This window comes from Gammaproteobacteria bacterium (genome assembly GCA_029882975.1).
Lineage (GTDB): Bacteria > Pseudomonadota > Gammaproteobacteria > SZUA-152 > SZUA-152 > JAJDNG01.
The window spans coordinates 57,672-115,342 of record JAOUJW010000014.1 but is presented as its reverse complement, the minus strand read 5'-3'; the positions used below and the strand labels follow the sequence as shown (position 1 = coordinate 115,342).

General features: G+C 48.1%; 54 protein-coding genes and 2 pseudogenes (2 of these 56 cut by a window edge). 29 read left to right on the top strand and 27 right to left on the bottom strand.

What is annotated here, in order from left to right; all coding sequences use genetic code 11:
* Nucleotides 1–793, bottom strand: partial view of a class I adenylate cyclase gene (locus tag OEY58_12155; protein ID MDH5326205.1) — the start only. 2,018 nt of this gene lie to the left of the window's left edge; 793 of the gene's 2,811 nt are visible here — the first part of the coding sequence; its start codon is at nt 791–793; its stop codon lies beyond the left edge, outside the window.
* Between the two features lie 336 nt (nt 794–1,129).
* On the opposite strand from OEY58_12155, the gene OEY58_12150 reads away from it, so the two are divergent.
* From OEY58_12150 to OEY58_12135, 4 genes are all read left to right on the top strand, one after another.
* Entirely contained in the window at nt 1,130–1,993 is an 864-nt protein-coding gene (locus OEY58_12150) for a diguanylate cyclase (GenBank protein ID MDH5326204.1), read from the top strand.
* An 18-nt stretch (nt 1,994–2,011) separates the two neighbouring features.
* The gene (locus tag OEY58_12145) at nt 2,012–2,620 is read left to right on the top strand and encodes a YqgE/AlgH family protein (GenBank protein ID MDH5326203.1); all 609 of its coding nucleotides are present in this window, start codon (nt 2,012–2,014) and stop codon (nt 2,618–2,620) included.
* 73 nt (nt 2,621–2,693) lie between these two features.
* Complete coding sequence (locus OEY58_12140; protein ID MDH5326202.1) at nt 2,694–2,987, top strand: Rieske 2Fe-2S domain-containing protein; 294 nt, start codon at nt 2,694–2,696, stop codon at nt 2,985–2,987.
* Entirely contained in the window at nt 2,944–3,735 is a 792-nt protein-coding gene (locus OEY58_12135; GenBank protein MDH5326201.1) for a DUF3047 domain-containing protein, read from the top strand. The genes OEY58_12140 and OEY58_12135 overlap by 44 nt, the downstream gene beginning before the upstream one ends.
* A 3-nt stretch (nt 3,736–3,738) precedes the next feature.
* Here OEY58_12135 and OEY58_12130 read toward each other — a convergent pair whose 3' ends face one another.
* The gene (locus OEY58_12130; GenBank protein ID MDH5326200.1) at nt 3,739–6,510 is read right to left on the bottom strand and encodes a tetratricopeptide repeat protein; all 2,772 of its coding nucleotides are present in this window, start codon (nt 6,508–6,510) and stop codon (nt 3,739–3,741) included.
* A gap of 236 nt (nt 6,511–6,746) precedes the next feature.
* Between OEY58_12130 and OEY58_12125 the strand changes: the two genes are divergently transcribed.
* From OEY58_12125 to OEY58_12110, 4 genes are all read left to right on the top strand, one after another.
* On the top strand, nt 6,747–7,619 hold the full coding sequence (locus OEY58_12125) for a hypothetical protein (protein MDH5326199.1): 873 nt from the start codon (nt 6,747–6,749) through the stop codon (nt 7,617–7,619).
* 191 nt (nt 7,620–7,810) lie between these two features.
* Complete coding sequence (locus OEY58_12120) at nt 7,811–8,647, top strand: hypothetical protein (protein ID MDH5326198.1); 837 nt, start codon at nt 7,811–7,813, stop codon at nt 8,645–8,647.
* Nucleotides 8,648–8,685: 38 nt separating this feature from the next.
* The gene (locus OEY58_12115) at nt 8,686–9,474 is read left to right on the top strand and encodes a hypothetical protein (protein ID MDH5326197.1); all 789 of its coding nucleotides are present in this window, start codon (nt 8,686–8,688) and stop codon (nt 9,472–9,474) included.
* A 239-nt stretch (nt 9,475–9,713) separates the two neighbouring features.
* Nucleotides 9,714–9,905: a hypothetical protein gene (locus OEY58_12110; GenBank protein MDH5326196.1), complete on the top strand. Its 192-nt coding sequence runs from the start codon at nt 9,714–9,716 to the stop codon at nt 9,903–9,905.
* A gap of 45 nt (nt 9,906–9,950) precedes the next feature.
* Here OEY58_12110 and OEY58_12105 read toward each other — a convergent pair whose 3' ends face one another.
* The gene (locus OEY58_12105; GenBank protein ID MDH5326195.1) at nt 9,951–10,463 is read right to left on the bottom strand and encodes a type IV pilin protein; all 513 of its coding nucleotides are present in this window, start codon (nt 10,461–10,463) and stop codon (nt 9,951–9,953) included.
* 281 nt (nt 10,464–10,744) lie between these two features.
* Here OEY58_12105 and OEY58_12100 point away from each other — a divergent pair, with 281 nt between their 5' ends.
* The 5 genes from OEY58_12100 to OEY58_12080 all read left to right on the top strand — a co-directional run bounded on the left by OEY58_12100 (nt 10,745) and on the right by OEY58_12080 (nt 16,535).
* Nucleotides 10,745–11,353 carry a GspH/FimT family pseudopilin gene (locus OEY58_12100; protein ID MDH5326194.1) on the top strand — a complete coding sequence of 203 codons (609 nt, stop codon included), beginning with the start codon at nt 10,745–10,747 and terminating at the stop codon, nt 11,351–11,353.
* On the top strand, nt 11,347–12,135 hold the full coding sequence (locus OEY58_12095) for a hypothetical protein (protein ID MDH5326193.1): 789 nt from the start codon (nt 11,347–11,349) through the stop codon (nt 12,133–12,135). Before OEY58_12100 ends, OEY58_12095 begins: the two co-directional genes overlap by 7 nt.
* 7 nt (nt 12,136–12,142) lie before the next feature.
* Nucleotides 12,143–13,270 carry a pilus assembly PilX N-terminal domain-containing protein gene (locus OEY58_12090; protein MDH5326192.1) on the top strand — a complete coding sequence of 376 codons (1,128 nt, stop codon included), beginning with the start codon at nt 12,143–12,145 and terminating at the stop codon, nt 13,268–13,270.
* Between the two features lie 14 nt (nt 13,271–13,284).
* Nucleotides 13,285–14,253: a prepilin-type N-terminal cleavage/methylation domain-containing protein gene (locus OEY58_12085; protein MDH5326191.1), complete on the top strand. Its 969-nt coding sequence runs from the start codon at nt 13,285–13,287 to the stop codon at nt 14,251–14,253.
* Between the two features lie 197 nt (nt 14,254–14,450).
* Complete coding sequence (locus OEY58_12080) at nt 14,451–16,535, top strand: EAL domain-containing protein (protein ID MDH5326190.1); 2,085 nt, start codon at nt 14,451–14,453, stop codon at nt 16,533–16,535.
* Here OEY58_12080 and OEY58_12075 read toward each other — a convergent pair.
* From OEY58_12075 to OEY58_12035, 9 genes are all read right to left on the bottom strand, one after another.
* The gene (locus OEY58_12075) at nt 16,526–17,107 is read right to left on the bottom strand and encodes a DUF2452 domain-containing protein (GenBank protein MDH5326189.1); all 582 of its coding nucleotides are present in this window, start codon (nt 17,105–17,107) and stop codon (nt 16,526–16,528) included. The two genes, OEY58_12080 and OEY58_12075, sit on opposite strands and share 10 nt — an antisense overlap.
* The gene (locus OEY58_12070) at nt 17,104–18,024 is read right to left on the bottom strand and encodes a fumarylacetoacetate hydrolase family protein (protein ID MDH5326188.1); all 921 of its coding nucleotides are present in this window, start codon (nt 18,022–18,024) and stop codon (nt 17,104–17,106) included. The genes OEY58_12075 and OEY58_12070 overlap by 4 nt, the downstream gene beginning before the upstream one ends.
* A 13-nt stretch (nt 18,025–18,037) precedes the next feature.
* Nucleotides 18,038–19,282, bottom strand: a complete 1,245-nt coding sequence (gene glcF, locus OEY58_12065; protein MDH5326187.1) for a glycolate oxidase subunit GlcF — start codon at nt 19,280–19,282, stop codon at nt 18,038–18,040.
* A gap of 87 nt (nt 19,283–19,369) precedes the next feature.
* Nucleotides 19,370–20,866, bottom strand: coding sequence for a sensor histidine kinase (locus tag OEY58_12060; protein MDH5326186.1), 1,497 nt, complete (start codon nt 20,864–20,866; stop codon nt 19,370–19,372).
* Nucleotides 20,866–21,549 (bottom strand): response regulator transcription factor, encoded by a 684-nt coding sequence (locus OEY58_12055; GenBank protein MDH5326185.1) that lies wholly within the window; start codon nt 21,547–21,549, stop codon nt 20,866–20,868. Before OEY58_12055 ends, OEY58_12060 begins: the two co-directional genes overlap by 1 nt.
* A 1-nt stretch (nt 21,550) precedes the next feature.
* Nucleotides 21,551–21,823, bottom strand: a complete 273-nt coding sequence (locus OEY58_12050) for a PepSY domain-containing protein (protein ID MDH5326184.1) — start codon at nt 21,821–21,823, stop codon at nt 21,551–21,553.
* A gap of 85 nt (nt 21,824–21,908) precedes the next feature.
* Entirely contained in the window at nt 21,909–22,475 is a 567-nt protein-coding gene (locus OEY58_12045) for a diheme cytochrome c (GenBank protein ID MDH5326183.1), read from the bottom strand.
* A 13-nt stretch (nt 22,476–22,488) separates the two neighbouring features.
* Nucleotides 22,489–22,881, bottom strand: coding sequence for a DUF1924 domain-containing protein (locus OEY58_12040; protein ID MDH5326182.1), 393 nt, complete (start codon nt 22,879–22,881; stop codon nt 22,489–22,491).
* Between the two features lie 14 nt (nt 22,882–22,895).
* Nucleotides 22,896–23,471 carry a cytochrome b/b6 domain-containing protein gene (locus tag OEY58_12035; protein ID MDH5326181.1) on the bottom strand — a complete coding sequence of 192 codons (576 nt, stop codon included), beginning with the start codon at nt 23,469–23,471 and terminating at the stop codon, nt 22,896–22,898.
* A 284-nt stretch (nt 23,472–23,755) separates the two neighbouring features.
* On the opposite strand from OEY58_12035, the gene OEY58_12030 reads away from it, so the two are divergent.
* Nucleotides 23,756–24,226: a YbaK/EbsC family protein gene (locus tag OEY58_12030; protein ID MDH5326180.1), complete on the top strand. Its 471-nt coding sequence runs from the start codon at nt 23,756–23,758 to the stop codon at nt 24,224–24,226.
* Nucleotides 24,227–24,272: 46 nt separating this feature from the next.
* Here OEY58_12030 and OEY58_12025 read toward each other — a convergent pair whose 3' ends face one another.
* On the bottom strand, nt 24,273–24,902 hold the full coding sequence (locus OEY58_12025) for a response regulator (GenBank protein ID MDH5326179.1): 630 nt from the start codon (nt 24,900–24,902) through the stop codon (nt 24,273–24,275).
* A gap of 300 nt (nt 24,903–25,202) precedes the next feature.
* On the opposite strand from OEY58_12025, the gene OEY58_12020 reads away from it, so the two are divergent.
* A complete protein-coding gene (locus tag OEY58_12020) occupies nt 25,203–25,985 on the top strand; it encodes a sulfite exporter TauE/SafE family protein (protein ID MDH5326178.1) in 783 nt (260 codons plus the stop codon).
* A 20-nt stretch (nt 25,986–26,005) separates the two neighbouring features.
* Here OEY58_12020 and OEY58_12015 read toward each other — a convergent pair whose 3' ends face one another.
* Nucleotides 26,006–26,518, bottom strand: a complete 513-nt coding sequence (locus OEY58_12015) for a tetratricopeptide repeat protein (protein MDH5326177.1) — start codon at nt 26,516–26,518, stop codon at nt 26,006–26,008.
* Nucleotides 26,519–26,867: 349 nt separating this feature from the next.
* Here OEY58_12015 and OEY58_12010 point away from each other — a divergent pair, with 349 nt between their 5' ends.
* Together OEY58_12010 and htpX are read left to right on the top strand one after the other, a co-directional pair.
* The gene (locus OEY58_12010; protein MDH5326176.1) at nt 26,868–27,284 is read left to right on the top strand and encodes a hypothetical protein; all 417 of its coding nucleotides are present in this window, start codon (nt 26,868–26,870) and stop codon (nt 27,282–27,284) included.
* Between the two features lie 186 nt (nt 27,285–27,470).
* Entirely contained in the window at nt 27,471–28,373 is a 903-nt protein-coding gene (htpX, locus tag OEY58_12005; GenBank protein MDH5326175.1) for a protease HtpX, read from the top strand.
* 60 nt (nt 28,374–28,433) lie between these two features.
* Here the strand turns inward: htpX and OEY58_12000 are convergent, their stop codons facing one another.
* The 3 genes and pseudogenes from OEY58_12000 to OEY58_11990 all read right to left on the bottom strand — a co-directional run bounded on the left by OEY58_12000 (nt 28,434) and on the right by OEY58_11990 (nt 31,672).
* Nucleotides 28,434–28,955 (bottom strand): glutathione peroxidase, encoded by a 522-nt coding sequence (locus tag OEY58_12000; GenBank protein MDH5326174.1) that lies wholly within the window; start codon nt 28,953–28,955, stop codon nt 28,434–28,436.
* Between the two features lie 251 nt (nt 28,956–29,206).
* Nucleotides 29,207–29,479 (bottom strand): annotated as a pseudogene (locus tag OEY58_11995) (peptidase).
* A gap of 303 nt (nt 29,480–29,782) precedes the next feature.
* A pseudogene (locus OEY58_11990) lies at nt 29,783–31,672 on the bottom strand (transglycosylase domain-containing protein).
* A 446-nt stretch (nt 31,673–32,118) separates the two neighbouring features.
* On the opposite strand from OEY58_11990, the gene OEY58_11985 reads away from it, so the two are divergent.
* The gene (locus tag OEY58_11985; protein MDH5326173.1) at nt 32,119–32,649 is read left to right on the top strand and encodes a hypothetical protein; all 531 of its coding nucleotides are present in this window, start codon (nt 32,119–32,121) and stop codon (nt 32,647–32,649) included.
* Nucleotides 32,650–32,672: 23 nt separating this feature from the next.
* A complete protein-coding gene (locus OEY58_11980) occupies nt 32,673–33,977 on the top strand; it encodes a DCC1-like thiol-disulfide oxidoreductase family protein (GenBank protein ID MDH5326172.1) in 1,305 nt (434 codons plus the stop codon).
* Nucleotides 33,978–34,007: 30 nt separating this feature from the next.
* Here the strand turns inward: OEY58_11980 and OEY58_11975 are convergent, their stop codons facing one another.
* The gene (locus OEY58_11975) at nt 34,008–35,501 is read right to left on the bottom strand and encodes an ATP-binding protein (GenBank protein ID MDH5326171.1); all 1,494 of its coding nucleotides are present in this window, start codon (nt 35,499–35,501) and stop codon (nt 34,008–34,010) included.
* Between the two features lie 31 nt (nt 35,502–35,532).
* Nucleotides 35,533–36,357, bottom strand: a complete 825-nt coding sequence (locus OEY58_11970; protein ID MDH5326170.1) for a phosphate/phosphite/phosphonate ABC transporter substrate-binding protein — start codon at nt 36,355–36,357, stop codon at nt 35,533–35,535.
* A 568-nt stretch (nt 36,358–36,925) separates the two neighbouring features.
* Between OEY58_11970 and OEY58_11965 the strand changes: the two genes are divergently transcribed.
* Nucleotides 36,926–37,225 (top strand): hypothetical protein, encoded by a 300-nt coding sequence (locus OEY58_11965; protein MDH5326169.1) that lies wholly within the window; start codon nt 36,926–36,928, stop codon nt 37,223–37,225.
* Here OEY58_11965 and OEY58_11960 read toward each other — a convergent pair.
* The 7 genes from OEY58_11960 to OEY58_11930 all read right to left on the bottom strand — a co-directional run bounded on the left by OEY58_11960 (nt 37,222) and on the right by OEY58_11930 (nt 44,528).
* The gene (locus OEY58_11960) at nt 37,222–38,373 is read right to left on the bottom strand and encodes a hypothetical protein (GenBank protein ID MDH5326168.1); all 1,152 of its coding nucleotides are present in this window, start codon (nt 38,371–38,373) and stop codon (nt 37,222–37,224) included. The two genes, OEY58_11965 and OEY58_11960, sit on opposite strands and share 4 nt — an antisense overlap.
* 29 nt (nt 38,374–38,402) lie before the next feature.
* On the bottom strand, nt 38,403–38,801 hold the full coding sequence (locus OEY58_11955; GenBank protein MDH5326167.1) for a hypothetical protein: 399 nt from the start codon (nt 38,799–38,801) through the stop codon (nt 38,403–38,405).
* Nucleotides 38,802–38,915: 114 nt separating this feature from the next.
* Nucleotides 38,916–41,255 (bottom strand): nitric oxide reductase activation protein NorD, encoded by a 2,340-nt coding sequence (locus OEY58_11950; GenBank protein MDH5326166.1) that lies wholly within the window; start codon nt 41,253–41,255, stop codon nt 38,916–38,918.
* A gap of 92 nt (nt 41,256–41,347) precedes the next feature.
* Entirely contained in the window at nt 41,348–42,169 is an 822-nt protein-coding gene (locus OEY58_11945) for a CbbQ/NirQ/NorQ/GpvN family protein (protein ID MDH5326165.1), read from the bottom strand.
* An 85-nt stretch (nt 42,170–42,254) separates the two neighbouring features.
* Nucleotides 42,255–42,566, bottom strand: coding sequence for a hypothetical protein (locus OEY58_11940; GenBank protein ID MDH5326164.1), 312 nt, complete (start codon nt 42,564–42,566; stop codon nt 42,255–42,257).
* Nucleotides 42,567–42,683: 117 nt separating this feature from the next.
* Nucleotides 42,684–43,040: a ribulose bisphosphate carboxylase small subunit gene (locus tag OEY58_11935; protein ID MDH5326163.1), complete on the bottom strand. Its 357-nt coding sequence runs from the start codon at nt 43,038–43,040 to the stop codon at nt 42,684–42,686.
* A gap of 69 nt (nt 43,041–43,109) precedes the next feature.
* Nucleotides 43,110–44,528: a form I ribulose bisphosphate carboxylase large subunit gene (locus tag OEY58_11930; protein MDH5326162.1), complete on the bottom strand. Its 1,419-nt coding sequence runs from the start codon at nt 44,526–44,528 to the stop codon at nt 43,110–43,112.
* A gap of 289 nt (nt 44,529–44,817) precedes the next feature.
* Between OEY58_11930 and OEY58_11925 the strand changes: the two genes are divergently transcribed.
* The 9 genes from OEY58_11925 (at nt 44,818) to OEY58_11885 (ending at nt 56,707) form a co-directional block, all read left to right on the top strand.
* Entirely contained in the window at nt 44,818–47,637 is a 2,820-nt protein-coding gene (locus OEY58_11925) for a PAS domain S-box protein (protein ID MDH5326161.1), read from the top strand.
* A gap of 75 nt (nt 47,638–47,712) precedes the next feature.
* Nucleotides 47,713–48,018: a hypothetical protein gene (locus tag OEY58_11920; GenBank protein ID MDH5326160.1), complete on the top strand. Its 306-nt coding sequence runs from the start codon at nt 47,713–47,715 to the stop codon at nt 48,016–48,018.
* Between the two features lie 246 nt (nt 48,019–48,264).
* Nucleotides 48,265–50,379 carry a type VI secretion system tip protein VgrG gene (gene vgrG, locus OEY58_11915; GenBank protein ID MDH5326159.1) on the top strand — a complete coding sequence of 705 codons (2,115 nt, stop codon included), beginning with the start codon at nt 48,265–48,267 and terminating at the stop codon, nt 50,377–50,379.
* 8 nt (nt 50,380–50,387) lie between these two features.
* Nucleotides 50,388–51,392, top strand: coding sequence for a DUF2169 domain-containing protein (locus OEY58_11910; GenBank protein MDH5326158.1), 1,005 nt, complete (start codon nt 50,388–50,390; stop codon nt 51,390–51,392).
* Nucleotides 51,389–52,447 (top strand): hypothetical protein, encoded by a 1,059-nt coding sequence (locus OEY58_11905; protein ID MDH5326157.1) that lies wholly within the window; start codon nt 51,389–51,391, stop codon nt 52,445–52,447. Before OEY58_11910 ends, OEY58_11905 begins: the two co-directional genes overlap by 4 nt.
* The gene (locus OEY58_11900) at nt 52,447–53,184 is read left to right on the top strand and encodes a DUF4150 domain-containing protein (protein MDH5326156.1); all 738 of its coding nucleotides are present in this window, start codon (nt 52,447–52,449) and stop codon (nt 53,182–53,184) included. The genes OEY58_11905 and OEY58_11900 overlap by 1 nt, the downstream gene beginning before the upstream one ends.
* A complete protein-coding gene (locus tag OEY58_11895; GenBank protein ID MDH5326155.1) occupies nt 53,184–53,858 on the top strand; it encodes a hypothetical protein in 675 nt (224 codons plus the stop codon). Before OEY58_11900 ends, OEY58_11895 begins: the two co-directional genes overlap by 1 nt.
* A 3-nt stretch (nt 53,859–53,861) precedes the next feature.
* Entirely contained in the window at nt 53,862–55,343 is a 1,482-nt protein-coding gene (locus OEY58_11890) for a class I SAM-dependent methyltransferase (protein MDH5326154.1), read from the top strand.
* 110 nt (nt 55,344–55,453) lie between these two features.
* Nucleotides 55,454–56,707, top strand: a complete 1,254-nt coding sequence (locus OEY58_11885; GenBank protein ID MDH5326153.1) for a TIGR02270 family protein — start codon at nt 55,454–55,456, stop codon at nt 56,705–56,707.
* A 128-nt stretch (nt 56,708–56,835) separates the two neighbouring features.
* On the opposite strand, the gene OEY58_11880 is transcribed toward OEY58_11885, so the two are convergent.
* On the bottom strand, nt 56,836–57,671 hold the 3' portion of the coding sequence (locus OEY58_11880) for a hypothetical protein (GenBank protein ID MDH5326152.1). Its footprint extends 604 nt past the window's final position; the window shows 836 of its 1,440 coding nt (coding positions 605–1,440); the start codon falls outside the window, past its right edge; it ends in the stop codon at nt 56,836–56,838.

Sequence of the window (57,671 nt, the reverse complement as noted above, 5' to 3'; positions counted from 1 at the left end):
GCATTATTTTTAATACCGATTTGTAAGGTGAATCAATGCCTTTATAAAGCTGCCATAGGGCCGCCCCAAAAAACTCTTCGGCTGGCAGGTGGGACAAGCCCCCCAAAATAACCACATCGTTTTCCGGTACAAATTTGTTGGTGATTAGGGTTTCAACGCACTGGTCATAGTTACTTTCTTCACTGGGCGGCACTAACCACCATATGGGATAGCGCCCTGCCAGCAACATACTGGTACGATAAAACTCTTCTAACAATAGGTGATATTGTGCCGAACCACTGCTTTCCGAACTAAGTTCCGTGACCTCGCCGTTGCGAAATTCGGCGGGATTTATGAGGAAAATATGTACTTCCAGACTCAGAGAGGAAGCCCATACTTCAATGGCGCTGCACTTTTCGCGCAGTTCGCGCTTTTCCTCTACGCTAATGTCAGACCGATGGCAAAGCCAGATATCAAAGTCACTGTTTTTCGAATACGCAATGGTACCGGCGCTGCCCATCAGAAATATGGACAAAATGTCATAAACCGCCTGAGCCCGCTTTTGATATTTGAAACTTTTAGAAATCGATTTTAGAGCGCGCAAACCCTGAGCACTGGGGCTGTACTGAGGAATACCCGAGGGTGTGTTGCGAGAAACAAAACCCGGTAACGTGGGATGATTCAAATGAAAAAATATGGGTAATAAGTCCAAAAAGTCCCGCTGACGCCAGCTCAAAGTCTCACGAGCGCGATTGAGACGTTCCCGATTTATGGCCATAAATCGAGACTTAATTTCCTTGACGTTAATATCCATAGGTTGGAGAGGCTCCTGGCCCGTACACTCCGTATACAAAAAGTCTGTCTTTTCAAAATCTCTGTTTATTCATCGACTAATGTAGGGATATATTTAAAACGTTTTACAGTCGTTTTAAGTCATTTGCCTGTTTACTGGGAGGAAAAATGTTTATAGTATTAAAAATGATAAAAAACAGAATCTTAATATCAGGAGATGGGGCCAACCCTCGGACTAACCTGGAGCAAGCAACACTGTAACAACGCCAGTTACAGTAAGGGTAGGCAAAAAAGGTAATAGCCGGTTTATGGCTATAATTTGTGTGTAGCTAAGGTGGTTTACGCGGAGGCAATAAACATGACAACAGTAGATCTTTCCCTGCCGGCTGAAATCGTTCAAGAAATGCTCAACGATATGCCCATCGGAATTTTGATCTCCGATATTGACGACAATATTCAATGGGGAAACAAAGCCTTCCAGGATTTTACCGGCTCTAACATCGATTTGCTCAAGGGTAAAAACAAACCGAAATTTGAACAATCCCATTTCCACTCATTGGATGATCAGGAAAACGTATTTCACGTGGACAAAGAAAAACCGGCACGCTGGCTCAAACGCCATGAGATTAATGTTCCCGGCCCCAATAAAACCGTTTTTAAAATCAGCACCTACACGGATATCACGGAACAAAAAGATTGTTGCGACCAATTACAAAACCAGTTGGATGAGCTTTCCACGATTGACCATGTCAGTGGCCTCCTGAACCAACGCGCCATGTTACAAAATCTTGAACCCCTGGTCTCACGCAGCCGCCGTTATCAGAATCCCCTGTCTGTCATCGCAATGGATGTCATGAACCTGGATGTGGTGAAAGACCAGTACGGCCAGGACGCGGTGGATTACTGCGTCAAGGAATTGAGCTTCTTACTCAAAGACCAATTACGTTGGGCAGATTTGGTGTGCCGCAGTGGAGAGAATCAATTCATTTTTATCTTGCCGGAAACGGACAAACCTTCTTCGGTCCATCTGGCGAAAAAACTCAATGACCGTATTCAAGAGCTCACCATTCACTACAAGGGCCATGAGCCATTCAGTCTGGACGTTAGTCTGGGAGTAGCCGCCTGGGAGAAAGGTAATGACTCCATATTGTTGTTACGCAATGCCAAACAAAGCCTGGAAGTGGCAAAAAGTCGGGGAGCGGGCAGCGTTCAGGACTGCTGAAGCGAGCGTCGGCCGTTTATGAGCCGCTTGCGAGTCTCGGCGCTGCCGCTCTGCCTGCTGTTGAGCTTGACAGCCGCTGTCGCCAACCCGGTTACCAACTCTCAAGCCGGCACCAACAACCTCAGCCGGGGAGCTTTTCTGGTCTCCACCAAAAAGCTGGATAATTCCAGCTTCCAGAAAACTGTTATTCTTGTCACCCATTATAGCCGTCGCGGCGCCACCGGTATCGCTGTAAATCGTGAATCGGAATGGCGTATCAAAGATGTGTTCCCTCATACAAAAACCATGCAGCACATTGAAGATAAGCTGTTTTTAGGCGGCCCGGTGCAACCGGAATCTATTTTTGTATTGGTGTCCAGTAAAGCAGGCATGGATACCATGCAAAAAATCTTACCCGATCTGTACTTTTCCGCAGGTAGCCGGGCGGTAGCTCATGGCTTCGCCAACCAAAATGCAGACCGCATCCGTGCCTTTGCGGGTTATTCGGGCTGGGCTCCCGGGCAACTGGAAAACGAGATTTCTCGGGGCGATTGGCTGGTTATCCAGGCGGACCACCAAGTTATTTTTCAAAACCACAAAGATTTGTGGAAAAAATTGTTTACGTCCTGGTCCGGGCGTTGGATCTAGAGAGAAGCAACTGAAAGTGCAATACTTGTGTTATGTGGACGGTTGGCAACACAACGATTGCCGCGAATTTACCCTGACCGTGAACGGTGACGAAACCGCCTTGTTTATCATCAAGCGAGCACAACGTTTTTTTGCATACCTTAACCGCTGCCCCCACACCGGCGTGAGTCTCAACTGGCAACCTGATCAATTTCTGGACTATGAAAATGAATTCATTCAGTGCGCCATGCACGGTGCCTTGTTTCAAGTGGAAGATGGATTGTGTATCCGCGGCCCCTGCGTGGGAAGAAGCCTCACACCCGTCACCCTAACGGAAAAGGACAATGCTCTCTATGTGGACCCCGCTGCCCTGGCGTCAACTTTGTAACAGCAAGACATTGTTGCTGCCGTACTTACTGCTTGCAGCCCACATAGTCGCAGCGAAGCCTTTAGCTGATGAAAAGCCTTTAGCTGATGAAGAGCCTTTAGCTGATGAAAAGCCTTTAGCTAATGAGCAGCCCTCAGCGAGCAAAGAACCCGCACCCCGTGCAAAACCGATGCGACGGTTACACATACTGAATCCGACTGACCTGAGCCAATGGCAGGAAAAAAGTTTTTCCGGTCACAGCGTTTACAATATCGATCTATCTCATGACCCTGTCGCCGTTAAGGCTCACAGCAAAGCCAGCGCCTCCGGCTTATTCCGCGAAATTCGTGTAGATCTGACTCAAACTCCTTACATTAATTGGAGCTGGAAAATCGATAACACGCTGGAGAACCTGAATGAGACAAGCAAAGCCGGTGATGATTATGTCGCCCGCATTTATGTCGTGGTTTCCGGCGGTTTTTGGTTTTGGAAAACCCGAGCATTGAACTACGTCTGGTCCAGCCATCAAGCCAACGGCAGCCACTGGCCCAACGCGTTCACGGCCAATGCGCATATGCTTGCAGTGGATAGCGGCAACCAACAAGCCAAGCGCTGGGTCCACCATAAACGCAATGTGCTGCAAGACCTGGCCCGGTATCTTCAACTGGACGCACAAGAACTGGATGCAGTGGCCATTATGACTGACACAGACAATTCAGGACAAAGCGCAACTGCGTACTACGGCCCCATCTATTTCAGCAGCGAATAGCCCTTAGGACAATGTTTGCGCAGATAGATCTTTTGATTTTCGATCCAGCTGTATCAGCCTTTCTGTAATGGCTTGTATTTCTCCTCGCTCCAATAATGGTCCGCATTTCTCCGAATCACCATCGCCCACAAAGCAGTGTTCATTAATATCAGTACACAATTCCACCACGCCATTCAACGTCTTGCGAAACTGCTCCATTTGTTTTGTATCCGCAGCATTCAAGGAGGCCAATTGTTGTTCCAACAACTGAGCTTGCACGTTTAAATACAATTGGTGCGGAACATCATAGTAACGGTAAATACGCAAACATTGCGTCAATTTAACAACCGCTGTTTCCAGATCACCTCTTTCGGCATAAAGCTGACCGGCGCGATAATAACTGTAGCTATCTTCCCCGGCCCGATTGAACTGCTGTATCGCTTTGGCAAAAAAAGAATCTGCCGAGTTGCTTTGGCCCGGTAATAGCCGATCTTCAAACACCCGACTTTGGTACAAACGGCCCAGCAGATAGTAGGCTTTAGAATTGTTCGGACTTAAACGAATCGCCTGTTGCAAATACGCTTCGGTTCGGGTTTTCCATTCCGGTGGTAAGTACACCAACACCGAATTGTAATCCAGGGCCTTGATATAGAGCGCTGCCAGATTTATGTAAGGGTCTGCAAACCCGGCCGGCAAATGATAGCCAATAGCCCAGCGCAGAAAACTCTCGGCTGTTTCAAAACTGCGTTTGAAGTCCTTGTGTTCATGGGCCGTGGTCACCGCGTCTTGTTCCAATAAATACCTGACTTTCAGATAGTTCAATCTCCCCACTGCGTTGTGCGCAATAGCATGGGAATAAGCGTAGGCATTGCGATTTTCATCATCCAGCTCTAAACGCAAGTCGTAAAACCACTGTTCCAAACGCACAATGGCGTCAAACAAAGCTTGCTGCTGCTCAGCGCCATGAGCATGAGCTGGATACTCGTAAAACCAGGCTAATGAGGAAATCAAGCCTGAATAGATTTGGTAAATTAGATCCTTGACGGCTTTTTTCTCTTGGTACAAATTCACCTTTTTCGCTTCGCCCCGAGCTTTCCTGGACAAACCCAGGTGTTCATACAGATTTTGTTTTAGCGCATCCATTTGCTGTACGGATTTATCAATGGGACTGATGGAATCCCAATGCAGCGTCAATACGGATTTGACGGCGTCAATCTCAGCAACAGCATTATCCAGCGGTTGCTTTATCGCATCATCGGGGCAAAAGCGGGCGATATTAAACGCCAGCAAACGTAAATCATCGATACTCATGGCCACATAGGTAAATCCTTTTTGACGTTGTTCCGGGTCAGGAGAACGCATACAGTCAGCCCCCATGCGTGCCATACAAGTGGTCTTATTGTATAAGATCTGCAAAGGAAACAAGGGCTGGCTACGCACATAAGCAAACAGGTTTTTGTTTTGGCTGTGATCCTGATTACAAAGCAGGTCCAGCACATAACTGTATTGCCATAGAGCCGTACGATTATCGCCGATTTTGCGTAACACATTGGCCAGACGGAACCGGGCGACCCAATTGGAAGGGTCTATCGCCAGTGATTTTTGTAACAAACGTCGCGCACCTTGCAACTTATCCAGGATGCTGTTAAATGGGGCGGACTCGGTACCTGGATCATTTCTTTGTGCTAACGAGTATTCAATTTGGTCGCGCAATATGTTTTTTGCATTAACCAAAGCTTCCAAGCTGCGCCAGTCTCGAGTGACCGTTGAGCTAGACTCGTGCACCACCAACTGCATTGCAGCCTGACGAATGGCCTGGCCCCGGTTCTGTGCTCGCCCATCAATGACTAATTGCGCCCCCTTCTTATTCAACGGTTTTTTCTCCAGGCGCAGGACATAGTCGCCGTTTTGCTCCTGGCGCAGCGCACCGGTCACTACCGATTGACCTCGGGTTCGAAATGCGTAACTCAACAGTTCAACAATACTTTTGGGGGTTAGCTTGATGACTCCAATTTGAATGGGAGTGGAATCCAAGTATTGGGTAATCCCCATGGTACGCCTACCCGCGGTCATGCTGACCAAGCCGCTACCATCCACATTGACCAGACCATCCAACTCAGCATCATCGTTAATCTCGCTGACCACTCGCTTTAAGTATTGATCGAACTCCTGAGATAATATGTTGTTAGCCTGATTCGGATCGCTGTCGCTAAGGTGATCCTCCAGCGCTATCTCCAAAAACGGCGCACGGTAAGGGTGAAATAGTGCGCGATAGGCGACATAAACGCCATAGAGCAAAAACAGAGACAACAAAGGTAACAAATAGAGTTGCAGGGTTTTATCCAAGTCCTGACGCAACTGCCACCAAAGACCGGAGGGTTGCGACGGATGCGCCGCGCGATCGTAGTAGACTTGACGAGATAATAAATACTGAACCAAGCCTCTATCCATGGGCTGGTAATTCTCTTGCACGGTTAGCAGCGCTTTGTTAACCACTTCCAAGGCCAGATTGGCTTTGCCTTGATCAAACAAAATCTCCGCCAGATCTGACTGGCTTCGCGTCAGATCCATTTTTACTTCATGTGCTTGCAGATCTTTTTTGCGGATATCGGATTTGCCTAGTTGCTGAATAATGTTACCGGCGCTGAGCCATTGAGCATTATTCTCTGCGGCAAACAAAGAGCTCTGTAGTACCTGCATGGATTTTTCTTGAGCCGGTAGTGGTGGGCTAAATAATAGAAGCGGAAATACTAAGAATAAACCGCGAAATAACAAATGCTTGAAGATCCGTGCCATCCTTTATCCTCTGTTTCCGTCAGGGTTTTTATGTTATTTCAGTATTGTGTAAGTCTCAGATTTAAAAAGCAAGTTTTCGCCTGTACCGGAACAAAAGAAAAAACTCATTTCCTGTTGCCACCAAATGGACGGACATCGCTGGAGCTGACGTTAATTGTTAAAGAAGTTTAACGATTTGTCCGTTGTTAATATGGGGAGTTTTCCCATTCCATGACCTAGCAAATAAAGGGGTTTCCATGAATTTATTAAAATTAATTTTTGTCGGTCTATTTGCCATCACTCTCAGCGCCTGCGGTGGTGGCGGCAGTGGTGAACCCACCGGCCTGCAATACACGGGAGTGACCACTGGAGCCGGCATTGATGAGAACAATGCCCAAGCCTTGGCCATCAGCGCCCAGGAAGGTGTGGATGCCCAAGTTTCCGCAGAAAACGTGCCTTTGGGCGCTGTATCCGCAGACAACGGCCTCATGCAAGCCATGATGAACCAAGTCAACTCCATCATATCCAATCAACAAACCAGCGGTACAGAACTTCCCGCCGGCATCACTCAACGGACCAATGGTGACTGCCCCAGTAACCCCGGCTATATGGAACTACGAGGCACACAAACGTCCGGAACTATAAATTTTTACAACTATTGCGTTGTCAACACACTGGGCAACATGGTGTTTAACGGTTACATCAGTTACATGGTTAATGAACCGATTGTAACCGTAGAAATGGTCAATCTGAGCGTGAGCTATGCCGGCTACTACATGGCGCTTAACGCCACCATGACCATTAACAACACAACAGGTGACGTCAGCATGACCGTTCGCTGGGTAGGCGTTGATGGAAAAGTTCACCAAATCGTCGGCTTTAGTATTCTGGGTAGCGGCACCGATCTCAGCCCATTCTCCGTCAGCGGACGTGTCTATCATGCGGATCATGGTTATGTGGACATTGCGACACCTCAAGGATTGGTTTACGACACCACTTGCGCCGGCCCCTTGAGTGGCATTATGACCATCACGGGTGGAGACGGCAGCATGGCCACGATCACATATGATTGCAATAGCTACACGGTTGAAGTTAGCGGTGGCACAGGCGCTGTCATCCACAACTGGTAAAACAGCAACAATGCCGGGCGCAACTGCGCCCGGTATTTCTTTCCCCTCTTGTCACTTAGTACTTTCTTACTAACCCTGATTTCTACTTCGCACCTTAAGCCTTGCCTCTGCTTTGACAAACTATATAATCGTTAACCACACGTTGTTCATTACGAACATATCTCTTCTCTCTAACTCACATGGAGATGGTTATGATTATCATCAAAAAGCTGGATCAGACTCATTCGATCAAGAGCGCCTATTGGCTTGCGCTATCAGTCTTTTTCTCTCTCTTACTTAGTGCCTGCGGCGGTTCTGACGGTTTAGGCGTTTCTAAACAACCGCCAAAGCCAAAGCCGGAAGCAATGACTCAAACAGTATTGCAAAGCGTAGATGCCTTTGTAAAAGTGGAAACATTAACCAACTCACTACCTTTGAACAACCTGGGCGCATTCTCTCCTCTTCAAACCGACTCCAGCTTCAGCCCGGCAGCGATTTTTACAGGACCTTGCGGCGGATCTGTGGATATACAAACCAGTCGACTAGTCTTCAGCCAGTACTGCGTCCAAGCAGGAGGCGAAACCATTACTGTTGACGGCTTGATTAGTTTCACGTTAAGCCTTACCAACTTGTCGTTGGGATTGGAAGACCTCAGCGTCACTCGTACCAGCACAGACACGACGGGAAACGAAGTCAGCGAAACCATCACATACACCGGCAGCTTTGAGATATCGAACAATTCCTTGGTCGTCTCCATGCCATTTACCGGTAGTGATGGCGTTGACTATGAAATGCTGGATTTCAGCCTAACAGGCAGCGGTACCACTGCAGACCCCTTTGTTATCAACGGTACTGTATCTCACCCGCTATATGGCTCGGCATCCGTAAGCACCATTCAAGGACTGGTGTACAACTGTAGTAATCTCGCCCCCTCTACCGGAGCCATCTCCATTGTAGACAATAACAATACTGCAATTGATGTGGAATTCACCAGTTGCTCGGGCTACACTGTGACGGTGGATGGCGTCAGCACCAGTTACACATGGTAGGCATGCGAACCGCTTTTTCCGCCGAGGTACTTTAACCAATGGCATTGCAATATATAGGAGCAGCAACAACGTTGCTGCTCCTAACCTCACCGTTATCCGCAGCGCCTATTTCCTTTTCTGTTTCGCCAAGCCTCCAGTATTTTCATTACCAGGAGTTCCTGCCTTCGGGTAGAGTCTCCAATACAGAAAGCGGTTTTCTCCCCGGAGTGAAAGGCTCTGCCAGGCTGGCGCATGAACGATGGCAATTGGAAGTGCTGGGGGCATATTTTCAAAACACTGTGGACTATGACGGCGAAAGCACCAGCGGCCAGCCTCATCAAACCCGTACGGATGAAACGCTGGGGCAGGCTGGATTTTCCTTATCCAAAACCCTGAATCATCCACAGTATCCCAGCCGTTTTATTTTCAACCATGAACTGCGTTGGTGGGAGCGGGACATTTTACCCGCCAATGGCGTGTTGGGTTTATACGAGCTATACCGCTGGCAACAGAACGGCTTGGGAGTGGAACAAACACTGCACCAAAGCGGTGCAACCCAAACCCTGTTGGGTCTGCAAATCTTTCATGTCTATGATGTTGAGATGGAAGTTAATTTGTTCGGAACAGATGTCACATTTCATCCTCGCCCGGGCAATGGCTTTAAAGCCTGGTTCAGTTGGACCTTCCCCTGGCAACAACGCCGGTTATTACTGTCCTGGTTCTATCAAACCTTCCAATTCAAAAGTAGTGAGTTGCACCTGGTAAACACACCGGGAGGCCCGCAGTTATTTGCAGAACCGGACAGCACGACCCAACTGCTGGGCATGGAACTTACCATACCGCTGTGACCCAAGCTCGCAGCACCGGTTTCGCCCAACGGCGACAAAACATTTGGTTAAAGATTATTTAGTTAGCTGATCTCATCTTTAAACGTCGCTTCCAACCGACAAACCCCAGCTGTGTATACACGGAAACGACCGTGACAGCGCGAATTATCATCTGGTCTAATGCTTGCAACAAACTGGCTGCAAGAGAGTATTTGCATTGCATAACGGCTTTGCTATAAATTAGGGACTGGGGGCGTAAAATGGAAAAGTATAGTAATTATCTTGACGATCACTCATTAGAAGTGAGGGATAGCGGTTATTCAGATACGGACAAACCGGCTCGGGAGTTAATTACCCGATGCAGCGCCAATGACAGGCGCGGTAAAAAACCGAAGAACCTTTTTTCTGTGAAGCAATACGATAGACGTGTAGGAGAAAGACGACACAAATAGTCGACGTTTCGGAAATTACCGAACGTTTACTGTGGGCACGTTTTGTTACCAGCACTCCACGGGAGTTTTGGAGCTACCACCTGCCGACACGGTTAAGGTTAACGTGGCACAACTCACACTACCTTCCACGTCATCGCTTTGCCCATCTAAACCGGTCGCCGTGGCGATATACCCGGTCGCATCGGCACTGCCGTTATTAATGGCCACACTGTAGTAGCCATCGGCCGACAATGAAGCCAACTCCAAACCACCGGACCCCAATACGTCTGTGTAGCTAATGTGGTTAGCGCGCCATTTTTCTTGAGTCAACTCCAACTGTAACAAAGCTCCTTTACCGTCCATACGCTTACTTTTTTGAATACGGTTTACATAGGAAGGATATGCCGCCAACGCAAGTAAAGCAGCGACAACCATTACCACTATCAGTTCGATCAAAGTAAAACCCTGCATAGAAGCATTTTTTTTACACTTGGGTCTCAAGACGGGCTCATACACCGGTTCCGGCGAACTCCGCTCTTTTTGCACAAATCGCCCCAGGGCGTTTTTCATCCAGCTCATTGCTTCACCATATCCAGCAAAAGAATACTCTTTGGTTTAATCATGATCGGCCTTGTATTGACGCTCTTGAAGCCGTTAGCACGGTTTGCGAACCGCTTCACTTAAGTCATGGCAAGCAATAGCAACAATATCCTTCGCCTGTATAGCGACTGTGAAACGGGTCGCAAAACTTTCGTGTTTATTCCATATTTTGAAAAACTCCCATTAAACTGTGACCGCAACAACAGGCCAACTGAGATCTATGCAACCCTGCATTTGAAAAACCGGTCGCTAAGCTATCTATGCGAAAACCAATTTCAAAACTGTCCGGACCATTTGAGCAAGGCTTTACCCTGGTAGAGATGATTATGGTCATGTTGGTGTCAGCCATTCTGGTAACCAAGTCTATTCCCGCCATCAATAATTACTTTGAGAAAAACTATCTGAAAGGTGCGGCCGAAATATTACACAGCCGATTGCAACAAGCACGTTCCGAGTCTATCAAACGATTTGCTCCGGTCTTCGTGAACATCAGCGCCCCAGGCGGGGATGCGTGGTCTTATGGGCTAAGTGACAGCAGTAACTGCGATAGCGCTCAAAATCTGGGCGCGGGTAACGACTGCACTTTGAATGTCTCAGGAACTCCGGTATTACACACGGAAAAAAACCAAAGCCCCAATTCGCAGTTTTCCAACATCAATCTGGCGGCCTACACCGACCTGAGCATGAGCACTCCGGCCAACCCCTTGGAAATACGGTTCGATCCGGTACGAGGAACTTCCACCGGCGGTTTACTCAGACTTACATCCTCCAGTGGCTGGGCTATACATGCGACAATTTCAGTTTTGGGCAAAGTCGAACTGTGTTCTCCCACCGGGAGTTCACATGTATCGGGGTATAGCCCATGCTAAATACAAATCACCCCACATTGCAACAAGCGCTGTGGAAAAAGCAAAATGGTGTGGGTTTGCCCGAACTCATGATAGGAATTGTGGTAGGGCTCATTATACTTAGCGGTACCATTTCTTTGTACATCAACACCATCAAGAACAGCTCCAATACCTTACTATCCACCAAACTCAATCAAGAGCTGTCCACTGCCATGAGCTTGATGGTCAGCGATATCCGCCGCACCGGATACTGGGCTAACGCAAACAGTGGTAGCGCCAATCCGTTTACAGTCGTCACCTCACCAGCCACCAACATTAATGTTTTAGAAAGTCTCTCCTGCATTCTATACAGCTATGACCACAACAGCGACGGCATTAATAACAATGAGATCTTCGGCTTCCGGCATGTGGATAGCGACGCCGATGGCAGCAAGGACAGCATTCAAATCCTCCACGGTACGGCAACTTCAACGGAAGATTGTAATCTCGGTAACTGGCTGGAACTGGTCAACAGTCATGTGATTAAAGTGGATGTACTGAACTTCAGCACAACCGGCTCCAAATGTATCAACAGTTCCGATATTGCTCTACCCCAGTGGACTGTCAGCAGCACCCCAACCGCCAACAGTGCTTGTAGCGACAGCGGCGCTGCGGGCTACGCAGCGCCGACCACGGGCGATGTACTGCTGGAGTCGCGCCAAATTACCATTCGTTTATCCGGTCATTTACGTCAGAACCCCAGCGTCTCTAAGGCGTTGGAGGAAACCGTGAACATACGCAACGACCGTATTGTGCAAATGTAGGTGCATCATGATTTGTACTAAAAACCAAACGCACTATCACCAACCACTCACGCAGCAACAAGGTGCCACGACACTGATTATGTCTGTAATTCTGCTGGTTTCCATCAGCCTGACCACCTTGTTTACCGCGCGCTCCTCCGTCATTGCTTTGAGATTAGACGCCAATGAATTCCGTGCCAAGCAAGCGTTTGAAGCAGCGGAGGCCGGATTGAATCACGGATTAACCTACGTACTCAATAACGGCGCTGACCAAAACAATGACAACGCCATTGACACCCTTCCCGGCTACACCTTTTCCAGCGGCAACGGTTCGTCCTATAGTGTTACTTTGACAGATACCAGTAGCAGCGGGGATTTTACCCAAATACTGGTCACGGCCGTTGGACTTAGCGATGACGGTACCGGTAGGCGAACTTTAAGCCAAGAACTGACACTCAGCAAAACACTGTCACTGGCTCCCAATTCCGCATTAACCAGCCATGGAAATGTACATGTACAGGGCTCAGCCAATGCCATTACCAATTTGGAAACAAATAACACTATTTGGTCCGGCGGCAATGTCACCTTTGGCGGCGCGGGCAGCACGGAAACCTCATCAGGAAATTGCTCTGCCTTACCTTGCAGCGATGTAAACGCAGGCAGCAGTACCGGTGACCCTGCCCTGGCAGCCATTTCCGACGAAGCGTTTTTTCAAAATTTCTTCGGCATGTCGCGAGCCCAGACTCGAGCACGGGCAGACTTGATGGTCAGCGGTGATCCTTCCGATCCCACTGCCGGTTACAACTTTACTAATATATCCGCTTCTGTCAGCGGTGTTACCGGCGCCTTTATTTGGGTAGATGGCAGCGCGCAGATTAACGGCGGCATTCAAATCGGCACCCCCACTGAACCCGTCGTCATGGTGATCGACGGCAATGCGCATTTAGGCGGAAACGTGACGATTTACGGTCTGGTGTATATCAGCAATGACTGGAAACACGGCAATGGCAATTTACATATTGTCGGTGCCGCCATTATTGAAGGCGATTACGAAAGTGCCGGTAATCCCAATACCCGGTTCGACTCAACCGTACTGGCTGCCACCAATACTATTGGCAGAATGACTCCGGTTGCCGGTAGCTGGAAAGATTTTTAAGCGGAGGTCGTTCTATGAGCGCAGGTTCTATGAGCACAGGTTCTATGAGCACAGATTCCAGGAACGCAAATTCCATGAGCACGTTGCCGACAGTACATCGCAGTACCGGCTTCAGCATGGTGGAAGCTATGATTGCTTTGGTGGTGCTGTCCATTGGACTGGTATCGTTAGCCAAGTTTGAATCCAAACTCATCAACGCTGACGGCCAGAGCAAGAGTCGCTCCATCGCCTTAAAATTGGCACAGCAAAAAATGGAAACCTTACGCAACAATGTTTCCATGAGTGACTATGATTCTTTAGTGGTCATGGGCACACCCGACTACATAGACGACCCGGAATATACCGATGGGCTTATTAACGGTACCAACACCGTATACAAACGCCGTTACATGCTGGAAAACGGCCCGGTAGCATTCAGCAAGAAAATTTACGTAAAAGTCAGTTGGCAAGATCCGCGGATTGGCGCCCAGGAACTGGTACTGAACAGCGTCATCGGTTGGGATAATCCCGGCAGCAGCACCCGACTGGCCGGTACACCGGGCGGCTTGCATGGACCTGGAGCCCCTGTGCCCCCCGCCCCCAGCCCGACTCCCCCACCCACACCCGCAACGCCTCCGCCGGTCCCTGTACCCAGCCCCGCGCCACCACCGCCCCCACCCGCACCGCCGCCGGCCCCTCCGGCTGTGCCTCCGGCAGGAACCTTCAGCGCTACCATCAGCGGCACCATCGACTATTTTGGAAACCAAAGCTACGTTTGGAGCGTTGCGCTTGAAGGAGTTGAGTGCTCAACCGGCTCAAACTCAGGCAGTTACACTTGTACCTTGGCAGGACTGGACAACAGCATCAGCCATACCTTGAGTCTGGAGTTCAGTTCCACCGGCACGGTGTGTACCACCAGCCCGGTGAGTCTCTCGGTGAATAGCGGGGCAGCGAACCTGAATCAAAACTTTATTCATGCCAAGAACTTTGGTACCTGTCCCTAAGTAGGAAACGGCCCAAAGTCTGCGGTGAACCCTTGATTAAAACCGCGCAGCCGTTGCCTGCCTCTACCACATAGTACAAAGTATAACCAGAACCTCATATTTCCTACCAATTACCTATGTAGTTTTCAAATCATAATCTATACTTTGTTGCACGTTTTTTAACATTTCTGAACATACGGAGTACAGGGCCGTATCGGATGATATTGTCAGCAAATACAGAAAAATTTCTGCTGGAAAAGGCATCCAATGCTACGGATACCATTTTGCCTGCGCCTATGCCCTCTGAAAAACCAGCGGATGGCATCTTGGTCATTGATCGCCATGGCATTATTCAGTCACTGGACTCTTTGACTGAGAGGATGTTTGGTTACTCTGCGGCCCTGATGGTTGGTAAAAACATCAACACTTTAACTGCTCAGCCCTTTCTACGTCACCACAGCAATTATCTGAAGCGTCTCAGCAAAACCGGACAGAGACCCGGTTCGGACTCCTTAAAACTGGAAGGCAAACGCAGTGATGGCTCGGTTTTCCCTTTGGATTTATCCCTTAGCGAAATCCAAATGGAGGGTAGCGGATATTTTGTCGGTCGGGTGCGCGACCTTACCGAGCAAATCAAAGCGCGAGAACACATGCGGGTACTATCCAGTGCCGTAGAACAAACTGCAGACGCCATAATCATTACCGATCGTGATGGTAGAATTGAATATGTTAATTCCGGCTTTGAACAAACCACTGGGTACTCACGAGAAGACGTTTTAGGACGAAGCCCCAATATTTTGAAATCGGGTCTGCTCAAACCTGACTTTTATACGGCGATGTGGAAGACGATTCTCAGAGGAGAATCTTTTCGTGGCGTTTTCATTAACAAACGCAAAAACGGTACCGCCTATTACGAAGAAAAAACCATTACACCTCTCTCGGACGCCAACGGCAATATTCTTCATTTTGTGTCCGCCGGGCGCGACATTTCCGAACAAATGCGAGATCAGGAACGGTTAAACTTTCTGGCCCATCATGACGTATTAACTGAACTGCCCAATCGTTTGGTATTCATGGACCGCTTGTCCCAGGCCATCAACCACGCCCGCCGTCGTGATTTGTATGTCTGCCTCATGTTCTTGGACCTGGACCGGTTTAAAAATATTAACGATACCTTGGGCCATATGAGCGGTGATTTATTGTTAAAAAATGCCGCACACCGCCTGCAACTGCATCTGCGCGATGAGGACACGGTAACCCGCCTCAGCGGAGACGAGTTTGCCATTTTGCTGACCGACGTAGAATCCATAGATGACGTAGCGCTCATTGCCGGCAAATTGCAACGACATCTTAACGCACCATTTACTGTGGATGATCGAGAGCTGTTTATTACCAGCAGCATGGGCATCGCCATGTACCCTATGGACGGTAGCGAACCGGACAGCTTACTCAAAAACGCTGATGCCGCCATGATCCAGGCAAAACAAAAGGGTGACACCTACTGCTTCTATACAGCCGAAATGAACGCCATGGCCGAACGCCAATTCAACTTGGAAACACAATTACGACGGGCATTGGGACGAGGTGAATTCGAGCTATTTTATCAAGCGCAATTCTCGGCCAAGAAAAACAGTCATATGACCGGAAAAGAAGCCCTATTGCGCTGGCACCACCCGGTCGAAGGCTACCTGGAACCCAAAGAATTCCTGCATTTAATCGAAGAAACCAACATGATCCAATCGATAGGCGAATGGGTGTTATACACGGCATGTCGCCAACAAAGAGACTGGAATCAATCGCAAACCATTTCTCCCTATGTCGCTGTCAACATCTCTCCCAAACAACTTTACAATAGTGATTTTTTCAACATGGTAAGCAATGTGTTACGGGACACTCAGTTGTGCCCGGATCAATTACACCTGGAAATCACCGAGAATGCCTTGCTGGCCAATGACTCCCACATAAGAGAACTGTTACAGGAATTGAGCGCCACGGGAGTGCATATTGCCCTGGATGATTTCGGAACCGGCTATTCTTCCTTAAGCCACTTACGCAATTTCCCCATCAGTTGCCTCAAAATAGACCAATCGTTTGTAAACCATATTCCCCACGGTCTGGGTGATACGGAGCTTGCCCGAAGTATTATCTCTCTTGGGAAAAACTTGGGAATGGATGTGATTGCCGAAGGGGTGGAGACAAAGAGACAATTGATGGCCTTGAAAAAAATGGGATGCATGAATGTGCAGGGCTTTTATTTCAGCCGCCCTTTGAACGCAGACAGTTTGACCAGCACTTACTCGTGAGGATTGGGTTTTACCTGACGGCTATCCACTAAAGCCTTCCTTGCCTCAGCGTAAGACAGATTGCGCAATCCGCTTTGATGCATAGATGAGCGCAATGACCCTGCCAATGCCCATGCCAATAGGCGTTGATAAAAAGACAGCGTTTTAACGTGAACCGGCAGCGCCGCTTCCAGTGTTTGTGCCTCGAATAACGCTTGTTCAAACTGCTTTCGAGTCGTTTCAATGTAGCGCATCAGTGTTTCATTCTCGCGCGCTTGCGGATCCAGCTCCAGGGTCCAGGTAACATCGTTTTGCAGCATGCACTGCCCCACACACAAACCAAACCCTCCACCACCCCATTCCTGTGGCCCAATTAACGACAGAGCAAACCCATTAGCACGCTGATACAAATAATAGATTTTTCCCGGTACGGGCTTGAAAGCGAAACGGCTTTGCAGCACAAACAAAGACGTAAACAACTCATGGGAAATTTGCTCTAATCCTTTGGGGGGTACTGTAACTGCACGTGCCTGAGCCAGGCAATCCAGGAGCGGTACCAAGCCTTTGCCTTGAGGATTGGGAGGAGCAATCAAAACGACGATTCGGAAACAGCCACGATTTTGTTGCGAATGCTACCGATGTTTTCCACTTCACACTCGACGACATCACCGGGTTGCAAATATTCCGGAGGGTTGCGTGCAAAACCTACCCCACTGGGAGTTCCGGTGGCGATAATATCACCAGGCAATAAAGTCATTACTTTGGACAAGGTGCTGATGGTAGTGGCAACATCAAAAATCTGTTGCCGGGTATTGCCCTGCTGCTTCACTACACCATTAACTTTACAACTTAAATCCAATTGCTGAGGATCGCCGATTTCATCAGCCGTTATGATCCAAGGCCCCATGGGACATGTCCCATCTACACTCTTTCCCATAAAAAATTGTTGATGGCGTTTTTGTAAATCTCGCGCGGATATGTCATTAATAACCGTATATCCAAAGATGTGTTCATAGGCCTGCGCGACCGTGATGTGACGCCCGCTTTTACCAATAATAACCCCCAACTCAACCTCCCAATCCAGACGCCGGGAGACACGAGGATCGTAATCCACATCATCGAAAGGGCCGTTTATACTGGTTGTAGCTTTTGTGAATATAATGGGATGCGTTGGGAGCTCCTGAATATTGACGTCCTTGACTGCAGCAGACTCCTTCGCATGCTCGGCATAGTTCCACCCCAAGCAAATAATGTTGCGCCTGGGATTGGGTAGGGGAGCCAACCAGCTCACCTGATCCGCCGACACACTCAATGCGTCGAGCCCATTAACGCGCTTGATGATTTCATTCAACCCGTCCGCCCCCGCTTCGATCAAACCTTGCATGGAGTTTAATACGGAGCGAGCGGAGGAATGTAATAACAATAGTTCTGCATGGTCGGGACGTAAATCACTGCCCTGAACCACGGCTAAATGTTCAGCTCCTTTATAGCGACAAGTGGCAAATTTCATTTGGTTGCGCTACCTATGTTTGCGTTTGTTTCGTTAACGCATCCCCGACCAACAATTCTATCCAGTGCACCACCGGTACCGCAGATTTAGCCGCCATGTGCATCTGACAACCAATATTGGCAGTCGCTATTATGTCCGGGCGGTCGTGTTGCAATGCTACCAATTTATTATCCAAGAGGTACTGGGAAATCTTCGGCTGTAAAATCGAATACGTACCCGCCGAACCACAACACAGGTGAGAATCGCGCACCTGGGTCAATTTATAACCCGCGGCGGACAACAGTTTTTCGACCAGACCGGTAAGTTTCAAACCGTGCTGCAATGTACAGGGACTGTGGAAAGAAACCTTCTTTACAGGCTGGTATTGTCGCCCCGCCAACACCGGTGACAAATCTTCCTGTACCAACACTTCGCTTAAGTCTTTTGCCAGAGCACTGACTTTTTCTGCTTTTTGAGCATACTGTGAGTCGTGTTTTAGCAGTTCACCGTAATCCTTTAACATCACACCGCAACCGCTGGCAGTGCTCACGATGGCCTCAACTCCCTGCTCCAGCAAGGGCCACCAGGCGTCTATATTGCGCCGCACAAAACCCAAGGCCTCTTCGGTGGCATTTAAATGATGGCTTAACGCTCCGCAACACACTTCGCCGTGTACCACTACCGATTCGATCCCCAACCTCTGCAGCACCTGTTGAGCTGCGGTGTTTGTACCCGGTGTGGACACCGACTGCACACAACCCTGGAACAAGATGATCTTTCTGGCGTTAGTTTGCTTTTGAAACGCAGTGGCCCGATTCAATGGTTTGACTTTCACCTGCAAACGGCGTGGCAATAAAGGTGCCACCAGTCTTACCGGCAGCAATAACGGTTTTAGACGTCGCGGAAAAGGAATAACTTTCCGCAATAAATAGCGTAACAACAATTGCCACCGGCTTCGCGGCACAGTTTGTTCCACAATATCCCGGCCTATGTCCAACAGGCGGGAGTAATGCACCCCGGATGGACAGGTGGTTTCGCAGGAGCGGCAAGTAAGGCAGCGGTCCAGATGTTGCTGGGTTTGCGCACTGACCTGGGCACCTTCCAACACCTGTTTAATGAGATAAATACGACCCCTGGGGCCGTCGAGCTCATCCCCTAAGGCCTGATAGGTAGGACAGGTAGCAGTGCAAAAACCACAATGAACACACGCCCTTAATATGGTTTCCGCCTCTGCAATACGGGGATTATCATGAAATTGTGTACTGATATTTGTTTGCATAGTCGTACTCTGTGAGCAACCAATAGTAGCAGACTACCAAGCCGGGCGGCCACCGTTTAGACCCATGCGAAAGCCGGTTTGTGTCAATTATTCGCCCGGCCTATTCTCAAACGAACTCTTTACCGCCTCCGAGGGGCTCCGCCCCAAGACAGACTCCTGCCCAGGTATTTGAATTCGCACACTCAATCCGTGTAATGATGTGGAACGCTGCAACAACAATGTCCCGCCGTAGGCCTCCACTACCGCAGCAACAATGGAAAGCCCCAAACCATGCCCGCAGACGGATTCATCCAACCGCTTTCCCCGCTGCTGCATTTGTTGTATTTGCGCATCATCCATTGTACCGAGTTCTTTACCATCATCTTCCACACAAAACTCAAAAACATCCTCGCTGCTGGACACACTGACCCGCACCGTAGACTGCGCCCATTTGAAGGCATTGTCTAAAACGTTTCCCAACATTTCGTGTAAATCTTCCCGTTCCACCGGGCTGAGCAGGGATAGGGGTATTGTAGTTTCCAAATTCAGCTTTTTGGAAAAATGAATTTTACTCAGCGTAAGTAACAAATCCTCTATCTCCGGCTTGACTTGGAAACGACGACCACCGATTAAGCGCCCAGCTAACCGCGACCGCCTCAACTCACTGTCCACAATGTTTTGCACATCCACAATATACCGATTCACAGCACCGCTTGTTTGTGTTGACATGGATGAGTCGGTTTCCGCCAGTTGTCGCAGCAGGGCTAATGGGGTTTTGAGAGCATGAGCCAGATTACCTGCTGTATGGCGCGAACGCAGCACCTTCTTTTGCATGGTCTCTATGCTGATATTCAACTCTTTCACCAAGGCACGAATCTCTTTGGGTACAAGCTCGCTAATTCGATCCGATTCACCTGCCCTGAGAGCACTCAATTCTCTACGAATCGTTTCCAGAGGTCGTAAGCTTACTTTTATAATAAAAAACTGAACCAGCAGTAATGTCAGCAGTATTCCCAGGGTTACCCAAGTATGTAACCTCAAAAACCGGTCTATGGATTGATTTACCGGAGTGAGATCCTCTGCAACATCCACTTTCAAGGGACGCCCTTGACGTGTGTATTGGGCACTTAACACCAGTAACTGCTGCCCGTCCGGTCCACTTTGGTAGCGCCTTGATGGCTCCTGCTGTGACGGTGGTTCCTGTTGTGGCGGTGGTTTCTGTTGTGGCGGCGAATCCTGGGGCTGCGCCAGTACCGCATCCCATAAAGACCGTGAACGAATCACCACCGTTTTCTGGTCCTGCAAGGTGTGAATCTGATAATAATGACCTGAGTAGGGCTTTTTATATATAGGGCCCATACGGTCATGATCCAATGTCAAAGAGCTGGAAGCAATGACGCCGGATTCAACCCCACTGGATTCTGTAGTACCGGAGTCAAAACTCACCGCAGCCACCAATGCGTCCGCATCGTGCTGTAACCGCGTCACTAAGTAACTCTCGCTTAAACTGTGAATAGAAGTATTTATGAGCAGCCACTGTAATAACAACAACAGGCTCACCGCTACTAACATGCCGGCTGCCAACCTGGTTTGAATGGACTGCATCAACCGGATCCGTGGTTTTTTTGCTCAACCACATAAACGTAGCCCTGACCGCGACGGGTGCTGATAAATTCCTTGCCCAATTTGTTGCGCAAACGTTTAACGTAAACTTCAATCACATTGCTGTCTTTGTCCGCATCCATCTCGTAGACATGCTCTGTTAGCCGGGATTTAGATAGAACTTTGTTGGGATTAAGCATCATATAGCGCAGCAACCGAAATTCCGTACCGGTGAGTTGCAACTTCTCGCCGTTATTTAACGTGACATCCTGAGTTTCTTCATCCAGCACAATTCCGTTGGACTGCAACAAGACGCCGCTGTGTTTATGCGAACGCTTAAGCACGGCGTTAATTCTGGCGAGCAATTCTTCAACGTGAAAGGGCTTACCTACATAGTCATCAGCACCGGCTTTGAAGCCGTCCACTTTTTCATGCCAGGCATCCCGCGCCGTTAATATGACCACCGGGGTGTGCACTTGATTAGTGCGCCAGCTTTGCAGCACTTCCAGGCCGGACTTTTGCGGCAAACCTAAATCCAGCACGACCACATCGTAGGGTTCAATTTTTCCAAGTATTTCTCCCTCTTTGCCATTATCCGCCAGGTCCACGGCAAATCCGGCTTTGTCCAAGCGGTCTTTCAGGGTCGGACCCAGCTCCGGATCATCTTCCACCAAGAGCAAGCGCATATCAGTCGTCCTGTTTCAAACGTAAAAACTCACCATTGACCGCATTAAACTCCAACTCCCAGACAATACCATCAGCATCAATAATTTCAATTTCATAAATTAACATGCCGTGCTCGCGCTCCAACTCCAGCTCTAACAAACGCCCGGGCATTCTCGCTCGAGCCTGTTCCAACACTTGCTCCAAAGGAACTATCGCACCACTGGCTTGTAAGCGCTGCGCTTCATCATGACTGAGGTCTTTGGACATTACCCAAGAAACAGGTAATATTCCCACGAAGATAACTCCTATCCATTGCTTTAATGAATTGCGCATGCGCTTACACTCTCAAACCACAACCAAATCACAGTCTCAATATAGCCTAATCCTCCCAACGTCCATGGCCGGGAATTTTAATAGCTCGTTCACGAAATTTACCTTTCTCCGCATCACCATGACACTTGTCGCAGTGACTTAAAGATTGTACTTGTTCATTGCCTTGGATTAAACGCTGCGGAATTTCATCATGCTTGCGCTCAAAATAGGGCACTTCAGTAATTCTAGTTGGTGTTTCACCCGAGCGCAGAGAACGATTCATTTTTCTGGAGCGACGATAAGTGCTTTTCTCAGCGCTGTTTTCACTCAAGTAAGTGAGGATGTTACTCTGAACCTCCGCCTCCAATTCTGCATTATCTCCAAAATGCTTATCTAATTGTGACATCAATTTCACCCAGGAACGTTCCGGCAACCAGCCGGGTTGATACGCGAAGTGACAACTGCCGCATTCAGCACGGTACAATTCATTCTCTACCGGCATCACCCCACGTTTCCCCTTTTTACCGTTTTTATGTTCATCGTTATGCCCCATACCCACGCCGGCGAACAAGCTAAAAAATACCACCGCCGTAATCACTACGGCAGCCAAGGGGTGTTGTAGTGTCGTTTTCATATTTAACTCCTATTTATAAACTACGTAAATACTGAATCACGTCACCTTGCTCTTGTGCCGTACATTCGCGCCCCAAGGTCCATTTACAATTACGCTTGAACCATTTTTTTATTTTTTTCACTTTTGTATACCGTTCCGGATTTACAGAAACCGCCATCGGATCTATTGTTTTTCCGGTTTTCGCGTGTTTGCCGTTTTTACTTAAATTATCACCGTGACAAGTACTACAACTGCGGGGCTTGCCATCTGCCGGGTATTGTTTCATCCAAAAGTCTTTGCCTCTGGCCGCATCAAAAGACGACACGCCCTTTAGTTGCTGTAAGAACGCGTCAACACCTTCTATTGAGCCCGCCATGGCGCTAACCGGGCTTAAACTCACCAACACCAGCAATAAGCTTATATTCATTAATCGTTTCATCATCACCTCTCACTAACTCTTTTCTTTCCATTAATCATGGCTGTCACCAAATTCTCCTGATGAACCAGGCTTTCCACGACCACACCGGCCAAATGAATCAAAACCAGAAATAGGGTAAAGTTGGCAAAGAACTCATGGCCTTCTTCAAACACTTCTTCCATCCACTTGCCACTACCTGCGAATAAGCCCGCCATGGGACCGGCTTGTTCTTCTATGGCATAAATAGCCATACCGGACAGTACCGTTGTAGTTAGCGACAACAATAGCAACACAATCATGAACCCTCCGGCCGGGTTATGGCCGATATAACGCTGCGCCCGTAATTTCAGGGTATCCATGAGGTAGCGCAGCGCGTGAGATGGTGAGGTGACGAAATCACTGAAGCGAGCGTGCTTGGTTCCGATGACTCCCCAGATAAGGCGAGCGATCAGCAATATGCCAATAAAGTAGCCGGCCCAGACATGCAGGAACAACACATCATCCTCCGCTACATACGCCACCAGAAAAGCCAATACCAGGCTCCAGTGAAAAAATCGTACAAAAATGTCCCATACGGGTATTTCAGTTTTTTCATACATAATCCAATACTCCTTTGTGGTACAGAATAGGATCGCAACATGAAATCAAACTGAAAAATTCGAGGCGGGAAAAAATATTTTTTATTTTCCATATACAACAATTGGTTAGGGAATCGATCCAGATTTAAAAGCTGACCGAGCTGAGCTATATTTTGGTAAGAAACTACTGAATAAGCCTTGAGCAGCCGTTTAGGCTCAGGACTTAACCAAAAGTTATAACGATCCACTTACTTTTTTGGACCCCCTAAGAGTTTTAGATAGTCACAAAAAGAGGAGGATTTACCATGACCATGTCACCCACTCTGAGAGAGTTTCTTGACGAAAACCGTATTCAGTATGACTTGATTCAGCACCGTTATAGCGAAGGCAGCATGGAGACGGCACAGGCAGCCCATATCCCCGGCGACAAACTTGCTAAAAGTGTCGTACTCAAAGATGATCTGGATTATCTCATGGCCGTTGTACCATCCACTTATCGGGTCCAAATCAGTGATCTGGACAACCAATTACACCGCCGACTGGGACTGGTCAGCGAAACCGAATTGGCGGATATTTTTGTGGATTGCGAACTCGGAGCCATTCCACCTATCGGTGAGGCGTACTACATTGACACCATCGTCGACGAAAGACTAATACATCAGGATGACGTCTACATTGAGGCCGGCGATCATTCCAGCCTGGTACATCTGGACCGGGACAACTTCAAAAAGCTGGTGCACAATACCAAGACCAGCGAGTTTTGCCGACATATATAGAGAAAAAAGCAGATTAAAGGAAAAAGCCGCCCTACCGGGGCGGCTTTTAGACAGCCTTTTGTAAACTGGCTTTGAGTTTTTCAATATCCTCTGTAATACCCATACGGAACTTCTCGTCGCAGTATCGCAATAGCGGTATCATTTTTAACGCCAGATCAACCGCATAGGGCTCTAATGAGCCGGAGGCATCTTTGAGCATATCCATGGCAGTATTCAAATCCGGTGCTTCCATAACCGCATTTTCAATATGTTGCTCGTAATGCGACATTTCCTTCCGCAAATTCGGGTTTTTGCTCAAATTGGCTTCCGTGTGAAACTCCACCGTTTCGATCAGATCGGAAGACTCGATGGGTTTGACAATGAAATTGTTGGCGCCGCAGGCGTGGGCCCGCTCACGGGTAATTTCATCTTCTTTACTGGTAATGACTACAATAGGCACGTTAGCGAACTTTTCGCCACAGCCGCGCACACGGCAAATCAAACCGTAACCATCCAAATTGGGCATCATAATGTCGCTAATAATCAGATTTACATCAGGATTTTGTTGCAGTTGGCTCCAGCCGTTTTCTCCATCTTCCCCTTCAAGTACGTTGAACCGCCCGTTTAGCATTTTTTTCAACGAAGCTCGCACGGTACGAGAATCATCCACGATCAATATGGTAGTCGCATTAGCCATTGGATTTCTCTTTGTCAGTAATTCGGTTTCTGTGAACTGGTTAATCCAGAAATAGTCCAGGTATTGGGACACACAGTTTTATAGATCGACCGGAATTGAGTTTTGCTTTAGTCCATTTATCGACAAAAATAAGCCTCATGGAAGGAACATTTATATTTTTTACAACGGGTTACAATTTTTCCGACTGAGACATTCGATAATTTTTTCCGTTCTCTCGCCAAACCGCCGAAACCGGGCCGGGCTTGCCTAATTATTGAATTATCATCAAAATCTCTGTATCGGAACACTCGGATACCACTCGTGGAACAAATCCTCTTATTTCTACTCACCGGCGTGGTTTCTGGCATTTTGGCGGGTTTATTGGGTATAGGCGGCGGCCTGATTATCGTTCCCGCTTTAAACTACATTCTTACCGGCGATCCGACTCATACAATGCATGTCGCTATTGGTACATCTTTAGCCGTTGTAACCCTGACGGCTATTTCCAGCGCCCGAGCACACCATAAAAAAGGTACTCTGAATTGGGATTATTGGCGCCTGTTATCGCCGGGTCTATTTAGTGGCACACTGGCCGGCGCATTCATCGCCGACATGCTTCAGGGGGAAACACTAAGAAACTTTTTCGCCGTCTTTGAAGTGTTGGTTGCATTGCAATTACTGTTGGACCTGAACGCAAAACCGTCAAACAAAACCCCCGGTTTTTTTGCCTTATTTTTGGTAACTCTTCCCATCGGTATGGTGTCTGCCTTCGCAGGCATAGGCGGTGGCTCAATGGTGGTACCGTTGTTAATGTGGTTGCGCTTACCCATCAAACAGGCCATTTCCACGTCAGCGGCTTGCGGTCTGCCTATCGCCATCGCGGGAACGTCAGGTTTTATGTTGACCGGATTGGACGTAACATCTGAGTTATCGACAATGAGTACGGGATTTATTTACTGGCCGGCATTTTTATTCATCAGTATCCCTGCCGTTTTATTGGCACCAGTGGGTGCCAAAATCGCACATGCATTACCTTCGCAGCTGCTGAGAATTGGATTTGCCTTGTTCTTGATCTTGTTGGCGATTTTTATGTTTGTAAAATAATTTGGGCTTAGACAGTAAACTTAATGTGCTGACTGCCCCTTCTGCGCTTGTTCTTTCAAGGCCAATGTTGCGTTAGCGATTACTGATTCCATATCCTGGTTTAGCTCCTCATTGATGGCATTACGATCAATCCCCTGCTTGATTTTATCGATGCCCTCGCTCGCTTTGTCATCCGCTATGCATAACAAGCCGGATTTAAACAACATGAGATAGTGGGATTCTCCCAACTCTTCCAGTTTTTGCCAAATTTGCTCGGCTTTGTCCCGGTCCCCCATGGTGAGGTACAATAACCCCAAGTGAAATCGGGCAATACCATAACCGGCATCTATTTGTAGGGCTGTTTCCAAATGTTGCAGCGATTTGTCATAAAGCCCCATATCGGCATAAAGAGAACCTAGCATATACCACATACGCACATCTTCCGGTGCTTTTTCCAACGCTAACTTTACCAGACCGATGGACTTTTGAGTGTCATGCGCCTGTGACGCTTGTAAGGCTAAATCCAACAACTGCTCTGCGTCCACATTCTCCATTCAAAACCACCCCTTGGTTATAATACACAGTTTTAATAGTACACAGGCTTTAAAACAAACGGTTAACATCTAACAAAAATAAACCCATTGATTAATGGCCAATAAGACAATCAATGGGCGCAGTTTAACCTTGCAAAGAAGCAATTTCCACAGGGACTTGAACTTGACCAATTAGCGTTCAATTTAACCAAAATTCTTTTATGTTTAAGATTTTTCCTACATCACTTAAGCCATTTCTCCCTATTATTTAGACGAATTCTGGAAATATCCGCATTGTTTCCCAATCTCACACCTGCTAGATTCAGATAGTGACCATCCCAATAACGCGACACAATGAGAGGATAGGCTTATGGGCGATATATTTACTGGCAAGTTTCTCCTGGTAATTACGGGCGTATTACTCCTATCTTCCGCATTTTCCTACACATTTATTGAAAAAAAACCGCAAAGCCCGACTTCTCTCACCCTCCCCACTGAACATCTGTCGGTGGTAAGCAGCACCCAAAACACCGATGATCGTATCGATCTGGCTTTGGATCACTCACTCAACGGTGAGTACCACAAGTCCTTTCCTGTGTTAAAAGAACTGGCCGATGCAAACGTAACCCGCGCAAAACTGTATTTGGCTGTCGCCCATTACCATGGACACGGTACGGAAAAAAACAAACAAAAAGCCAAATCCCTGCTGTTAGAGCTGCAGGACAAGAATTACGAACCGGGTATCGTCAGCACCTATTTAAACCTCATTGCTTATACGGAACAATAGTTGCGGCAAAGCCTCCTTGGCCGTTTTCCCAGCATTGAAACCCACCAAATCGACCGCATATTGGGCAGTGTAGGGGCACCGCTGCCGATCATCTGGAATTTCTCGATACAATGACGGAACTTTCCATCATTCGGTTTTTTCTAAGCGTTGTAGTCTGCATAATTAGTCTTGGAGTTGGAGATAATAATGAAACGAATTGTCCTGTTTTTGGTAACCAACATCGCCATCGTGCTGGTGCTGGGTATTTCATTACGGATTTTGGGAGTTGACACCATTCTGGACCAGCAAGGAGTGGGGCTGAATATTAATAATTTGCTGGTATTTGCTGCCGTATTTGGATTTGGCGGATCTTTTATTTCTTTGGCCATGTCCAAGTGGACGGCAAAACGATTTACCGGGGCGCAAGTCATTGAGTCTCCGCGCTCCAGCCAGGAACAATGGTTGGTGGAAACGGTTCGCCGTCAAGCCCAACAAGCCGGTATTGGTATGCCCGAAGTGGCGATCTACGATGCCCCCGATGTAAACGCCTTTGCCACCGGTATGTCGCGCAATAATGCCTTAGTCGCCGTAAGTACCGGTCTTTTGACCAGCATGACGCGGGATGAAGCCGAAGCCGTGTTGGGTCACGAGGTAAGCCATGTGGCCAATGGCGACATGGTGACACTGGCCTTGATACAGGGGGTAGTCAATACGTTTGTTATATTCCTTTCTCGTGTCATTGGCCATGTTGTAGACCGGGTGGTGTTCAAAGTGGAAAGGGGTCACGGTCCTGCGTTTTGGATTACTGCTATCATCGCGGAAATTGTATTGGGCATATTAGCCAGTATTATCGTAATGTGGTTCAGTCGCCAACGGGAATTCCGTGCCGATGCCGGAGGTGCCGATCTGGCCGGCCGTGGTAAAATGATTGCCGCGCTACGACGCCTACAAGCCTCGGCAAACCAACCTCATTTACCGGATCAACTGGCTGCCTTCGGCATTAGTGGCGGCCTGGGTTCGGGGCTGAAGCGTTTATTTATGTCGCATCCGCCACTGGAAGAGCGTATTGCACGGCTCGAAGGAGATCGTTCTTACGTTCATTCTCACTAAGGGAACCTATCAATAAAAAGCGCCGGAACTGTCCGGCGTTTTTTATTAGCAACTTTAATCTTACGGCTTTTCCCGCAGTAGTTTTTCTATCGTTTCCGTCATAGTTGAGCTTAGCGGTGTCACCCGGCTGTTAAAACTGGCAACCAATCGCCCCTTTCGATCCAGGATATATTTATGAAAGTTCCACTGAGGAAATTCGCCCGCGATGCGTCCCAAGGTTTGGTAAAGCGGGTCGGCGTTATTTTTTGCGACGTGGGTTTTTTCAAACATGGGGAACTCCACCCCATAAGTCAGACGACAGAATTCCTGGATCTTTTTTTCTCCGCCCGGTTCCTGCCCGCCAAAATCGTTGGACGGAAAGCCTAATACCACCAAGCCCTGATCACGGTAGCGACGATACAGGTTTTCCAAGCCTTCGTACTGAGGAGTAAATCCGCATTTGCTCGCTGTATTCACCACCACCAGCACTTTCCCAGCATATTGCCGACACAAATCTACGACCGTTTCGCCTGCTAAAACGCGCTTTTGAAACTGTAAGGTCTGCGGACATTGGTTTGCAGCGAAACTCTGAGCTGCCATCATCCATGCCAATAAAAAAAGAGCAATACGCGCCATATTTAAAACAAATCGCCCAAACCTTGCTCTTCGCCGCCTCCGGTGGGGGTCGCTAAAGGTGCTGCGCCTCCACTCCCACCTTCGTCCCCGCTATCGGGTAAACATTGGGAGTCGAAGTATTCGAACACGGCCCCGTCCACACCGGTGGGAGCCGGTTTACCGGTTTCAGGATCAATTCGTACGGTAGAAACACCGGCGGGCTGAGTAAGAACATGTTCCGGCACCCCTTTTCGCGCCTCGCGCATATAATCAATCCACATAGGTAAAGCAGCACGACCACCGTATTCGCCCCGCCCCAGAGTCTGCGGATGATCGAATCCAACCCATGCGGTGGTAACCACTTGATCATTGAAACCTGAGAACCAGGCGTCGACCTGGTCATTGGTGGTACCGGTTTTACCGGCCAGATCATCGCGGTTCAAGACCAAGGCCCTGCGCCCCGTTCCCAGCTTAACGACATCACGCATAATACTGGTCATAAGGAACACATTCTTTTTACTGATGACCGGTTTCAGGCTTTTGGTTTGCTGCACAATAGGAATGTAGCTATTCGTCTCGGCAGCAACATCCGCTACTTGAGCCTCACTGGACATGGCTTCCATCTCAGTGTTGGTTCCATTAATGGCATTGTTGCCATTACCATTAATGCTTTCATCAGCATTACCGAGAACACCCAGCGCCCCGTTGACTGAACCGTTAAAACCATCTGCTGATGTTTCCAGTAAGCCGCCGTCACGCTGTGCGGTTTCGTCCTCTAATACAATCTTGGGTGCAAGATATAAGGGTCTGTCATCAGAGTCCACAATTCGCTCGATAAAATAGGGATCCACCAGATATCCCCCATTGGCGAACACGGCGTAACCACGCACCACGCTCATGGGTGGTACAGATGCCGTACCCAAAGACAAGGTCAGGTTTCGGGGCATACTACTTTCGTCAATCCCAAAGCGCTTAGCATAATCCACCGCGTAAGAAACGCCAATGCTCTGCAGTAATCGAATTGAAACCAGGTTAACGGATTTAGTCAGCGCCACCCTCAATCGCAACGGCCCTTGAAATTTACCGTTGTCGTTTTCCGGTCGCCAAGGGTTACCGTCGGAATCCTGGATCACGATGGGTGAGTCATTGATAATGGATGCAGGGGTAAAACATTTTTCCAAAGCGGCGGAATAAATAAAGGGCTTAAAGTTTGAGCCCGGCTGTCTTTTCGCCTGAACGACACGATTGAACTTGGTCTTATGAAAATCGAATCCGCCCACCAAAGATTTAACCGCGCCGGTGTGAGGCTCCAAGGAGACCAACGCACCTTCAACTTCCGGGATTTGCGCCAGACGCCAGGTTTCCCTTTCCATGATTGGAGTATCGTCACCTGCTTCGCCAACGGGTTGCGCCGTTGCCTCTGCAGGTAGCGGTATGCGCTCTACATAGATGATATCGCCACGGCGCAAGACCTGATCCACCGATGTAGGTGCTTCGCCCACGGCATTTCTATCCACAAAGGGTTTAGCCCACTCGATACCGGACCACGGAATAGTCAGCAGGTTGGCGTACTTTGGTTGAAAAACCGTAACACTTCCACCGTCAACTTTAGGCTCTTCTCCTGTAGCATTGGCGGCTGGTGCACCCAACAAGTTAACACCTACCACAATCCCGGGTAACAAATGACCCCGTTGCGGGTAGTCTGCCACCGCATTATCGAGAACGGAAAAAGTTTCGTCATCAATATCTTCCATTCTTAAATCGGTTTCCAATTCGAGAAAACCAATCGGGCCCCGATAACCGTGACGACGATCGTATTCCATCAAGTTGTTACGCAAAGCCACATTCGCCGCTTTTTGTAAGCGGGAATCAATAGTGGTATACACTTTATAGCCGGAGTCATACACTTCCTCGCCATAGAGCTTCACCATCTCGTCCCGCACCATTTCGGTCAAATAAGGCGCATTGACTTCATAGTTGGCCGCGTAAACACTGGCCTCATCCACGGCTTCATTAGCCTCCGTAAATTGAGCTTCATCAATAAATCCCAGTTCCTGCATACGACTGAGCACATAGGCTCTTCGTAACAAAGCCCGGCGTGGGTTGACGATAGGATTGTAGCGTGAGGGGGCTTTAGGCAACCCGGCAATCATAGCCATTTGGTGCAGGGTCAACTCATCCACCGATTTGCCATAATAGACTTGAGCGGCCGCCGCCACGCCATACGCCCGATTACCCAAATAGATCTTATTGAGATACAACTCCATAATTTTTTCTTTGGAGAGGAGTTCTTCCATTTTCCAGGACAGAAAAATTTCTTTCATTTTGCGCAAATAGGTCTTTTTGCGACTTAAGAAGTAGTTTCGTGCCACCTGCATGGTAATAGTACTACCACCCTGCCCCTTGCGCCCGGTACGAATCAAGTGAAATACGGCCCGCGCAAGACCGCGATAATCCACGCCGCCATGTTCAAAAAAGCGGGTATCCTCGGCGGCTATAAACGCGTTGACTAAATCCTGTGGTAGTTGCTCATAATTTAAGGGTGTGCGCTTTTTTTGTCCAAATTCCGCCAACAAAGTGTCATCAGCCGAGTAAATGCGTAAAGGTACGGACAATTTAATTTCGTTCAAGGCTTCGATGTCAGGCAACTGCGGCTTAATGATTAAATAGGCCACCCCAATTGCCAGTGCACCCAACGCGCCCATAGCTATGGAAGCTATCAAGCCGTATTTCAATAACTTGTGGGATAATTTCTGTTCCTGCACCCTACGTATTCTGGATCTCATGAGTACCACTCTTCTCCATTATTGACGGATTCGCGTTAACAAAATCAGAAAGAGTTGATTGTTTTTTGCACAAACCGGTGCAACCGGGCGTTTACGCGAAGTCGCCAAACTTTAACTTTAACTTTAACTACAGTGTGCAGCAACTATTATGCCGCATGCCTGCAAAACATAATCAGCCGGGCTGAAAAATAGCCGGTGAGAACGGGTTTCACTGAACGTCGAAACAGGTGCAGTATACCCGATTTAAAAGCCGATGAGAGACAAATTTATGAATTGTGCGAAAAACGTCCGTTTTTGGCATTGTGGTACCATGGCACTCGGTGTGACAATAGTCACCAGTCACTCTCTCAGCACGGATTGTAAGCATGGATAAACGCTTAGTACCCCAGCGGATCGGCTCTCTGATTCTCTCCTTGTTTATTGTTTGGCATGCAGTGGGTATTACCGTAGTAGGCCCTTTGAACAAGGGCTCTGCACGCGACAAACTGATTACAGCCTATGGCCCCTACCTTAACTTGCTGCATCTCAACGACGAATGGCCGTTTTACGCACCCAATCCATTCTTGGGCAGCATTATGAGCTATAAAGCGGTTGACCGTAGCGGGCAAACCAAGACTTACCCATTAACGCAGGCACATCACAAGCTTGACCACGCTTATTTTCGCTATACAAACTTTTATGTATACCTGTTTTCTGCACCGAATTACGCGCAACAACGCGGGTATGATAAAAGCGTGGCACGTTTTTTATGTGCACAACACCAAGGCAGTGTCCGAGAAATCAGTTTTGTTTTACAAAAACAAAAACGATTCACACCACGCGACTATAAAGCAGGCTACCGCCCAACGGACCCTCCTTTTTTGGACACCCATATCTTTGGACCGTTCCCCTGTTAAACAAACATGATTAACCAATTCCTATGACCGGCATAGACAAAATCGTACACGCATGGCACACCATCTGGTTTCAGGATAAAAACACCTTACCCCTGGAAGTCCTGCGTCTGGGCCTGGGGTTTTTGTTGTTTTTCAACTATGTCATGCTATCCCCCCAGGATGTATTGATCCTTTACAGTAACGACGGTCTATTCAGCCGAGACGTCGTCCCGGAGATACAGTATTTAGTTTCTTTTTCCGTTTTTGGTCTGTTGGACCACCCCTGGCAGGTATTGGTTTTTCACTACGTTTTTGTCCTCTTGTGCTTTTGTTTCTTTGTGGGCTGGCAAACCTCATGGGTCAAGTGGCTGGTTCTACTGGGCCACTTAAGCTATTTCAACCGCAATGAGCTTCTGTTCTATGGCGTTGATAGTGTCATGGTTGCCCTACTGGTCCCCCTGTGCATCGCACCCGTTGGCAACGCTTTGAGCGTAGACCGTATACGACAAGTGGCAAAACACAAGATTGCCTATGGTCTGGATCAACGCCCCGCCCTTTTAAACAGTTACCGGGGTTTTGCCGGCCAACGTCTGATACAGTTGCAAATGGCGGTAATATATTATTCCTCAGGTGTTTCCAAGTTGCGTGGAGAGACGTGGTTGCAAGGTGATGCTCCCTGGATTGCCATAACCAACAACGAAACCGCTTTTTTCCCTCTGGGTATGTTTGCACACCAGTACTGGATGATTCAGCTCATGGCATATGGCACCATATTAATTGAAATTGCCTATCCCTTTTTTATTTGGCAACACAAAACCCGACCCTACGTACTGGCCTCCGCTCTATTTTTGCATGTCAGTATCGCCGTATTATTGGGCATGTATTATTTCGCAACAGTTATGGTTTTCGGGCACCTCGCCTTTATGCGCCGAGAATGGTACCAGGCTGCCGGCCAGTGGTGGAAAAGAAAAGTATCACGCATGGAAATAATTTATGACGGCGCCTGCGGTTTTTGCAAAAACTCCATGGCCCTGTTTCTTGCGTTTGACGGTTTAAACCAGATTCAGACGCGTAATTATCGTAGCGACCCATCACCGCTGGTACCGCAGGAAGACCTTGAACACGCATTATATACAGTAGTTGAAAACAAGCCCCCTCTGGCCGGCTTCGATGCCTACCGATATGTGGTTCTACGTACACCGGGAACCTGGTGGTTTGCGCCGCTGTACTACATTCCCATATTCAGCCGCCTCATTGGTCGAGCAGTTTACCGCTGGATTGCCGACCATCGGCAACAATTGTCTGCCGGGTTGTTTCGATCAAGAAAACAGACGTCGAAACTCTCTTAACATCCGTAACCGTAACTTTTAAACCAAAGCCTAGGATGCATTAGCTGCCATGCGAGATGGGATCCGAACGCGAAACGTGGAACCGCAATGCAGCTCACTTTTCACCGTGATTTCACCGCCCATTAAACAACATATTTTTTGACTGATGGGCAATCCCAAACCCGTTCCTTTGTTATCTTTTCTGGCACTATCCAACTGTGAAAACTCATTGAAAATTTCATTGAGTTTGTTGCTATCCATACCCACACCTTCGTCCGCCACCTCGAACACCATCCATTCGTCCTTACCACCTCGCATACGAGAAACTTCCAAACGAATGGCCTTACCTTCGGCGAAACGAGTCGCATTACTGAGCAGATTGATTAACACCTGGCGAATTTTGGTTTTATCCACATACATTTGCCCAAGATCACCATCGTAGTGCACACTGAACTTATTGTTGTGTTTAGCCAACAAGGGCTCCATGGTCAGAATGGTTTCATCCACAAAAGGTTTGACCTCTACCCACGTGGGGAAAAAATCCATTTTCCCCGCCTCGATTTTGGACAAATCGAGTATGTTATTGATCAAACTGAGCAAATGGGTTCCGGCCGAGTTGATTCTCCCCAAATCGCTAACCAGTGTTTCATCCTTATTGTGTTCGGCCTCTTCTTTCAGAAGTTCGCTGTAACCCAAAATGGCGTTTAGTGGGGTGCGCAACTCGTGACTCATACTGGCCAAAAATTTACTTTTAGTCTGGCTGGCTTTCAACGCTTCGTCTCTGGCCACCGCCAACTCTTGTGTGCGATCCCGGACTCGGTTTTCCAGATCGTCATGGGCTTCACGTAAGCGGGACTGACTTTGACGCAGCTCATACACATACTTGGCGATGGAGTCAGCCATGTTGTCAAATGCCGTACCCACCACAGCCACTTCATCCGAACCTTTTAACTTGACACGCATGTCTAGGTTACCGGATGCAAATTTACTGGCGGCCTGAGCCAGTGCACTTAATCTCCGGGTGAGCAAAATACCCAACAACATTCCAACCACGGCGGTTACGATCATGCTGATCACAGCGATCTTAACCCCAAGCTCCATCACCTGACGATTAACCTCGATTAACTCCGCATGGGAAAAGTTCACTGCCAATATTCCCAACACACCCGAGGTATTACTAATCTCCTCCACGCGCCAGAACCGGTCGTTGTCATCCACCATGGTCGGAATGGTGCTACCAAGATCCTCCACCGCACTGCTCACGAGAACCCTGCCCTTGCGATCTGCAACCAGTATTTTCACCACATGTGGATCTTCCACATACTGCTCGATATACGGCTGTAAATCGTCAAATTCCAATGTGAATAAAGCAATACGGCTTAAATCTATAATCTGCTTCACTATCACATTTTCATTGATGATCAAATGCTTACGATTTTCATCCAAGGAACGGGATAAAGTCAGCCACAAGGTAAACGCCATAATAATTGCTACTAATATAAAAAATACAATGGCGATACGATACTTGAAGGAAATGCTGTTCATTGCGGCTTATCCACACCAATGGATACGTAGTCTATTTTTCGAGCAATTTGACCAAATCACGAATCACATCATAATCTTTATCTTCAACCGCAACAAACGGTTTCATTCGACCGCGTTTCAGTAACATTATACCTTCTTCGTTTTTACTCCAACCCAGAATGGCAGCCCGAATTTTATTTCGCAGCTCTACTGGCAAACGCTTATTGGCAATGTAGAGACTGTGAGGAATCGTTCGGCTCTTGGCTAAGCGATTGAATTTGGTTTTCATCTTAGCCTCAAAAAAGCGGATAGGGGGTGCTGCTGTACCACATACGTCCGCCAGACCTACTAGTACTTGTTGCATGCAGGAAACATGAGAACGCATGTGACGAACTTCCATATCTTTTTCCGGATTGATTCCGTTTTCTATTAACAGCGCTTTGGTCAAGCGGCTCACCGCTGCAACATCAGGAGGTAAAGCCAAACGCTTGCCCTTCAGATCCGCAATAGTTTTGATGGGACCGTCTTCTTTAACCACTAATACTGCAGCCAACTCCTCTCCTCGCGATGCCAACGGCACATAGTCGTGTTTATCCGCAAGTCGAATGTAGTCAAAGGGCTGAACAAACGCGATATCGTATATTTGCGAGTCAGAGCGCTCCATAAAATTCCGATAACTCAGGCTGGATCGAAATTGGATTTCTCTCCCCAGTGCATCACTAATGGAGGCCGCCATAGGCGCGAAGATGTTCTCTAACTCTCGTGCAGGCAAAAATGGAAAAACTCCCATTTCTAATGGTTTGGAATTATTTGCGCTGGCAGGCAAGCAGACCATTAAAGCTAGCCAGAATGACAACACCGATTTTCGAATGTTCATAAGTTTCCCCTAGCATTGCGGTTCGTAGGAATGTAAATAAAAAGTATACAATTATGTCGTCAATTATTAAGATTTATTAAGCCCTAACAACGCCTTTTCACAAATTGATATGTTACAAACCTCAACTAGCTAGATCACACCACTTGGATTTGTGATTGAGAAGGTAGGAAACGATGAAAATATTGGGGCTAACGAAGGATCGGAAGCTAAGGTAAAATCGTACTCGAAATTGTGGCGGGTCTTAAGAGAAAGGGAGTGCGCACACTCCCCTACTCTGCCTTGCTGCTGCTTAACTTCCCTTGCTTTTTAATTATATAGCCAATGCTTGGAAAATTTCCACCCTCACAAGCAGATACTGACTATTTTTCTTCTTCATCGACAGATTACATGCTAATTTTTTGTAAAAAGACAATTCCAACTCTAAAGAATTTTTTCTAAATAGGATTTAAGGGTTAACTTCTGTGACCCAATTCCTATTTCCATCGCTTGGACATGCCGATGTAGGCATTACCAACCAGCTGTTTTTTCGGGTGGCACTTATCAATATATTATCTGGGAGGTCAGACTCATGCCTACATGGTACTCTGTGGATTTGGGTGATGGCATCGATGCCTTTGCACCCTCTAAGAAAATTAAACAAGAATTCTATTCGCTTTTTGAGCGTTCGGGTAAACCAAACAATATGGCGGTATTTTCCCGTTATGATTTGAAATCCAATTGTTTTACGGTGTATTTTTCACCCTTGACCGCAGAACTGGCTGTAGAGTTTTCGGCTACACCTTGCGACAAACCGGAGTTCAGCAACAATTTATCCTTGTTAGCCGGACACAATCGCAGCATTAGTGAGTTGTTTCCTCTGGTCAATTAGTCGGATTTTGCTACTAACGTATACCCCAAACGGGAACGTATCGAGGATTTACCTCGTATCCATACCTTAGCCGATGTAGTAAACCACAGTCGCGGTCCTTGAAACGCGACTGCTGACACTACTTCGTTTCTATCAATGGGGGCCAAACTGCGCCCGGTTACTGCATCTCGCCCCACAGTAATAATAGGTTTGGATGCAAACGTGGAGGCCAGCCAAACGCTCTCTTCATGAACTGCCATGTTGTTTCCGGTTCCGGCACCAATCAGCGAAACCCATTGCTTGGCACCCGGCTCCAATAAGCTGACATAAATATCTTTAAGCCAGTGGGTCACATAGACACCACTGCCCTGCCCCATCATGCCCCCGGCAATATCCCAGGCGCTGTTGTGATTAAGGCCATGTTCTGTGGTATACAGACGAGCCTCCTGGTTTTTCGGGCTATAGCGTAGTACGCCACAACCAAACGTCCTCACCCCGATGTTATCCACAAAACTACCGTCACCCACCAGCCATATTTCGGCGTCAATAGCCCGCATGGTTAAGCTGCTGGGAGCACCTTGACACACAGAATCCAGCACCGGTTCTTGCTTCCAATCCTGTTCCGGATTGCGCCGTATTAAACCTGTGTTGGCCTGGTACAAATAGCCGTCCAGCCAAGCCTGAGCCATGGCGGTATCACCCACTTTTTGCCATTGTTCCAATTGAGTGTTAAATACATAGCTGCCCAATGCCGTCTCCTTACCATAGGAATGGGCCAAGCTTAGCTGCACAGCAATACCATCCGGCAGAGCCACCAATTCGCGCACCATCTCGTAAGCCACATTCTCAAATTGGCGGTATAGAGTCAGCGTCTTGCCTTGTACTTTGACTAAGCCCTTATCCGATCCTATCCAGAGCGCATCCCCCCGAACGAGTATCTCGTCCAACTGGCTTTCCGCTAAGATTGGGGGCATTGGAAACAAAGTATAATCACCAATGTTTTGTTCCGCTCCCAACTGAGCTTTGTGCACACTGGGTTGAGACTTTGTGTTAAGAGAAGACAAATCCGCGTCCGTGTCTGTCGCCAACATGACGATCAACACCACACTGAGAGCAACAAGGGATACAGCAGCTATCAGTAACTGCTTTTTATAGATTAACCATTCCATGAAAAAGGTGAATCCTTAAAGAGAGAAAATCAGGAGCTTCTGAATTCAATGACATTGTTGGCTTCAAATGATCCATCGGCCAACTGTTCACCCAGCAACAGTTCCATTGCTTCCAAAGTTCGTTGTAGGATTAAATCGGCATGGGCATGATAGCTGCGCAACTCGCACTTGATGGGTTCGAATAAATTATCCCGATGTTGGGTTTGAAACGCCGTCCACGCTACCACGGGCACATCCCCTTGAACACGATCCACCACAATCCAGGCATCTGCGTCCAAGATTAAATCCAGATGCTTTAATTTAGGGATGGCAAATCGAAGACTCTGACTCAAACGATGCAGTGCAACTTGCACGTGATTGAAGTAATTGGCATCCAACTCCCATTGCCTGAGTTCGTATACCGGCAAACCTTCCAAGCGTTCGTGCATTTTACGTCCTCTACTACCATACTCTTATACTATGGTCATGCAGTCTTTGGTCATGCAGTCTTTGGCGGCTGTAAAAATCGGCCAAAGACCCACTGAGCAGCGACAGGCAGGAACTTAAGCAGTTAAGCTGGCAAACAACTGCGGCAACTTCTCCGGCAAACGCTGCACATGATCAATTATAGTATAGTTGTTAGCACCGAATATGCGTTTCACATACGCATCGGCGTGAGGATCCAAAGTAAGACAGTAGGTCAACACGCCCTTGCTGTAGAGTTCTTCCACCGCTTTTTTCGTATCGTGACGCAAATGTTGCGGATCACGCTCATCAATATCCGCCGGTTCACCATCGGTCACCAACAAGATTAACTTTCGCTTTTCCGGCTGTTTCAACAAATGCTTACCGGCGTGACGCAAGGCCGCACCCATGCGAGTGGACAAACCGCCTTTCATTCCCGCCAAACGGGATTTGGCGTCATCATCGAAGTGCTGATTAAAATCTTTAAACCGGTAGTACTGCACGTCATGACGACCGTCGGAAGCGAAACCGTGCAGTGCAAATGGATCACCAATACCGTTGATCGCCGTAGCCACCAAAGTTGCGGCCTCACGGGTGAGTTGCAGTACGGTTTTGTCGGAACCGGATACGGTTTCATTGGTGGACTCGGACAAGTCCATCAATACCACCACGGAAAGATCGCGATTTTTAATCACATTGCGCATGGTTATTCGAGGATTGGGCTGCTCCCCCATACGAATGGAAATCATGGCATCAACGGCGGCATTAATATCCACTTCATCGCCATCTTCCATATTGCGTACCCGCTGTACGCCTTCCGGAGTCAACAAATCAATGATCTGCTTGATTCGCCATGCTACGGGGCGGTATTCGAGCATAATTTTTTCAATGTCTTGAACCATGCCTTTGGCTTGGCGTCGCTCGTAAACGGTTACCCAATCCGGGCGATGCAATTGAATATGATAATCCCATTCATGATAGTGGAACGGTTCGGAAACCGGCTCCTTGCCCCACATCACATTAAAACTTTTGGTTTTTTCCAGATCGTCTTCATAGGGAAACATTTCGGTTGGACAAGTCCAAATCTCCTGAGCATCGTCTCCCGCCAGTTCGCAATCCACTTCATTGGCCATTTCCACTACACTGACGGTCTTGCGCACTTGGCGTTGACTGGCAGCCACGTATTGGTTCATTACCTCAAAAGTGAATTCTTCAAACTCCCACACGAAACGGTTGTCATCACGATAGGGAATCCGGATTCGCTCCAGAATACGCAGACTGGGCACTTCTTTGCGGGTGGAAAAGAGATTAAACAACTCCATACCCAGATGCCAGGAAAACTCATTGTTGTCCTGCTCTGTTTCAATATTGGCGTGGAATTTTTCACAAAATGCATTTAATTCAGCGTCATCGGTTTTAACATTGGCGTCGAGCAGCATGAGAGCAACTTGCTCCAATACCAACATGGTCTTGTGTTCCACATCGCCTTCAAAGGCAACATCCAACAATGAACGCCACAGATTTTTCAAACCGGGAAATTCTTTGATGGCCTTGTATTCAATGCGGGCATCTTCAACAAAGCCAACAAAAAACAGCTGTGCAGGGCTGAGTTGTTCAGCAGAGATACGCGATTGGGTATAACAAATATGTGCCGCCATGTGCGCAGCTGTGGCACGATACAATTCCAAACCGGCAATATCTCCGATACTGTCCACCGCATCCGGCATATGTAACACATGGGAGGCAATGTAAGGTCGAAAATCAGTATAGTCCGCACCGGTCGGTCGCAAAAAGAAATCCCGCCCCCAAAGCGCACGCAAATAAAAATTTAACTTTCTTTGCGTGTCGATAAACAGCGTACCACGGCGCTCTTTCTGCAACATGGCCCGGCTGTCCTGGGATTCCAGGTTAAAATAGGAGGTCAGGTTATTAAAATCCCGACGATAGGCCTCGGCACCAAAATTAGCCCAACGCCTCAAGCCACTTAAGGTTAACTTGGACAAAAGCTCGTCAATGTGATTGAGCATGGGTCGCACGCCCCGAGCCGCCGTGGATGCCAACTGATGGACCAAGGTAAGATACCCACGCAACAGCTCCGCATCGCCGAGGCGGCGCGATGCCGTCGGTAAGCTGTCAAACAACAGCGCGATCACCTCACCGGAGGTCATGGAAGACAGCTTCATGGCTGCGGTGAGACAATCGTTAATGATGTCTTCACCACACTCTTTTGCAACCAATGGCATTTGTTGCAAATAGGATATCACCACCCCTTTGCCCCGCCCCAGGTTACAAAGGGCCTTGGCACCGTCCAGATATTCTTGCAAACCGGTCGGGGACATAACCCTGGCCGCTTCCTGGAAAGTTCCTTCCAGCACACTACGAACTTCAGGGGCGATACCGCTAATGTAATCTTCGTAATCTTCGAGTTTTATCGACATCTTCTTTACCTAAGCGCAAATCCGCAAAATGACTAACTGCTTATGCTCTTACCCACCAACCCCGACAATTTTCAACTGCCGGAACAGGGATCTTAACTAAAGAACGTTTGCACTGCCGCGTTTAAGGTATCACGCATATCCGGATCATCGGTCAAAGGGGTTACCATGGTCATGCTGCAAGCGGCAACCGGCTCCACACCTTTGCCAATTAATTGGCCTGCGTATACGAGCAAACGAGTGGAAATACCTTCGTCCAGGCCGTGACCTTTAAGGTTACGGGTACGATGGGCAATTTGTACCAGCTTGTGTGCAGTGTCCGCGTCCACACCGGACTCTTTGGATACGATAGCCGTTTCGATTTTCTCGTCCGGGTAGTCAAAATCCATCCCACCAAAACGCTGCTTGGTGGATTGTTTTAAGTCTTTCATGAGACTTTGATAACCGGGATTGTAAGAAATCACCAATTGAAAATCTTTGTGTGCTTCGATGAGCTCGCCTTTTTTGTCCAGCGGCAAGCTACGACGGTGGTCAGTTAGCGGATGGATAACCACCGTCGTATCCTGGCGTGCTTCGACCACTTCATCCAGATAGCAGATGGCACCGATGCGCGCTGCTGTAGTTAATGGTCCGTCCTGCCACTTGGTTCCGTCTTTGTCCAGCAGGAATCGACCCACCAAATCGGACGCCGTCATATCTTCGTTACAAGCCACCGTGATTAAAGGGCGTTTCAACCTGTAAGCCATGTACTCCACAAACCGGGATTTTCCACAACCGGTCGGTCCCTTTAACATGACCGGCATACGCGCGCTGTATGCAGCCTCGTACAACTCCACTTCATTTGCAACGGGTTCGTAGTAGGGTTCAGTTTCTATAACATACTGAGCTGGATCAACTGTGATATCACTCTTTGACATAACACACCTTCGATTGTTTTGAAGTTTGAAATTTACCTAAACAGCTACGCTGGTAGCGGTTGTCCCCTGAAGTTCCTTCAGAGCTCTAATCCTCATCATCGGTCTCGGTTTCTCCGGACCACCCGGCAGCCCGAGCGTTTTTCATCGCTTCGCCGTGTATTGCTTCATGGCGTTTGCGCAAATCTTCCGGCAAATGGGTAACCAGACAACCGTATTTATCCCATTCGTCGTTTACCTTCTGCAGCAAAGCATCGATGCCCGCCAAATTCCAACCTTCACAGGTTTCCGTTTCGGGAAGCAGGCCAAATACCCACGCATCACGAATAATTTTTCCAATAGTGGTCATGCCACCATTTATGTCATTGTTGATGCCTACGTACTTATCCGGTTTTGCCATCTTTGTAACTCTCTAAATCAGTTCTTATTAAGTTCTGGCGCTCTTGACAAGAAAACCCCTGGCCGGTTGCGGCCGGGCAGGGGCTCCTGGTATTACTTAACTTTGAACCCTGCGCGATTAAACGACTTTACCGCGATAAATGACCATCGCAGCACCGGCAGATTGCGCATAGTTATCAAAGCCCAGCAGACGAACGTGATTATCCGGGTGAGCTTTGTGGCAAGCTTCCACTTCAGCCAGAATAGCATCAACGTTGGTCTCACCGAACATAGGCAGTTTCCACATGTACCAGTAGTTGCCACGGGCATTTTCCGGCTCAGTGTGTTCGATACCCGGGTTCCAACCCTTGCCGACGATGTACTCGATTTGGGCACGGATTTGCTCGGGGGTCAGAGCAGGCAAGTATGAAAAAGTTTCAAACTTACGGCTTGATGTATCGCTCAAGCTCGATTTGTAATCTTGCATATCACTCATTGGTTTTACTCCAATTAAACAGTTCCAATTCCACATGGGGTGGGCTGACGCCCACCCTGTGATTTCAGCTTATTTGTGGGACACGTCCAGCTTGTCAACCGTATCAAATTCGAATTTGATTTCTTTCCAGGTTTCCATAGCCATCTTGAGTTCCGGGCTGCTCTTAGCCGCGTTGATAAGAATGTCTTTACCTTCTTTCTCAATCTCACGGCCCTGGTTACGTGCTTCAACACAAGCTTCAACCGCAACACGGTTAGCCGCTGCGCCCGCTGCGTTACCCCAGGGGTGACCCAGAGTACCACCACCGAACTGCAGTACGGAGTCGTCGCCGAAGATGCTAACCAGCGCAGGCATGTGCCATACGTGAATACCACCGGAAGCAACCGGCAGAACGCCAGGCATTGAGCCCCAATCTTGATCGAAGAAAATACCGCGTGAACGGTCTTCTTTGATGTAGCTGTCACGCATGATGTCGATCCAACCCAGGGTAGCGTCACGATCACCTTCCAGCTTACCTACAACGGTACCGGAGTGCAGATGGTCACCACCGGACAGACGCAGGATCTTAGTCAGTACGCGGAAGTGAATACCGTGGTGCGGGTTACGGTCTAATACGGCGTGCATAGCGCGATGGATATGCAGCAACATGCCGTTGTCTTGACACCATTGAGCCAATTGAGTGTTAGCAGACCAACCACCAGTGATGTAGTCATGCATAATGATGGGAGCGCCGATTTCTTTGGCGTATTCAGCTCGTTTCATCATTTCGTCAGAAGTAGGAGCGGTTACGTTCAGGTAGTGACCTTTACGCTCGCCGGTTTCCTGCTCAGCTTTCAAAATAGCTTCCATAACGAAATCGAAACGGTGACGCCAGCGCATGAAAGGCTGAGAGTTTACGTTTTCGTCGTCTTTGGTGAAGTCCAAACCACCACGCAGGCCTTCGTAGCAAGCACGGCCGTAGTTTTTCGCGGACAAGCCCAATTTCGGCTTAATGGTACAACCCAACAGAGGACGACCGTATTTGTTCAAAATGTCGCGCTCAACTTGAATACCTTGAGGCGGCCCATTACAAGTCATAACGTACGCAATCGGGAAGCGAACATCTTCCAGACGCAGTGCGCGCAGAGCTTTAAATCCGAATACGTTACCAACCAAAGAGGTCATAACGTTAACCACGGAACCCTCTTCGAACAGGTCGATGGGGTAAGCTACAAATGCATAGAAACAAGTGTCATCGCCGGGTACGTCTTCGATAGCGTAGGCACGGCCTTTGTAGTGATCCAGGTCGGTCAACAAGTCGGTCCATACAGTGGTCCAAGTACCGGTTGAAGATTCTGCAGCAACCGCCGCGGCAACTTCTTCACGCGGAACGCCAGGTTGTGGGGTTACTTTAAAGCAAGCCAGGATGTCGGTGTCTTTTGGTGTATACTCCGGCATCCAATACGTTTCGCGGTATTCTTTTACGCCCGCATCATATTTCTTAGCCATTCGCAATTCCTCTTAGGATTGAAAAAAATAAACTCTGTTGGTATCAGGGCATGCAGTATTGCCCAGCCAATGCATAATGTAAATTAAATAATAATGATGGAAAGCATAAGCATTTATATATGGTTAATATGTCTTTGTTTTCAAAGATATAACTGTAAAACTCAAAAAAACCTACTGAAATTATCAATTTTTTTCTAAAAATTGATGGCCCCCATGGTTGGTAGCGAATACACTAAAAAAACAAAAAAGACTTAATCCCATAGAACGGTTATGTGTAAAGGGTTCATATTTGGAATCAAATGAATTGACGCGAAGCTTTCTGGAACAAACGCTCACTTGCCACTTGTTCCTGGATGAGCAGCTCTACTTCCTCCACGCTAATCCCGCATTTTTGGAAGTTTGTAAAGTCAGCACGACCGAACTGCAGAAAAACCTTAGCGCACACCTCCCCGCCCCGGTTCTGGAAATCATACAACACAGTCTCAGCAGTAAATTTCCCAGCCGCAGTTATGCTGAATTGCTGTCATTTGGGGAAAATAGCGACACTAAGGCTCAATATTACGATATCGCCACCGATCTGTTGTTTGATGACAATGGCGCTGTAGCCGGCATCGTCTGCTCTCTTTGCGATGTTACCGACAAGGTTCTTGCTGACAAAAAACTGCTGCAGGAAAGCGAAACCCGATACGAGGAAGTCGCCGCCAGTGTACCCGGAGCGGTGTTTCAGTTATTAGTCACCCCTGACGGAAAACTGGAAGTCCCCTTCATGAGCGAAGGCTTCGCTCGCATCACGGGCATCAGCAGTCAGGACGTGGTGGCCAATCCGGCGGTTGCTTTTGGCGCAGTACATCCCGATGACGTGGGAACCCTGCGCGAACGCATTTTCAGCTCAGCGGAGCAACTACAGGACCACACTGCTGAATTTCGCTTGTATACCAAGTCGGGAGAACTTAAGTGGTTTCAAACCCGCACTCATCCGCACCTTCTGGACGACGGCTCCGTCCTTAAGCATGGCTTTATTTTGGATATAACCGACCAAAAATTCTCTGAACAACAATTACTTAGCTATCGTGATGATTTGGAGTCCAGCATTGCCGAACGCACCGCACAAGTCAAAGAACAGGCAGCTATCATTAACCAGATAAACGAGGCCGTCATTGCCACCGACCTGGAAGGATTCATCACCAGTTGGAACTGGGGAGCCCAACGAATTTTTAACTACACCCCCGATCATATGATCGGTAGGTCCATATTGAGCATCTACCCGGCGTCGCAACATTTAAGCATCTACTCCGAATTGCTTGAACCCCTGCACACAGAGGGCACCCACAAAATGGAACGAACCCTGGTTCGTAGAGATAAAACCGAATTTCACGCTTCCATTTCCTTAGCATCGCTTAAGAGTGACACAAAAACAGTTAAGGGCATCATCGCGGTTATTGCCGACCAGACCGAACAACGCCGCACCCAGAACGCACTAAAGAAACATCAAGCCGAAGCGATTGCCTTGTTGAACGCCGTTCCCGATAAAATTTTTCAGCTTAATCGCGATGGCGAAATCAAAGCGGCGCAAGTCGGCCAAGCTGCCACGGATGCCTACCGGAATATTAATGAACTATTTCCGGTAGAAATCAGCGCTAAGATCAAAACCTATGTCATGCAGTCCTTGGACGCTCGTGAAACCATAACGTTTGAGTATACCGATAGAGAGAACCATACTGAATACGAGGCCCGGGTCGCGGCCATCAGCAAGAACGAAGCCATGATGCTGGTACGCAACATTACCCAACGCAAGCAAGCGGAACAAATGAAAGAAGCCAATGGCCAGTATTTTCAAAGTTTGGACAAGATTTCCCGCATTCTTTCCGGAACCAGCGACCTGAGTACCACTCTCTTCCTGGCCATGGAAGAACTTTTGAATATTTTTGACGTGGAAAGGGCCTGGTTACTGTATCCGCTGGATACGGAGGCCGAGTCTTTCCAAATACCGGTTGAGGCCACCCACCCGGACTACCCCGGCGTTTATGTACAGCAAGTCAGTATTCCAATGACTGATGCCATACGCGCTATTGGCAGACAGATCCTATCCAGCGACAAGCCTGTGGTACATGATTTTTCCAATCTGGAGGGCAGCGCTGCTGTAGCCGGGATCGTTCCGGTTAAATCTCAAATCAGTATCGCCATCTACCCCAGAGACGGCAAACCGTGGATGTTGGGATTGCATCAATGCCGCAAGAACCGCAACTGGAGCTCTGATGAACAGCGTTTGTTCCACGACATCGCGCAGCGAGTCTCCGACACTCTGTCCAGTAAAATTCTTTTGCAGCGGTTGGAACACGAACTGGGTTGGCGCATAAAAACCGAAAGAGAGTTAGTAGAAGCCAAGAATATCGCTGAAAAAGCCAATCGCGCCAAATCGGATTTCCTTTCCAGCATGAGCCACGAACTACGTACCCCCATGAATGCCATATTAGGTTTTGCCCAAATTCTAGCGGTGGAGGATTTATCTGACGAACATTTAGATTTGGTCAATGAAATCAATGTCGCGGGCAGACATCTCATGGCACTGATCAACGATATCCTGGACTTGGAAAGAATTGAAGCCGGCACCATTACCATTCACAAAGAAAATACATCACTGCGTCATGTCATAGAAGAGTGCGAACACTTGATCCAACCCATGGCCCAAGCAAAAAATATTCAATTCCAACTGACGCCCGACTCCAAGATCAATACCAGCGTGTTTACAGACAGAGTGCGGCTTAAGCAAGTTTTACTCAATTTACTTTCCAATGCGGTTAAGTACAACAAACCTAATGGGAAAGTTAGTCTCAGCTGCAAAAAATCCAAAAAAAACCTGGCTATCACCGTGGCCGACACCGGCGTGGGGATATCAAAGGAAAAACAAGAAATATTATTTACCGCCTTTCAACGCTTCGGCGCGGAAAGAACCAATATTGAGGGAACCGGTATCGGCTTGGTGATCACTAAAAGTTTAGTAGACCTCATGGGAGGCACCATATCAGTGAAAAGCACACCCGATGTTGGCACAAGCTTTTGCGTCAAATTGCCCATCGAAGAACCTGTCGAACAAACCCTGAAAACATAAACGTAATTATTCACAAAAGACTTGGGATCCTGCATTAATCGTCTACAATATAACAAACCAATACAGGGAAGAAAGATGAAAAAAACCGTATTTGTGGTGCTCGCCACCGTTTTGGGAATTGGCTTGACCGTTTACATAACTCCGGTAAAACTTCCGACTCAACTACTGAACACATCCGGGTTTCAGGAAATTAACGAAACAAACCCAGCCCCAACTTCAAGCAACGCCGTGTTACAAAACGCAGCGCTATACTCCAACCACCCAATATCGGCTAATGTTAACGTCGGCCACGATATGCTGGATATAGAACACAGCATGGACTTGTTGGAACGCGACATGAATTACATAAAATCCTACAGCCATTCGCAAGTAGTACCCTAGAAAACCGCATAAAACTAACCCAGAAATCAGCTTCCTAATGCATGTAATTTCCGTGTAGCCCATAGCCGCTTATGATTGACGTAAAGAATAAACAGAAAATCATGTATTTTCCGGTTTGAGAGTTGACACAAACCAAGCCACAGGTGTAGTTTTTCAGTATCGAGCGGTATCCTGATCGGCTGTGGAACAAAGTGTCACACGCCATAAATTGATTATATAGCGAGCAAATACGCATAAAGGTATCCTATGATACTGCTTCAGGAAGCCAGGGAAGTTGAGCTAAGCACCACGCTGGGTGAGAACATCTTATTGTTCCACTCCATGAATGCGCGAGAGCAAATGGGGCGTTGTTTTGAATTCGAGCTGGAAGTGGCCAGCACCGACCCCAATATCAAACTCACCGATGCCCTGGGACAAACCATGACGGTGCGCTTAAGCCGCCCGGATGGAACCAAACGATTTTTTCACGGCTATGCCACCCGTTTCAGCTACGCCGGTATCCAAGAAAGTCACCACTTATACCAAGTGACCTTGCGTCCCTGGCTGTGGTTTTTAACCCGCACCTCCAATTGCCGCATTTTTCAGCAAAAGACTGCACCTGAAATCATCAAGCAAGTCTTTCGCGACCACGGCTTCTCCGATTTCGAGGAAAAACTCAGTGACAGCTATCGAACCTGGGAATACTGCGTCCAGTACCGGGAAACGGATTTTAACTTTGTCAGCCGCCTAATGGAGCAGGAAGGTATTTATTATTACTTCAAGCATGATAAGGACAAACACACCCTGGTATTGTCCGATTCCATTGAAGCTCACAGCACTCAAAGCGGTTACGAACAAATTCCCTATTACCCGGAAAGCGTACGCCAACGCGAACGTGACCACATTTCCGACTGGTTTGTGACCCGGGAAGTACAGCCCGGTTCTTATGCCCTGAATGACTTTAATTTCAAAACACCCAGCACGGACCTCAAAGTCAAGCGCGACATGCCCGGCCAGCACGCCATGGATGATTTTGAAATTTTCGATTATCCCGGCGAATACCCCGAACGCGGTGACGGCGAAGAATACGTGCGCAAACGCATCGAAGAACTCAAAGCGCAGCATGAAATTCTCAACGGTGAAGGCAACGCCCGCGGCCTCATGGTGGGCGCCCTGTTCGAGCTGGCACAACACCCTCGCATGGATCAAAACCGCGAGTATCTGATCACCTCGGCAGAACACATCATAAAAGCCGGCGTCTACAGCAGTGGCGCTATCGGTGGCTCACGCAGTGGCCAAGAGGAAACCTACACCTGCAGCTTCTCCTGCATGAACAGTAGCGTTACCTTTCGCAGCCCGCGTCTTACACCCAAGCCCAGCGTGCAGGGCCCACAAACCGCCATTGTCGTCGGACCGTCCGGCCAGGAAATACACACCGACGAACACGGCCGGGTCAAAGTGCAATTCCACTGGGACCGCGCCGGACAAGCGGACGAAAACAGCTCCTGCTGGATTCGCGTCTCCCACCCCACCGCCGGTAAAAACTGGGGCGGCGTGCAAATCCCGCGCATCGGCCAGGAAGTCATCGTCGACTTCTTAGAAGGCGACCCCGACCAGCCCATCATCACCGGCAGACTGTACAACGGCGAAGCCAAACCGCCCTACGAACTGCCCGCCAAAGGCATGGTGGCCGGCATGAAAACCAACAGCACCCCCGGTGGCGGCGGCTATAACGAAATGTCCATGAATGACACTAAGGGCGAAGAGATGATCACCATCCACGCCCAGTTCAACATGGATACGACCGTACAGAACGATCAAACCGACACCATCAACAATAACCGCACGACCACTGTAGCGGTGGATGATACGGAAACCGTAGGTAACAACCAAACCGTGAGTGTGGGTGTTAATCAATCCACCAGCGTGGGTTCAAACCAGTCCATTAACGTGGGCGCGGCCAAAACCGAGAATGTTGCAGCGGCCAAGGCCACCAGCATTGGCGGCGCGTATCAGATTTCCGTGGGCGCTGCCATGAACGAAACCATTGGTGCGGCCAAGGCCGAAGAAATTGGTGCCGCAAAATCGGTAAATGTGGGCGCCAACAGCTCGGAGAACATTGGCAACAATAAGAGTGTTAACGCCGGCAAAGACATTAGCGTGAGTTCCGGTAAAAAAATGTCCTTCAGCGCCGGTGATGATTTCAGTATCAACGGCGCCAAAAACGGCGTCATCGAAATCAAAGACAAGCTCACCATAAAAGTGGGCAAGGCAACACTCACTCTGGAAAAAAACGGCGACGTTTCCCTAAACGGTAAGAAAATACAAATCAAGGGCTCCGGCGATGTCATCATCAAAGGCAAGAAAATACTTCAAAATTAACCATGTGGATGTTGGATAATCAAACACCCTTCGAAGCGGAAAGAACCTGGGTTCGAGACAAAAACGGTGTGCATCATTGGATCGTCATCGTGAAAGCAACCTATGACATCGACAATAACGGTACCCTAAGCCTATCCGAGGAACCCATGGAGCCTCTGCATGCCGCTGAATACATAGGTGATGACGGTGAGTCCAGCATCCGCTATGAAGCCGACATGGTCGCCATGAAACCGGGTACGGATATTTACCTTAACGCCGTTGCCTATGCGCCCAACGAAAAACCTTGCACCGAATTAGGCGTCGCCTTCAAAATCAACAATTTCCAAAAAGTACTGAAAGTTACCGGAAAACGCTACTGGGACGGCGCGTTTGGCGGACGAATACAGCGCTCAGACCCGGAACCGTTTATATCAATGCCCATCGTTTATGAAAGCGCCTACGGTGGCTTTGATCAAAAAGATCCGAACCCGTCAAACCACCGAATTGATTTTAGAAATCCAATAGGCTCAGGTTTCGCTTATCACCCAAATAACATCATAGGCACCCCGGCACCCAATATAGAAGCAATGAACCAAGACTTGGGTAAAGGCAATCCCGCAGGATTTGGTGCCATCGCCGGCTTTTGGTCGCCGCGAAACCAATACGCCGGAACCTACGATGATAATTGGACTAAAACGAGAAAACCGTTATTACCCTTAGATTACGATCCCAGATTTTTGATGTGTGCGCCATCGGACCAACAAACCCAGGGCTACCTGGCGGGAGGGGAACAGGTTGAGCTGGTTAACTTAACGCCCAACAACCGCATGAATTTCACCCTACCCAAGCATTCTTTCCAGTTTGAGACTTATTTTGGTGCCCAGTGCAAACTCCATCACTCCCAACTGGTTTCCGTTGTAATAGAATCAGAAGGGCCACGACTGATTATGGTGTGGCAAACCAGCCTACAGGTCGGAAATGATGGCGACTACCTGGACAAAACCGTTATCACTCAAACAGGTTCCATCCAATGAGTGAACCGATTCACATCATCGCCTATGGAGCCCGCACGCCGCTGGGCCTGGACGCCGCATCGAGCTGCGCTGCCGTGAGCGCTAACATCACCAGATTTGAAGAACATCCCTTTATCGTTGACAGAATTGGAGAACCGGTACTACTGGCCCAAGACCATATCCTCGAACCGGACTTACCCAACCTGGAACGCTTCAAACAGCTGGCCAAATCCGCCTTGGACGAATTGTTTGAACAATTGGAACCCATACAAGCAAAAGTACAAAGCGTTCCGGTTTATTTAGGTTTACCAGAACCCAGACCGGGCTGGAACCCAGAAAATGCGCAAGCCGTTTGCCTGGCGCTGGCGCAGGAAGACTATGCGTTTACGCTGGAAAAAATCAAACCGGTCAGTAAGGGACACGCAGCAGGCTTGTGCGCACTACAAAAAGCCTGTGATGAACTCCATTCCGGGAAAGCGCATGTTTGCATCGTCGCAGGCGTGGATAGTTATATCAACATAGACACACTGGGATGGCTGGACGACAACAAGCAACTGGCTACTTCCTACCACCGGGGCGCGTTCTTTCCAGGGGAAGGCGCAGGTGCGTTTGCCATAGCTCCAGAGTCCGTTGTAAAACGCCTCAACCTAAATTCATTGGCAACCATCCAATACCCCAGCATTGCCATAGAACAGAACTTGATTAAAACCGACTCAGTCTGCACCGGAGACGGCCTGACAGAATCCATTAGAAACACCGTGTCAACATTGAATTCCATAAACGCTATGGTAGAGGGCATCATCTGCGACATAAACGGAGAACGCTATCGAGGCGAAGAATGGGGCTTCACCCTTTTAAGACTGGCAGAGTCTTTCGTCGACCCAACGGATTATGAAATCCCAGCCAGTTGCTGGGGAGACATGGGCGCAGCATCCGCCCCCTTATTTGTTATTTTGGCGGTGGTTGCAGGCTTACAATCAAGCGCAAAGGGAAACCATTACTTGATTTGGAACAGTTCCGAAGCAGGAACACGAGCCGCCACATTATTAAACTTACCCCTTGAGGAAGCCGCATAATGAGTGTTGGCGTCAACCCTCCAAAAACTCCCGTTACTAAAGGCAGCAACGGCATAGCAACTGCTACATTACCCAATGTGTGCAAAATGCCAGGCCCACCGGCACCATTTGTACCCGCACCTCTTCCCAATATTGGAAAGTCCGGCGATAGCCCAAAAGGATACACAAAGAAAGTCAAAGTCGAAAAAAAGACGGTGGCGGTGAAAGGTGCAAGCTTCAAAAGCATAGGGGATATGGCCAGCAAAGGGACGGGTGGTGGCCTAGTATCCGCAAACACGCATGGACCTTGCAAATTTATAAGCCCAGGCTCAATGGACGTAAAGTTTGAAGGGAAAAATGTACACCTATTGGCAGATATAATGACAAACAATGGTGGGGGTAGTGGCACTCCAGCCAATTCAGCAACTATGATGGGAGATATTCAAGATCCAGAAACAAGCGCAACCGAAACTGAAGCAGAAAAAAAAGAACCTCCCAAATGTTCGAAGTGTGGCCAACATCATAAAAACTTAGGAAATCTCAATGAAAAAGGTGACAAAAAACCTTCGGAACTAATAAAAGAAGGCTTAGGCACTTTTCGAAAACAAAAAGATGTAACCTCAGATGACTTCGATAAGACATTATGCGAACTCGCGGGTCAAAATGATAAAAGCTCAAAGGTCGTAATCAAACTTACAAAACAAGCTTCTGATAAAATTGACAAACTCAAATCGAGTCAAAGACGAGGTAGGCACTAATGAAACAAGATTCGAACATAGTCGATGGAATCGATAACGAACATTTATACAATGACATTCGGCAACGCCTCAAACCTCTATTGCGCCCCACCACTCCAAATGACGAAGTAGAATCGATACAAACACAATTGCGTGAACGATGCGATCAAATACTAACGCCTTTTAGAGAGTTTCTCGAAAGTGAAATCGCAAGCCTTGATTACAAATACAACGACATAATAGGTTTCGAGGAAGGAAAATGGTCCGCAGAAATTAAGATTTTGCTTACTGAGGGAGCAGTATTTACCGGCAACGATATAGAATTACTTAATAAGTTGGGAAAACCGATTTGGGTGTTAGTAGTGGAAATAAGCGTAATATCCCCAGTGTACTTGATGGCAATCGAAAAGTGGGAAATTGATAAATCTAATCAAAACTGGATAGAATGCACTCCAGCGAACGATCGGTTAAATGATTTCTTGCCTGTGATCTTGGCATGTGAATTATATTTTAAAGGAAGTGGATTTCATCCGATTCATCAAGAGTCGTTAAGCATACGCCTTCCTAGAAACATTACAAATAAAGAACTATGTATAGGTGAGGACCGGGAAGATTTTACGCTCGTTCAGCTATTATTCAACGAGCTGTTTAATGAAGATATTGATATCCTTAACCCAGCCGCAGTAAGTGCTTAGACTGTGCATACAGCATATTATCAGAGCAAGATCATACCTAACTCACTTCCCATACATTTAGCATTATGCGCAAATAAGAATACCCACATCCAACAATTCCAAAAGAAGATCCACATATCAGAACTTGGGTGTGGAAATGGAGCAAACCTTTTGGCTTTGGCCTTCTATCATCCAAATAGTAATTTCACAGGAATCGATTTATCCAAACGAGCGATAGCGGATGCGCGTTACTCGGCGAGCCTACTTGGATTGAAGAACATCAATTTTTTGCTCAGAGACATATGCAATCTGAAACCTTCTGAATCTACCGAAAACGATTACATCATTGCACATGGACTTTTTTCTTGGGTCCCGAATAAGACAAAAGAAGCGGTTCTAAGATTCTGCCAGGACACTCTAGCCTCTGACGGGTTGGCTTATATCTCTTACAATGCTCAACCTGGGTGGACTACTCGAAGACTTATAAGGGACATTTTCCTAACGTTTCCAGAAACCAAGAATACCTCCATTAAAAGCAAGGCCAAAATAGCCAAAGAACTAGCCTCAAAGCTAAAAAACGACCTTCCCAGAAACTACGCACATGGAGAACTATTAGCTACAGAACTGGAACATGTTATCCAATCAGAAGAGTATTATGTTTTCCACGAATACCTAACAGAATACAACGACGGCTTTTGGCTAAGCGAATTCGTCGAACAAGCAAATAAATACGGATTAGATTATGTTGCCGACGCACAATTTTGCCGCCCAGAGGGCCAGATACCGCGATCCCTAAAACAATCGCTTGCCAAACAAAATCTCTCCCAAGTGGAACAGGAAGAAAGAGCCGATTTACTTTGCGGACGTTTTTTTCACGCGTCTATTTTGTGCCGCAAAGATGCACTAAAGTCACCCGTTGATCGCGACACCTTGATGGGTAGAGTTTATATTGCCACCTGCTTACGACCCACAAACGATCCAATAGACCTCACCCATGGCTTGGTGCAACCTTTCCTGGGACAACAGGAGCAAGAGATCACTTTGGACGCAGCAATTACCAAATCCGCTGTACTGTTGCTTTCAGCCCAATGGCCTTTTGGTATGAAGTTGGATCGACTATTTAGCGAAGCCTGCAAACTCCTCAATGCCCATGACTACGAGGTCGAGCACGACGCGCGATCGCAATTATTAGAGGAGCTGAAGATTTTATTTGAGTCCGGCGTGGTGGATTTACGCCTTTGGGAACCGCCACAGTATACGCTGGCTCCTTCAAAGCCAAAACTCCACGCCCTGGCCCGCTACGAACTCGACTGCGGCAGACCGTTGACCACCCCCTACCACCTTCCCCTGCAGTTGGATAGCCACATGCTGGAAATAGCTAGGACCCTGGACGGAACCGTAACCAGCAAAGAAATACAGGCAGACTTTAAGATTGGCTCAGTCGATCAAACGGTGGACATTTTGACGCGCTGGGGTTTACTGGAAAGCTGTAAAAACGATTCGTAGTGCGGATACTGCAAATGGAGCAGATATTGAAAAACTCTCGATCCCCCGAGATTACTATAAGAAACCCGTATCGAAGTATAATGGGGACAATTTAGTAAAACGCTGACACCATGAAAAAAGAAACACCGATCATTCCCGCTATTATTAATCAGTATGTGGATGACTGCGCGTTTCTGTGGCTGCTTCGCGCTTCTGCCGTAAACGAACCCCACTGCAACCTGGACGATCTAGCGAAATTGGACCAGCGGGTGGATGCCGCTCTCGGCGGTATACGAATTGCCGGAAGCCCCGCTTGGGAAATGTGCCTTCAGGCTCTGGAAAAAGAGGAACCCGGTGAAGTATTTCAGGCAGCGCTTTTGGCTTTTGAAAGTGGCAAAGGCGATCAAATCGATTACGTCATTTCCAAAGGCGCACATACTCTGGAAAACCTTAAAGCACTGGTGTCGGCTCTAGGATGGATTCCTTTTAAAAAAATCGAATCCATGCTCCACAGCATGGCAAACGCAAACGCGGACCCTTACCGCTATTTGAGCATCGCCGCGTACGCTGTGCACCGAGCCGACCCAGGAGAAATTCTGAACCAGGCCATACATGATCCGTATCCTTTGATCCAAGCACGCGCTATTCGAGCCGTTGGCGAACTAAAGCGCCAGGACCTAAAACCCGACCTGGAAGAATTTTTTCATTGCGACAACGAGGCTAACCGGTTTTGGTCGGCTTGGTCATCCATACTCCTGGGTAACTTATCTTTAATAAACAATCTATTGCCGTTTTTCGTGATGGATTCACCGCATTTTGAGCGCACCCTGCAATTGTCTCTTAGAGCATTGGATGTACCCACCGCACAGAGTTGGTTACAGTCTCTGTCTCAGTTCCCGGATACCTTGCGTCACCTGCTTATCGGCGCCGGGATTATTGGCGACCCAATGTACATCCCTTGGATTATCAAACAAATGGCGGACCAGGAAGTGGCAAGAGTTGCCGGCGAAGCCTTCAGCATGATTACCGGAGTTGACCTGGAAGAACACAATTTTGAAGCCGATTGGCCCGAAGGACTGGAAACCGGCCCTACCGAAGACCCCAAAGACCCAAACGTTGCCATGGACCCGGATGAAGACCTGCCTTGGCCGGAGCCTGCACTGGTCAGTCTCTGGTGGAAAGCGAATAAATCCAACTTTATCGAAGGAACGCGCTATCTAGCCGGTAGCCCAATAACGGAACCACATTGCCGCAACATTTTAAAAACCGGCAACCAGCGCCAGCGAGCCGCCGCCGCGTTAGAGCTTGCAATCCGTAATCCCAAAGAACCCGTATTCAATGTGCGAGCCCCAGGCAAACGCCAGAAGAAATCTCTTGGCGTTTAGTGTGGCGACAATCACTCATTGCGTCACTTCGACCATAAAATAGGATCAGGGTATGGTGGAGACCTTAAAGGTCAGGCTTGTTTTTCAATAGATTCGACCGCAAAAAGCCGGCCTCTCTATAACCCAGCTCAAAGATACTCGTCCGTTAAACGATTTTTGTCCCAGGACAGGTCTTTCCAAATTCGGAAAGACTGAAACGCTTTCTCGGAGAAATCATACAAACGTTCAGAGTATGCATTCAAGATACTTACGTCTCGTTGCAGCTGATCATCTTTATGCTTTTGAAGGTAGCGTGACAGGTTCCCAGCGTGCTCATTGAGTTTGGCAACGGCTTTGTAGTATCGTTTTTGCCAAATTAACGGCTCCAGTTCCGCGAGCGTTTTCTGAGTTTCCAGTATCAACAGTGACCTTTCCACCAACCAGTTTCGGTCAAATACACGATTGCGGTCCAGCACATAGTCCACTTGAGCGGTTTTGCGAATTTTCCCGTACGAACGCTTGCGCGAGTCGAAATATTGCACTTCTACGGCAACTATTTCGTTATAGGTTGTGGCATCGTAGACCGGCGTATTGATCCGGGCCATAATAATAAACTGCTCGCCCTGCACCATGTTCTCTATTGTATGTACATACTCTGTTGTTGCTTGGACGGGCGCATAGGGAGACGTTATTTCCGCCACAGTTGCACCGAATTTGGTTTGGATGTGCACCTGAATATCAGTAATGTCGCCGGCACTGATGCGGTATATCTCTTCTTGTAACCAAGCCTGGTAATTGAATGTTTCCGTCAAGAACGATGCCTGCCCCTTGCCATTGGCAGCCAATTGACTGGCAAAACTGACCTCCGGTTTTTCCGCGACGGAAAAAACAGACATTCCGGCACCTTTAACCCGAAGCACAGAGGCTAGATCCACGACGTTTTGCAGTTGCTCCTGTGATTCACTCATATCACCCAGCATAAGGA

Excerpts from the sequence above, each read along its gene's own strand:
- OEY58_12150 (MDH5326204.1), top strand. The coding sequence starts at position 1,130 with ATGACAACAGTAGATCTTTCCCTGCCGGCTGAAATCGTTCAAGAAATG.
- OEY58_12145 (MDH5326203.1), top strand. The coding sequence starts at position 2,012 with ATGAGCCGCTTGCGAGTCTCGGCGCTGCCGCTCTGCCTGCTGTTGAGC.
- OEY58_12135 (MDH5326201.1), top strand. The coding sequence starts at position 2,944 with ATGCTCTCTATGTGGACCCCGCTGCCCTGGCGTCAACTTTGTAACAGC.
- OEY58_12130 (MDH5326200.1), bottom strand. The coding sequence starts at position 6,510 with ATGGCACGGATCTTCAAGCATTTGTTATTTCGCGGTTTATTCTTAGTA.
- OEY58_12125 (MDH5326199.1), top strand. The coding sequence starts at position 6,747 with ATGAATTTATTAAAATTAATTTTTGTCGGTCTATTTGCCATCACTCTC.
- OEY58_12120 (MDH5326198.1), top strand. The coding sequence starts at position 7,811 with ATGATTATCATCAAAAAGCTGGATCAGACTCATTCGATCAAGAGCGCC.
- OEY58_12115 (MDH5326197.1), top strand. The coding sequence starts at position 8,686 with ATGGCATTGCAATATATAGGAGCAGCAACAACGTTGCTGCTCCTAACC.
- OEY58_12110 (MDH5326196.1), top strand. The coding sequence starts at position 9,714 with ATGGAAAAGTATAGTAATTATCTTGACGATCACTCATTAGAAGTGAGG.
- OEY58_12105 (MDH5326195.1), bottom strand. The coding sequence starts at position 10,463 with ATGAGCTGGATGAAAAACGCCCTGGGGCGATTTGTGCAAAAAGAGCGG.
- OEY58_12100 (MDH5326194.1), top strand. The coding sequence starts at position 10,745 with ATGCGAAAACCAATTTCAAAACTGTCCGGACCATTTGAGCAAGGCTTT.
- OEY58_12095 (MDH5326193.1), top strand. The coding sequence starts at position 11,347 with ATGCTAAATACAAATCACCCCACATTGCAACAAGCGCTGTGGAAAAAG.
- OEY58_12090 (MDH5326192.1), top strand. The coding sequence starts at position 12,143 with ATGATTTGTACTAAAAACCAAACGCACTATCACCAACCACTCACGCAG.
- OEY58_12085 (MDH5326191.1), top strand. The coding sequence starts at position 13,285 with ATGAGCGCAGGTTCTATGAGCACAGGTTCTATGAGCACAGATTCCAGG.
- OEY58_12080 (MDH5326190.1), top strand. The coding sequence starts at position 14,451 with ATGATATTGTCAGCAAATACAGAAAAATTTCTGCTGGAAAAGGCATCC.
- OEY58_12070 (MDH5326188.1), bottom strand. The coding sequence starts at position 18,024 with ATGAAATTTGCCACTTGTCGCTATAAAGGAGCTGAACATTTAGCCGTG.
- glcF (MDH5326187.1), bottom strand. The coding sequence starts at position 19,282 with ATGCAAACAAATATCAGTACACAATTTCATGATAATCCCCGTATTGCA.
- OEY58_12060 (MDH5326186.1), bottom strand. The coding sequence starts at position 20,866 with ATGCAGTCCATTCAAACCAGGTTGGCAGCCGGCATGTTAGTAGCGGTG.
- OEY58_12055 (MDH5326185.1), bottom strand. The coding sequence starts at position 21,549 with ATGCGCTTGCTCTTGGTGGAAGATGATCCGGAGCTGGGTCCGACCCTG.
- OEY58_12045 (MDH5326183.1), bottom strand. The coding sequence starts at position 22,475 with ATGAAAACGACACTACAACACCCCTTGGCTGCCGTAGTGATTACGGCG.
- OEY58_12040 (MDH5326182.1), bottom strand. The coding sequence starts at position 22,881 with ATGAATATAAGCTTATTGCTGGTGTTGGTGAGTTTAAGCCCGGTTAGC.
- OEY58_12035 (MDH5326181.1), bottom strand. The coding sequence starts at position 23,471 with ATGTATGAAAAAACTGAAATACCCGTATGGGACATTTTTGTACGATTT.
- OEY58_12030 (MDH5326180.1), top strand. The coding sequence starts at position 23,756 with ATGACCATGTCACCCACTCTGAGAGAGTTTCTTGACGAAAACCGTATT.
- OEY58_12025 (MDH5326179.1), bottom strand. The coding sequence starts at position 24,902 with ATGGCTAATGCGACTACCATATTGATCGTGGATGATTCTCGTACCGTG.
- OEY58_12015 (MDH5326177.1), bottom strand. The coding sequence starts at position 26,518 with ATGGAGAATGTGGACGCAGAGCAGTTGTTGGATTTAGCCTTACAAGCG.
- OEY58_12010 (MDH5326176.1), top strand. The coding sequence starts at position 26,868 with ATGGGCGATATATTTACTGGCAAGTTTCTCCTGGTAATTACGGGCGTA.
- htpX (MDH5326175.1), top strand. The coding sequence starts at position 27,471 with ATGAAACGAATTGTCCTGTTTTTGGTAACCAACATCGCCATCGTGCTG.
- OEY58_12000 (MDH5326174.1), bottom strand. The coding sequence starts at position 28,955 with ATGATGGCAGCTCAGAGTTTCGCTGCAAACCAATGTCCGCAGACCTTA.
- OEY58_11985 (MDH5326173.1), top strand. The coding sequence starts at position 32,119 with ATGGATAAACGCTTAGTACCCCAGCGGATCGGCTCTCTGATTCTCTCC.
- OEY58_11980 (MDH5326172.1), top strand. The coding sequence starts at position 32,673 with ATGACCGGCATAGACAAAATCGTACACGCATGGCACACCATCTGGTTT.
- OEY58_11975 (MDH5326171.1), bottom strand. The coding sequence starts at position 35,501 with ATGAACAGCATTTCCTTCAAGTATCGTATCGCCATTGTATTTTTTATA.
- OEY58_11970 (MDH5326170.1), bottom strand. The coding sequence starts at position 36,357 with ATGAACATTCGAAAATCGGTGTTGTCATTCTGGCTAGCTTTAATGGTC.
- OEY58_11965 (MDH5326169.1), top strand. The coding sequence starts at position 36,926 with ATGCCTACATGGTACTCTGTGGATTTGGGTGATGGCATCGATGCCTTT.
- OEY58_11960 (MDH5326168.1), bottom strand. The coding sequence starts at position 38,373 with ATGGAATGGTTAATCTATAAAAAGCAGTTACTGATAGCTGCTGTATCC.
- OEY58_11955 (MDH5326167.1), bottom strand. The coding sequence starts at position 38,801 with ATGCACGAACGCTTGGAAGGTTTGCCGGTATACGAACTCAGGCAATGG.
- OEY58_11950 (MDH5326166.1), bottom strand. The coding sequence starts at position 41,255 with ATGTCGATAAAACTCGAAGATTACGAAGATTACATTAGCGGTATCGCC.
- OEY58_11945 (MDH5326165.1), bottom strand. The coding sequence starts at position 42,169 with ATGTCAAAGAGTGATATCACAGTTGATCCAGCTCAGTATGTTATAGAA.
- OEY58_11940 (MDH5326164.1), bottom strand. The coding sequence starts at position 42,566 with ATGGCAAAACCGGATAAGTACGTAGGCATCAACAATGACATAAATGGT.
- OEY58_11935 (MDH5326163.1), bottom strand. The coding sequence starts at position 43,040 with ATGAGTGATATGCAAGATTACAAATCGAGCTTGAGCGATACATCAAGC.
- OEY58_11930 (MDH5326162.1), bottom strand. The coding sequence starts at position 44,528 with ATGGCTAAGAAATATGATGCGGGCGTAAAAGAATACCGCGAAACGTAT.
- OEY58_11920 (MDH5326160.1), top strand. The coding sequence starts at position 47,713 with ATGAAAAAAACCGTATTTGTGGTGCTCGCCACCGTTTTGGGAATTGGC.
- vgrG (MDH5326159.1), top strand. The coding sequence starts at position 48,265 with ATGATACTGCTTCAGGAAGCCAGGGAAGTTGAGCTAAGCACCACGCTG.
- OEY58_11910 (MDH5326158.1), top strand. The coding sequence starts at position 50,388 with ATGTTGGATAATCAAACACCCTTCGAAGCGGAAAGAACCTGGGTTCGA.
- OEY58_11905 (MDH5326157.1), top strand. The coding sequence starts at position 51,389 with ATGAGTGAACCGATTCACATCATCGCCTATGGAGCCCGCACGCCGCTG.
- OEY58_11900 (MDH5326156.1), top strand. The coding sequence starts at position 52,447 with ATGAGTGTTGGCGTCAACCCTCCAAAAACTCCCGTTACTAAAGGCAGC.
- OEY58_11895 (MDH5326155.1), top strand. The coding sequence starts at position 53,184 with ATGAAACAAGATTCGAACATAGTCGATGGAATCGATAACGAACATTTA.
- OEY58_11885 (MDH5326153.1), top strand. The coding sequence starts at position 55,454 with ATGAAAAAAGAAACACCGATCATTCCCGCTATTATTAATCAGTATGTG.